General features: G+C 38.3%; 62 protein-coding genes and 1 pseudogene (1 of these 63 only partly in view). 31 read left to right on the top strand and 32 right to left on the bottom strand.

From position 1 onward, the window contains the following. Positions 1-203, bottom strand: partial view of an alpha/beta fold hydrolase gene (locus G9371_RS08440; RefSeq protein WP_005124520.1) — the 5' portion only. The gene continues 823 nt to the left of window position 1, outside the view; 203 of the gene's 1026 nt are visible here — the first part of the coding sequence; its start codon is at positions 201-203; its stop codon lies off the left edge, out of view. Positions 204-487: 284 nt separating this feature from the next. Between G9371_RS08440 and G9371_RS08435 the strand changes: the two genes are divergently transcribed. Continuing rightward, positions 488-1102 carry a carbonic anhydrase gene (locus tag G9371_RS08435; protein ID WP_001141695.1) on the top strand — a complete coding sequence of 205 codons (615 nt, stop codon included), beginning with the start codon at positions 488-490 and terminating at the stop codon, positions 1100-1102. Between the two features lie 32 nt (positions 1103-1134). On the opposite strand, the gene G9371_RS08430 is transcribed toward G9371_RS08435, so the two are convergent. Further along, positions 1135-1758, bottom strand: a complete 624-nt coding sequence (locus G9371_RS08430; protein ID WP_002036590.1) for an arylesterase — start codon at positions 1756-1758, stop codon at positions 1135-1137. 44 nt (positions 1759-1802) lie between these two features. On the opposite strand from G9371_RS08430, the gene G9371_RS08425 reads away from it, so the two are divergent. After that, entirely contained in the window at positions 1803-2495 is a 693-nt protein-coding gene (locus tag G9371_RS08425) for an ABC transporter ATP-binding protein (protein ID WP_002055316.1), read from the top strand. Positions 2496-2498: 3 nt separating this feature from the next. Further along, positions 2499-4958: an ABC transporter permease gene (locus G9371_RS08420; RefSeq protein WP_029423930.1), complete on the top strand. Its 2460-nt coding sequence runs from the start codon at positions 2499-2501 to the stop codon at positions 4956-4958. Position 4959: 1 nt separating this feature from the next. Here G9371_RS08420 and G9371_RS08415 read toward each other — a convergent pair whose 3' ends face one another. Beyond that, on the bottom strand, positions 4960-5769 hold the full coding sequence (locus tag G9371_RS08415; protein WP_000195953.1) for a rhomboid family intramembrane serine protease: 810 nt from the start codon (positions 5767-5769) through the stop codon (positions 4960-4962). A gap of 76 nt (positions 5770-5845) precedes the next feature. Between G9371_RS08415 and mtgA the strand changes: the two genes are divergently transcribed. Together mtgA and ppk1 are read left to right on the top strand one after the other, a co-directional pair. After that, positions 5846-6523 carry a monofunctional biosynthetic peptidoglycan transglycosylase gene (gene mtgA, locus G9371_RS08410; protein ID WP_000642942.1) on the top strand — a complete coding sequence of 226 codons (678 nt, stop codon included), beginning with the start codon at positions 5846-5848 and terminating at the stop codon, positions 6521-6523. 104 nt (positions 6524-6627) lie between these two features. Continuing rightward, complete coding sequence (gene ppk1, locus G9371_RS08405; RefSeq protein ID WP_001090300.1) at positions 6628-8706, top strand: polyphosphate kinase 1; 2079 nt, start codon at positions 6628-6630, stop codon at positions 8704-8706. Positions 8707-8759: 53 nt separating this feature from the next. Here ppk1 and G9371_RS08400 read toward each other — a convergent pair whose 3' ends face one another. Further along, positions 8760-8888, bottom strand: coding sequence for a hypothetical protein (locus G9371_RS08400; protein ID WP_085940550.1), 129 nt, complete (start codon positions 8886-8888; stop codon positions 8760-8762). A gap of 57 nt (positions 8889-8945) precedes the next feature. Here G9371_RS08400 and G9371_RS08395 point away from each other — a divergent pair, with 57 nt between their 5' ends. After that, positions 8946-9536 carry an SPOR domain-containing protein gene (locus G9371_RS08395; protein ID WP_002055323.1) on the top strand — a complete coding sequence of 197 codons (591 nt, stop codon included), beginning with the start codon at positions 8946-8948 and terminating at the stop codon, positions 9534-9536. A 30-nt stretch (positions 9537-9566) separates the two neighbouring features. On the opposite strand, the gene oxyR is transcribed toward G9371_RS08395, so the two are convergent. The 4 genes from oxyR to rubA form a co-directional block, all read right to left on the bottom strand. Further along, positions 9567-10475: a LysR family transcriptional regulator OxyR gene (oxyR, locus tag G9371_RS08390; protein ID WP_000729506.1), complete on the bottom strand. Its 909-nt coding sequence runs from the start codon at positions 10473-10475 to the stop codon at positions 9567-9569. Between the two features lie 6 nt (positions 10476-10481). Then, entirely contained in the window at positions 10482-11426 is a 945-nt protein-coding gene (gene estB / locus G9371_RS08385) for an esterase EstB (RefSeq protein WP_001083350.1), read from the bottom strand. Between the two features lie 54 nt (positions 11427-11480). Continuing rightward, positions 11481-12662, bottom strand: coding sequence for a rubredoxin reductase RubB (gene rubB, locus G9371_RS08380; protein WP_000553407.1), 1182 nt, complete (start codon positions 12660-12662; stop codon positions 11481-11483). 92 nt (positions 12663-12754) lie between these two features. Next, entirely contained in the window at positions 12755-12919 is a 165-nt protein-coding gene (gene rubA, locus G9371_RS08375) for a rubredoxin RubA (protein ID WP_000760495.1), read from the bottom strand. A gap of 443 nt (positions 12920-13362) precedes the next feature. Here rubA and G9371_RS08370 point away from each other — a divergent pair, with 443 nt between their 5' ends. After that, entirely contained in the window at positions 13363-13800 is a 438-nt protein-coding gene (locus G9371_RS08370) for an SRPBCC family protein (RefSeq protein WP_000449050.1), read from the top strand. Positions 13801-13869: 69 nt separating this feature from the next. Here the strand turns inward: G9371_RS08370 and G9371_RS08365 are convergent, their stop codons facing one another. Beyond that, positions 13870-14358: a YqiA/YcfP family alpha/beta fold hydrolase gene (locus G9371_RS08365; RefSeq protein ID WP_000697203.1), complete on the bottom strand. Its 489-nt coding sequence runs from the start codon at positions 14356-14358 to the stop codon at positions 13870-13872. Positions 14359-14614: 256 nt separating this feature from the next. Between G9371_RS08365 and lysS the strand changes: the two genes are divergently transcribed. The 5 genes from lysS to cysN all read left to right on the top strand — a co-directional run bounded on the left by lysS (position 14615) and on the right by cysN (position 20711). Then, entirely contained in the window at positions 14615-16144 is a 1530-nt protein-coding gene (lysS, locus tag G9371_RS08360; protein WP_000193744.1) for a lysine--tRNA ligase, read from the top strand. Between the two features lie 189 nt (positions 16145-16333). Beyond that, a complete protein-coding gene (locus G9371_RS08355; protein ID WP_029423929.1) occupies positions 16334-17776 on the top strand; it encodes a capsule assembly Wzi family protein in 1443 nt (480 codons plus the stop codon). Between the two features lie 258 nt (positions 17777-18034). After that, the gene (locus G9371_RS08350; RefSeq protein WP_002011285.1) at positions 18035-18166 is read left to right on the top strand and encodes a hypothetical protein; all 132 of its coding nucleotides are present in this window, start codon (positions 18035-18037) and stop codon (positions 18164-18166) included. Then, positions 18159-19067 carry a sulfate adenylyltransferase subunit CysD gene (gene cysD / locus G9371_RS08345; protein ID WP_000140408.1) on the top strand — a complete coding sequence of 303 codons (909 nt, stop codon included), beginning with the start codon at positions 18159-18161 and terminating at the stop codon, positions 19065-19067. Before G9371_RS08350 ends, cysD begins: the two co-directional genes overlap by 8 nt. A gap of 30 nt (positions 19068-19097) precedes the next feature. Next, positions 19098-20711 (top strand): sulfate adenylyltransferase subunit CysN, encoded by a 1614-nt coding sequence (gene cysN, locus G9371_RS08340; protein ID WP_000019502.1) that lies wholly within the window; start codon positions 19098-19100, stop codon positions 20709-20711. Positions 20712-20763: 52 nt separating this feature from the next. Here the strand turns inward: cysN and G9371_RS08335 are convergent, their stop codons facing one another. Then, complete coding sequence (locus tag G9371_RS08335; protein WP_001092989.1) at positions 20764-21312, bottom strand: DUF2239 family protein; 549 nt, start codon at positions 21310-21312, stop codon at positions 20764-20766. Positions 21313-21533: 221 nt separating this feature from the next. Between G9371_RS08335 and G9371_RS08330 the strand changes: the two genes are divergently transcribed. Next, positions 21534-22046, top strand: a complete 513-nt coding sequence (locus G9371_RS08330; protein ID WP_029423928.1) for a hypothetical protein — start codon at positions 21534-21536, stop codon at positions 22044-22046. 47 nt (positions 22047-22093) lie between these two features. Here the strand turns inward: G9371_RS08330 and G9371_RS08325 are convergent, their stop codons facing one another. The 3 genes from G9371_RS08325 to G9371_RS08315 form a co-directional block, all read right to left on the bottom strand. Beyond that, entirely contained in the window at positions 22094-23431 is a 1338-nt protein-coding gene (locus G9371_RS08325) for a CitMHS family transporter (protein WP_000956799.1), read from the bottom strand. Between the two features lie 551 nt (positions 23432-23982). Then, positions 23983-25308: a hemolysin family protein gene (locus G9371_RS08320; RefSeq protein WP_000051871.1), complete on the bottom strand. Its 1326-nt coding sequence runs from the start codon at positions 25306-25308 to the stop codon at positions 23983-23985. A 123-nt stretch (positions 25309-25431) separates the two neighbouring features. Next, positions 25432-26421 (bottom strand): LysR family transcriptional regulator, encoded by a 990-nt coding sequence (locus tag G9371_RS08315; protein WP_001047619.1) that lies wholly within the window; start codon positions 26419-26421, stop codon positions 25432-25434. A 588-nt stretch (positions 26422-27009) separates the two neighbouring features. Between G9371_RS08315 and G9371_RS08310 the strand changes: the two genes are divergently transcribed. After that, positions 27010-28614 (top strand): isocitrate lyase, encoded by a 1605-nt coding sequence (locus tag G9371_RS08310; RefSeq protein WP_000214787.1) that lies wholly within the window; start codon positions 27010-27012, stop codon positions 28612-28614. Between the two features lie 62 nt (positions 28615-28676). Here G9371_RS08310 and G9371_RS08305 read toward each other — a convergent pair whose 3' ends face one another. Then, a complete protein-coding gene (locus G9371_RS08305) occupies positions 28677-29156 on the bottom strand; it encodes a copper resistance protein NlpE (RefSeq protein ID WP_000749178.1) in 480 nt (159 codons plus the stop codon). Between the two features lie 202 nt (positions 29157-29358). Continuing rightward, entirely contained in the window at positions 29359-29682 is a 324-nt protein-coding gene (locus tag G9371_RS08300) for a hypothetical protein (RefSeq protein WP_029423927.1), read from the bottom strand. A 194-nt stretch (positions 29683-29876) separates the two neighbouring features. On the opposite strand from G9371_RS08300, the gene G9371_RS08295 reads away from it, so the two are divergent. The 8 genes from G9371_RS08295 to G9371_RS08260 all read left to right on the top strand — a co-directional run bounded on the left by G9371_RS08295 (position 29877) and on the right by G9371_RS08260 (position 35635). Then, positions 29877-30752: an urease accessory protein UreD gene (locus G9371_RS08295; protein ID WP_005111787.1), complete on the top strand. Its 876-nt coding sequence runs from the start codon at positions 29877-29879 to the stop codon at positions 30750-30752. Between the two features lie 101 nt (positions 30753-30853). After that, the gene (gene ureA, locus G9371_RS08290) at positions 30854-31156 is read left to right on the top strand and encodes an urease subunit gamma (RefSeq protein ID WP_000422460.1); all 303 of its coding nucleotides are present in this window, start codon (positions 30854-30856) and stop codon (positions 31154-31156) included. A 12-nt stretch (positions 31157-31168) separates the two neighbouring features. After that, the gene (locus tag G9371_RS08285; RefSeq protein WP_165471264.1) at positions 31169-31477 is read left to right on the top strand and encodes an urease subunit beta; all 309 of its coding nucleotides are present in this window, start codon (positions 31169-31171) and stop codon (positions 31475-31477) included. 36 nt (positions 31478-31513) lie between these two features. Beyond that, entirely contained in the window at positions 31514-33214 is a 1701-nt protein-coding gene (gene ureC / locus G9371_RS08280) for an urease subunit alpha (protein ID WP_000784158.1), read from the top strand. 69 nt (positions 33215-33283) lie between these two features. After that, a complete protein-coding gene (gene ureE / locus G9371_RS08275; protein ID WP_000708735.1) occupies positions 33284-33766 on the top strand; it encodes an urease accessory protein UreE in 483 nt (160 codons plus the stop codon). Further along, complete coding sequence (locus G9371_RS08270) at positions 33753-34418, top strand: urease accessory protein UreF (RefSeq protein ID WP_029423926.1); 666 nt, start codon at positions 33753-33755, stop codon at positions 34416-34418. Before ureE ends, G9371_RS08270 begins: the two co-directional genes overlap by 14 nt. Before the next feature lie 23 nt (positions 34419-34441). After that, entirely contained in the window at positions 34442-35056 is a 615-nt protein-coding gene (ureG, locus tag G9371_RS08265; protein WP_000140200.1) for an urease accessory protein UreG, read from the top strand. A 9-nt stretch (positions 35057-35065) separates the two neighbouring features. Continuing rightward, on the top strand, positions 35066-35635 hold the full coding sequence (locus tag G9371_RS08260) for a HupE/UreJ family protein (protein WP_029423925.1): 570 nt from the start codon (positions 35066-35068) through the stop codon (positions 35633-35635). A 41-nt stretch (positions 35636-35676) separates the two neighbouring features. On the opposite strand, the gene rsmD is transcribed toward G9371_RS08260, so the two are convergent. Both rsmD and mrdA read right to left on the bottom strand, forming a co-directional pair. Beyond that, positions 35677-36228 (bottom strand): 16S rRNA (guanine(966)-N(2))-methyltransferase RsmD, encoded by a 552-nt coding sequence (gene rsmD / locus G9371_RS08255; protein ID WP_029423924.1) that lies wholly within the window; start codon positions 36226-36228, stop codon positions 35677-35679. After that, a complete protein-coding gene (gene mrdA / locus G9371_RS08250; protein ID WP_000809155.1) occupies positions 36228-38246 on the bottom strand; it encodes a penicillin-binding protein 2 in 2019 nt (672 codons plus the stop codon). The genes rsmD and mrdA overlap by 1 nt, the downstream gene beginning before the upstream one ends. A 236-nt stretch (positions 38247-38482) precedes the next feature. Between mrdA and G9371_RS08245 the strand changes: the two genes are divergently transcribed. The 4 genes from G9371_RS08245 (at position 38483) to G9371_RS08230 (ending at position 41325) form a co-directional block, all read left to right on the top strand. Then, on the top strand, positions 38483-39001 hold the full coding sequence (locus tag G9371_RS08245) for a hypothetical protein (RefSeq protein ID WP_001227325.1): 519 nt from the start codon (positions 38483-38485) through the stop codon (positions 38999-39001). 61 nt (positions 39002-39062) lie between these two features. Next, positions 39063-40376, top strand: a complete 1314-nt coding sequence (locus G9371_RS08240) for a membrane protein (RefSeq protein ID WP_000895449.1) — start codon at positions 39063-39065, stop codon at positions 40374-40376. An 86-nt stretch (positions 40377-40462) separates the two neighbouring features. After that, positions 40463-41116: an adenylate kinase gene (gene adk, locus G9371_RS08235; RefSeq protein WP_001220244.1), complete on the top strand. Its 654-nt coding sequence runs from the start codon at positions 40463-40465 to the stop codon at positions 41114-41116. Between the two features lie 71 nt (positions 41117-41187). Next, positions 41188-41325, top strand: a complete 138-nt coding sequence (locus tag G9371_RS08230) for a hypothetical protein (RefSeq protein WP_000691574.1) — start codon at positions 41188-41190, stop codon at positions 41323-41325. Between the two features lie 29 nt (positions 41326-41354). On the opposite strand, the gene nth is transcribed toward G9371_RS08230, so the two are convergent. Both nth and G9371_RS08220 read right to left on the bottom strand, forming a co-directional pair. Continuing rightward, a complete protein-coding gene (nth, locus tag G9371_RS08225) occupies positions 41355-42047 on the bottom strand; it encodes an endonuclease III (protein ID WP_000279329.1) in 693 nt (230 codons plus the stop codon). Further along, complete coding sequence (locus G9371_RS08220) at positions 42048-42839, bottom strand: RnfABCDGE type electron transport complex subunit B (protein WP_029423923.1); 792 nt, start codon at positions 42837-42839, stop codon at positions 42048-42050. Positions 42840-43110: 271 nt separating this feature from the next. Between G9371_RS08220 and gdhA the strand changes: the two genes are divergently transcribed. Beyond that, complete coding sequence (gdhA, locus tag G9371_RS08215; protein ID WP_000972056.1) at positions 43111-44514, top strand: NADP-specific glutamate dehydrogenase; 1404 nt, start codon at positions 43111-43113, stop codon at positions 44512-44514. A gap of 56 nt (positions 44515-44570) precedes the next feature. Here gdhA and G9371_RS08210 read toward each other — a convergent pair whose 3' ends face one another. The 4 genes from G9371_RS08210 to lon all read right to left on the bottom strand — a co-directional run bounded on the left by G9371_RS08210 (position 44571) and on the right by lon (position 49950). Next, entirely contained in the window at positions 44571-45680 is a 1110-nt protein-coding gene (locus tag G9371_RS08210) for an META and DUF4377 domain-containing protein (RefSeq protein ID WP_000696025.1), read from the bottom strand. Positions 45681-45850: 170 nt separating this feature from the next. Next, positions 45851-46627, bottom strand: coding sequence for a dioxygenase (locus tag G9371_RS08205; protein WP_000423001.1), 777 nt, complete (start codon positions 46625-46627; stop codon positions 45851-45853). A 112-nt stretch (positions 46628-46739) separates the two neighbouring features. Next, positions 46740-47219, bottom strand: coding sequence for a 23S rRNA (pseudouridine(1915)-N(3))-methyltransferase RlmH (gene rlmH, locus G9371_RS08200; RefSeq protein ID WP_029423922.1), 480 nt, complete (start codon positions 47217-47219; stop codon positions 46740-46742). 301 nt (positions 47220-47520) lie between these two features. Further along, positions 47521-49950 (bottom strand): endopeptidase La, encoded by a 2430-nt coding sequence (lon, locus tag G9371_RS08195; protein ID WP_001292274.1) that lies wholly within the window; start codon positions 49948-49950, stop codon positions 47521-47523. Between the two features lie 293 nt (positions 49951-50243). Here lon and G9371_RS08190 point away from each other — a divergent pair. Next, positions 50244-50324: pseudogene (locus G9371_RS08190) on the top strand (outer membrane assembly protein BamE); the annotation flags it as partial. A gap of 111 nt (positions 50325-50435) precedes the next feature. Here the strand turns inward: G9371_RS08190 and G9371_RS08185 are convergent. Beyond that, a complete protein-coding gene (locus G9371_RS08185) occupies positions 50436-51020 on the bottom strand; it encodes a 5-formyltetrahydrofolate cyclo-ligase (protein WP_029423921.1) in 585 nt (194 codons plus the stop codon). Between the two features lie 241 nt (positions 51021-51261). Here G9371_RS08185 and G9371_RS08180 point away from each other — a divergent pair, with 241 nt between their 5' ends. The 3 genes from G9371_RS08180 (at position 51262) to G9371_RS08170 (ending at position 52214) form a co-directional block, all read left to right on the top strand. Beyond that, the gene (locus G9371_RS08180; protein WP_024438479.1) at positions 51262-51603 is read left to right on the top strand and encodes a hypothetical protein; all 342 of its coding nucleotides are present in this window, start codon (positions 51262-51264) and stop codon (positions 51601-51603) included. A 107-nt stretch (positions 51604-51710) separates the two neighbouring features. After that, the gene (locus tag G9371_RS08175; protein ID WP_001166305.1) at positions 51711-51824 is read left to right on the top strand and encodes a hypothetical protein; all 114 of its coding nucleotides are present in this window, start codon (positions 51711-51713) and stop codon (positions 51822-51824) included. 72 nt (positions 51825-51896) lie between these two features. After that, complete coding sequence (locus G9371_RS08170; RefSeq protein ID WP_020752902.1) at positions 51897-52214, top strand: hypothetical protein; 318 nt, start codon at positions 51897-51899, stop codon at positions 52212-52214. Positions 52215-52633: 419 nt separating this feature from the next. Here the strand turns inward: G9371_RS08170 and G9371_RS08165 are convergent, their stop codons facing one another. Genes G9371_RS08165 through G9371_RS08130 form a run of 8 tightly spaced genes read right to left on the bottom strand, consistent with a single transcriptional unit; the run spans position 52634 to position 57085 of the window. Beyond that, positions 52634-52897, bottom strand: coding sequence for a hypothetical protein (locus G9371_RS08165; protein ID WP_000088975.1), 264 nt, complete (start codon positions 52895-52897; stop codon positions 52634-52636). Beyond that, complete coding sequence (locus tag G9371_RS08160; RefSeq protein WP_002069481.1) at positions 52898-53620, bottom strand: hypothetical protein; 723 nt, start codon at positions 53618-53620, stop codon at positions 52898-52900. Next, positions 53617-53946: a hypothetical protein gene (locus G9371_RS08155; protein ID WP_000566317.1), complete on the bottom strand. Its 330-nt coding sequence runs from the start codon at positions 53944-53946 to the stop codon at positions 53617-53619. Before G9371_RS08155 ends, G9371_RS08160 begins: the two co-directional genes overlap by 4 nt. Next, entirely contained in the window at positions 53947-54243 is a 297-nt protein-coding gene (locus G9371_RS08150) for a hypothetical protein (protein WP_025468115.1), read from the bottom strand. Continuing rightward, positions 54243-55190, bottom strand: coding sequence for a hypothetical protein (locus tag G9371_RS08145; protein WP_029423727.1), 948 nt, complete (start codon positions 55188-55190; stop codon positions 54243-54245). The genes G9371_RS08150 and G9371_RS08145 overlap by 1 nt, the downstream gene beginning before the upstream one ends. Then, positions 55187-56308 carry an ATP-binding protein gene (locus G9371_RS08140; protein ID WP_029423728.1) on the bottom strand — a complete coding sequence of 374 codons (1122 nt, stop codon included), beginning with the start codon at positions 56306-56308 and terminating at the stop codon, positions 55187-55189. The genes G9371_RS08145 and G9371_RS08140 overlap by 4 nt, the downstream gene beginning before the upstream one ends. 10 nt (positions 56309-56318) lie before the next feature. After that, positions 56319-56642: a hypothetical protein gene (locus tag G9371_RS08135; RefSeq protein WP_029423729.1), complete on the bottom strand. Its 324-nt coding sequence runs from the start codon at positions 56640-56642 to the stop codon at positions 56319-56321. Between the two features lie 2 nt (positions 56643-56644). Beyond that, the gene (locus G9371_RS08130; RefSeq protein ID WP_025465822.1) at positions 56645-57085 is read right to left on the bottom strand and encodes a hypothetical protein; all 441 of its coding nucleotides are present in this window, start codon (positions 57083-57085) and stop codon (positions 56645-56647) included. Positions 57086-57306 lie beyond the last annotated feature (221 nt).

The raw sequence follows: 57306 nt of genomic DNA, 5'->3' as shown, positions 1-57306 counted from the left end.
GTGATATCGCCCACCTTTAGGCTTTTGCTTTGCAGTCCTGCCCAGTTACGTTCCTGCTGTAATATTGTTTGAAAGCTGACATCAATATTATCGGCTGCCTGCGCTTGAGAAATGCTCATGACTGACAATAAGCTACAAGCCAAAGTCATTGCAGTAGCAGTTTTTTTCATAGAGGCTTTAATTGATGCGGACAGCCTTGTCATAGATTTCATCCTTGATGCTTAAGCGAGTTTGAAAAATTATTGAAAAACTTTGCCAATGAGTCATTTGCCAAACGTTTGGAATCAAGAAAATTATAGTCAATCTATAAACTAAAGTATGTCTATTTTTTCACTAAACAGTAGGTAATTGTGCGGTGATCTTCCTTATAAAACTAATTAAAGTTTTAAAAAATTTTCCTGAAAAAGGATTTATTTTTTGTCAGTGACATTCAAATTTTGACACATTAAAATGATTTCTAACCTTGAAAAAACAATGGAAATATAAAATGCCTACTGCGCAAGAAGTTTTAGATCGTTTGAAAGCAGGTAATCAACGATTTGTAAATGGAAATACTTCCCTTGCAAAAACCTTATCACATCATGAACGCGCTGAAATGGCAAAGGATCAAAATCCATTTGCAATTGTATTAGGCTGTTCAGATTCTCGTGTACCAGCAGAAATGGTATTCGATCAAGGTCTTGGTGACTTATTCGTAATCCGTGTTGCTGGTAATGTTGTTGCACCTTCACAAGTCGGTAGTGTTGAGTTCGCGGCAGAACGTTATGACTGTCCGGTTGTAGTTGTATTAGGACACAGTCATTGCGGCGCGATTCAAGCGACAATTGATACCTTGATGAACCCTGAGCACCCGCCATCTTCTAACTTAATGTCGATTGTGAACCGTGTTCGTCCATCAGTTGAGATTTTAATGCAGACTGATTTAAAAAATGACTTGAAAAAACTCTCATGTCATGCGGTGCGTTCAAACGTATTTGCTTCGGTAAACCAATTACGTCATGGTTCGGCTGTATTAGAGAATCTGATTGCAAAAGGTGAGTTGATTGTCGTTGGTGCTGAATATTCGCTAGAAACTGGTGAAGTTACTTTCTTTGACTTCTGATCATAATAAAAATATTTAAAACTAAAAGGTGCCTACAGGGCACCTTTTATGTATGGATAAGCTAAATTCAGTAATTTTGATTGTGCTTGGGCATTTGGATGAATCAAATCATTTTGCATTAGTTGTTTTTGCCCAGCGACGCCATCAAGAAAAAAGGGTAGCAATTTCACCTGATATTTTTGACTTACAGTTTTGTAGTTATTTTCGAATGCTTTGCTATAAGCCGTGCCATAATTGGGCGGAATCTTCATACCAAAAAGAATAACCTTGGCTTTTTGCTTCTGGCTTAATTGAATGAGCTGAGACAGATTTTTTTGAATCATTTGTGGTGGTTGACCACGTAAGCCATCATTCCCGCCTAATTCAATAACAACGACCTCGGGTTTATAAGTTTGTAAAAGTTTTGGTAATCGTGCCAAAGCGCCGCTAGTGGTTTCCCCACTCACACTTGCATTGACCACTTTATGTTGTTTGGGATACTGTTGGTCTAAACGTTTTTGTAGTAATTGTACCCAACCTTGTTTAGGGTCTATTCCATAACCGGCACTGATACTATCTCCTAAAATTAAAATAGTTTTTGCCGAGACGAACATGGGCAACATGCTCAATGAGATGAGCAAGAGACTTTTAGAACCAAACAAATAAGATTTATACATTTGTGTTTCGACCCGAATACTCAATATATAGGACTGTTCACATCATGCCACAACCTATCATTGCTGCCCATCAAGTTACACAAACTATTCAGATTAACCAAAATCAATTTACGATTTTAAAAAATATTGATTTAGAGATTTATGAAGGGGAGCAGGTAGCAATTACAGGACGTTCTGGTTCAGGAAAATCAACTTTATTGGGTATTTTAGCGACTTTAGACCAACCCTCTGAAGGTGAGGTGTGGTTATGTGGTCAGGCGGTTCATGAGTTAACAGAAGAACAGCGCGCTCAAATTCGAATGCAGCATATTGGTTTTGTATTTCAGTCTTTTCAGCTTTTGCCGCAGTTAAGTGCACTTGAAAATGTGATGTTACCGCTTCGGTTACGTAAAGATTTTGATTATAAAACAGCTGAGAAAAAAGCTTTAGATTGGTTGCATCGGGTAGGCTTAAGCCGTCAAGCTGAACAAACGCCTAAGGTCTTATCTGGCGGCGAGCAACAACGTGTGGCAATTGCTCGGGCTCTCATTGCCGAGCCACAAATTATTTTTGCCGATGAGCCGACCGGAAACCTCGATGGTCAGACAGCACAAGAAATTGAAAACCTTCTTTTTGATTTAAATCGAGAGCTTGGTACCACCCTTATTTTGGTCACACATGACCGTAATTTGGCAGCACTTTGCCAACGACATGTGGATTTAGATGATGGCCGCCTAAAGACGGTACAGGGTGGTTAAACTATGCGTAATCTTCTCAAACCACTTTTGTTACAAAGCTTCCGTACCGGAGGCTTATATTTACTTATTATTGCGCTTTCACTTGCGATCAGTGCAACCACCGCTCTTAAGTTTAGTAATGACCAAGTTAAAAATGCGGTAAGTCTACAAGCAGCGCAAATGTTAGCAGCAGATTTGGTTCTGTCGAATAATGAACCTATAGACGCAAAATGGCAAAAAAGGGCAGATCAGCTTGGCTTAAAGCAGACTAATGTGACCATGTTTAGTTCAATGGCACATACTCAAGATCAGTTTGTCATGGTCAATGTAAAAGCAATAGAACCTGCATTCCCATTAAGAGGAAAGCTTGAGATTGAACCTATAGCGCGTGGTATCCAACCAGGTGAAGTATGGCTCAGTCAAAGGGCAGCCGATTTACTTAAAGTTAAACTAGGCGATATGGTATCTATTGCAGATGCGGCATTTCGCTTTAGTGGCGTGATTGTGCGAGATTCAAATCAAGAACTTGGTTTTTCTGGTTTTTCGCCTACTGTCATTATTCATCAAGCAGATATTGCTAAAACTCATGCAATTCAAACTGGTAGTAGAATCGATTATCGACTGTTAATGTCTGGTCAGCCTGAACAGGTTCAGTCATTTTCAAGGCAATTTAAGCAACAGCATCAACCTGCAAATGAACAGGAAGAAACCATAGGGTTGCGCTTACGCGATGCCAGTGAATCAAATAGCAGATTATTACGTCCGTTAGAAAACCTAGATACCTTTTTGCAATTGGCCAATATTTTAACGATTTTATTGTGTGGTATCGCCATTGCTTTAACGAGTCAAAGATATGTTCAGCAAAACCAAGATCACATTGCTTTAATACGTTGTTTAGGTGCGAGTAAGTTTCAAATTTTATGGGCCTATATCGGGTTACTTTGTGTAGTCAGTGCAATTTCGATTGTGATCGGTAGTCTCTTAGGAATAATGATGGGCTATGGCTTGCTTGAGCTCATGCTACAACTGATTCCACAACTAGAGTTAAGTTTCTCTGTGGTTGGTTTTTTACTTGGTCCCTTACCAATTGCCATTTTTACCAGTGTAATTGTGCTACTTGGATTCATTTTGCCAAGCATTTGGGAGTTGTTAAATACTCCTCCCATCCGTGTTATTCGGGAACAGGCAAAATCCCGAAAATCATTATTCTTTATGTTTTTTGCAGGCATCACCAGTTTTGTTATTTTTAGCTTAGTTTTAAGTGAAAATTTAATGCTCAGTATTTGGGTGCTAACAGCGATTATTCTGCTTTGCATTTTACTTTACACCGTTATCTGGCTATTGCTTCGTGCTTTAAAAAAGATGAAAACCCGTTTGTCTTTTTATATTCGTTCAGCATCGCAAAGTGCCTTACAAATTACAGCACTGGCTTTGGGTTTAAGCCTCATTACCGTGTTAAGTGTATTAAGAACAGATTTATTAGAGCGTTGGCAACAGCAATTACCGGAGGGAACACCAAACCAGTTTGTTTATGGCCTACCACCATTTGATTTAAAAGCTTTTGAGCAACAGTTGAAGCAAAATGGTTGGCAAAGCACACCATTATATCCAAACATTCGTGGACGATTAGTTGTCAAGAATGATGTTCCTTTTTCAGAAGAAGCTATAAAGCAAAATAACGCTCTACGCCGCGAATTAAATTTAACGCAGTCGAGTGCTTTACCAGATGACAATGTCATTACAAAAGGTCAAGCGGAATTTAATGCAGTAGGCCAAGTTTCAGTTGAGAGTAAAACAGCAGAAAGTTTAGGAATCCAGATTGGTGACAGGCTTACTTTTAGTCTGCCAGAAGGTACCTTGCAAGCTAAAGTTATAAATTTTCGGAGCGTTGAGTGGGAAAGCTTTAGTCCTAATTTTTTCTTTATTTTTTCGCCTAAAACTTTAGATGAAAATGCTGGTAGTTACTTGGGTAGTTTTTATGTGCCTAAGCAAGATCAACCTAAAATGATCCATATGATTCAGCAATTCTCCAATACGGTTTTTATTGATGTTGATCGAATTCTAGACGAAGTAAAGCGCTTAATGAATGTTCTAGTCAAAATCGTGACTGTGCTTGCAGCGTTAGTTGGCTTTTCTGGAATACTCGTTTTAATTGCTTGTTTAAATCTATTAATGGATGAACGCCGTCGAGAAGTGGCTTTGTTGCGTTCATTTGGTCTCTCTAAAAATAAAATGAAGCAGATGCTCAGCCTGGAAATTGGTTTTTTAGGATTGTTAGCAGGCATTGTTGCCTGCTGTTTTGCCGAGGTAATTAGCGCAATTGCAAGTTATAAAATGAATATGGCTTTACAGTGGCATATTGAAATATGGTTAATTTTACCGCTTGCCATGATGTTACTTTGTGCTCTTATTGGTCGATATAGACTCGGTTATCTGTGTAATTTACCGCCACTACAAAGTTTAAGAGAGTTGAACCAGATTTAAGTTAGGGCAGTATTTCTGGATTCTGAATTAAAACCTCATGCCAAAGTGGAAGTAATGGTGAGTTAAGCTGATTACAGTAAACATAGAAGCCGACAGTCATGAAAAGTCCTCCCAATAGACCTAAAAATTTTAGGAGACTTTTAAATGGAGTGCGATAGCTTAAATACCAAATTAGCGCGAGTAAGGCACCTATAATCATACCGCCGACATGTGCAGCATTATTAATACCTGTTGCGACAAAACCGAACATAAGGTTAATCGCCATTGTTACCAGATATACTTTTTTATTGAGTATACGTACTTGATGTGGCAGAGGTGGAAATAAAGAAAGAACAGTTAATGCAGTACCTAATCCCATAATGGCGCCTGATGCTCCGGCACTTACATGGGGAAGTAAGCTCTGATCAAAATGTTGTAATAATTCATACCCATTTTGAATATTGATATAACTACTCAAAAGGCTGCCAAATACGCCTGCAAGCAGATACAGAATAATGAAATATGACCTGCTAAACAAAACTTCAGCAACTTTGCCGAAAATATATAAGGCTCCCATGTTGAGCATAAGATGAACAATACCAAAATGAAAAAACATGCTGGTAAATAAACGTTCTGGCTGCCCGGAAAAAGTAAGTGGTGTAAAATCTGCACCCCAGTGAAGTGCATCTTTTATAGCTGGGTCACTAATGTCCACTCCAGATATAATTTGCCAGATGAACAAACCTACATTAATCGAGATCAGTAGGGCGGTCAGCCACCAAGCTTGTACATTGAGTTTACGATTAATGTGCGGAGGCTGATATTGAGTCATGCTATGCTTTTGTTATATATGAACATGCTTTACAGCGTAACATGAAAAAAGTTGAATACAGGAGATCAAGACGAACATGAAAGCCTTTATTGTTCGCGTGTTGTTAATTTTTATTGGGGCAATTCTCCTTATTCAACTCTGGATTTTCTCAAGTTTGGTTTGGTGGCGTACACATGAAGTTGATACCACCATGTTTATGCGAATTGATTATTGGTCGGATACATCTGAGCCGATTGTTCATGAATGGCTTGACTATGATGATATTAGTGACAATTTCAAACATGCAATTTTAGCAGGGGAGGACGCAAAATTTATTCATCATCATGGTTTTGACTGGGATGGTATTCGTTTTGCGCTAGAGCGTAACAATGAGCAAGGAGAGGTTGTTGCTGGTGGTTCTACCGTATCTCAACAACTTGCAAAAAACTTGTTCTTATATAATAAACGTTCATTTATTCGTAAAGGCCAAGAAACTGTAGCGACATGGATGATGGAGCGCATGTGGTCGAAACGTCGAATTCTTGAGGTGTATATGAACTCTGTTGAATTTGGCAAAAATTTGTATGGCGTTGAAGCAGCGGCCCAATATTATTACGGCAAAAGTGCCAAAAGCTTAACGCGTGAACAAGCTGCTTTTTTAGCCGCGTTATTGCCTGATCCGAAATATTATCAAGATCATCGCAACGATCGTAAACTACAATATCGAAAACGCGTTATTTTACGTTATATGAATAGCACCCAAATTCCTGAATAACACTGTCTTAAAGATGTGTTATTTTTTTAGTTTTTATCAAATTGACATAATTTTGCAGCATACTATTTTGCAGAGATTTTGGTTGGAAAGAGATTAGGTTAGACATGAATACAGCGATTACAGCAACGACCCCAACAGAATATAGTTATAATGACCGTTATATTAATCGTGAATTGTCTATTCTTGACTTTCATTTGCGCGTATTGGAACAGGCCGTCGACCCTTTACATCCATTACTGGAACGAATGAATTTCTTACTCATTTTTTCGCGTAATTTAGATGAGTTTTTTGAAATTCGTGTAGCAGGTGTTATGGAGCAATTCGCTCTAGGCAATGAAAGTCGAAGCCCGGACGGTTTAACGCCAAGACAAGTCTTACAAAAAATCTCTGAAACTGCTCATGCTGCAATTGAGCGTCAATATCGTATTTTAAACGAAGAAATTTTACCTAAGTTACGTGAAGAAGATATCTGCTTTTTACGTCGTGGTGAATTAACACCAGCTCAATCAGCTTGGGTAAAAAAATATTTTCAGGAACAGGTTGCGCCTGTTTTAACTCCAATCAGTTTAGATCCAGCCCATCCATTCCCGCGTTTAGTCAATAAAAGCCTTAACTTTATTGTGACTTTAGAAGGTAAAGATGCGTTCGGGCGACAAATTGATTTGGCCGTTGTACCAGCCCCACGTTCATTGCCACGTGTTGTACGATTACCAGATGAGTTAACGGGTGGAAAAGAACATCATGTCATGTTGTCTGCAATTATTCATGAACATGTTTCAGACTTGTTCCCGGGCATGACTGCAACTGGTTGCTATCAATTCCGTGTAACCCGTAATGCCGATTTGGCACTTAATGAAGACGTTGAAGATTTGGCAAAAGCGTTAAAAGGTGAGTTAAGTTCACGCCGATTTGGTCGTGCAGTACGCTTAGAAGTAACCCAAAATTGTCCACAGCATATTTATGAATATCTACTTGAAGAGTTCGACTTAAACGAAGAACAATTATATAAAGTTGATGGCCCTGTAAACTTGGCTCGTCTGGTTTCGAACTTTAAACGTCCTCATTTGCGTTACGATTCACACACGCCAGTCGTACCAAAAGTGTTTAAAAAGACCGAGAGTATTTTCTCGGCTATGCAAAAGCAGGATATTTTACTTCATCACCCATTTGAGTCTTTTGCACCTGTTATTCAGTTACTCCGTGAAGCAGCACGTGACCCGCAAGTACTCGCAATTAAACAGACACTTTATCGTAGTGGTGCAGACTCGGAAATTGTTCAAGTTTTAGCAGAAGCTGCGCGTAATGGTAAAGAAGTGACAGCGGTAATTGAATTACGTGCCCGTTTCGATGAAGAGTCGAATATCGAAGTGGCTAATGTTTTACAAGAAGCAGGGGCAGTCGTTGTTTACGGTATTGTGGGTTATAAAACCCATGCCAAAATGATTATGGTGGTACGCCGTGAAAACAACAAACTGGTGCGTTATGTCCATTTAGGAACGGGTAACTACCATGCTATGAATGCTCGCATTTATACGGATTACGGTCTAATGACCACCGATAAAGACTTGTGTGAAGACGTACACCGTATTTTCCAAGAGCTTACGGGTATGGGTAAAATGGCAAAACTGAAAAAGTTACTCCATGCACCTTTTACTCTGCATGCTCAGCTCATTAACTTTATTGATGAAGAAATTGCCAATGCAAAGGCTGGTCGTAAAGCCCAAATTATTGTCAAAGTGAATGCTTTAACTGAAGTTCAGCTTATTAATAAATTGTATGAAGCTTCTCAAGCAGGGGTGCAAGTAGATCTCATTATTCGTTCGATTTGCTGTTTACGTCCGGGATTACCAAATTTATCGGAAAATATTCGGGTACGTTCAATTGTAGGTCGTTTCCTTGAACATACTCGAGTTTATTACTTTAGTAATAATGGCGATGCTCGTATTTACTGTTCAAGTGCGGACTGGATGGATCGTAACTTATTTAATCGTGTTGAAGCATGCTTCCCAATTGAAGATCCTGCTTTGAAAAAACGTATTTATCAGCAAGGACTCCTTAATTATTTACAAGATAATCAGCAAGCTTGGTTGTTACAGGGCGATGGTACATGGGTACGTGCCCAGCCTGCCGCAGGCGAAAAATTGCATAATGCTCAAAGAGAATTATTAGAAACTTTTAAATAAAAAATTATTTTTAAAAAAGCCGACATCATGTCGGCTTTTTAATTAACTGAATTTCATAATAATTTAATTAATTTTTCTAAATGGTTGTAGGATAAACGGCAATAATTTGAATTAAGGCAATATGTTTGAAAAATATGTGATTCTTTACATAAAACATTGAATTTTAAAAATATACAAATCACAAGAAATCTACTTTAATACGCCGCATTAAATATACTTAACTTTGGTAAGTGAATAATATGCAAGACTTTATTAAAAGTTTATTTATTAGAATATTTTTGGGGTTAATGCCAGTGACTGCTTATGCGGATCAGAAGTGCTATGGAGATATTATTGTATTTCAGAAATTTGATGATCAAATGATATATCCTTATTTTATACATCCTTCTAGAGAGAAAAATAAGAAGAATGAAACACAAAATAAGACAATCGTGATTCAGAAAAGAAAACTTACTCAAGAGGAATTGTTAGCACAAAAGAAAATTGACGATAATCAGTTAAAAAAAATTGAAGAAAAGAAAAATATTGAGAAGAAAAAGCAACTTGATGCAGCGGTCGCGAAAGAAATTTTAGAAAACGGTGAAAAAAAATGGATGGTGCAAGTTGCTTTGGCACCTAATCAAAATAAAGCGAATATGATTCAGTCCCAATTACAGGCTAAAGGGTATAAAGTTGTTACCAGTCCAACTACCAAAGGAATACGGGTCATGGTCGACCCTGCCAATGACTACGCAATTGCACAAATTATTCGAGAAAAAATAATTGCAGATGATAGCTTGGATTTGAGATCGGCTTGGGTATTTAAATGGGCTTCTCTAACAGCACAGTAAAATAGAAAGGAGTCCGAAGACTCCTTTTTTTTATTCATGTAAGTTTGTGGTAATTTTCTGCATGATTTGCAGAAGAACATCAAACTCACTTTGCAACGGCGTACTTTTACGAGTAACAAGTGCTAAAGTACGGCTAGGTGCGTCTTCAATTGGTTTTGCAGTAATCTGATCATTAAATTTGATCATACTATTTTCAATTGCGATTTCTGGTAAAAGAGTAAAGCCTAAATCGGAAGAAACCATCTCAACCAATGTTGGTAGAGAACTTGCTTTTAAGCGGTTATCGTTTTTACGTTCACCAATTGGACAGGCACTTAATACGTGATCACGTAAACAGTGGCCTTCTTCAAGCAAAATAAGACGTGATAAATCGAGATCATCAAGAGAATTTGCTTGAAGTGCATTTGTATCTTGCTTACTACAAACAAGATATAAATTTTCTTTTGAAATTTCAGCTACTTTTAAACTTCTTGTGTCAAAAGGTAGAGCAAGGACAATCATGTCCAAATTACCATGTTCTAGGCGCTCTACAATCTTCTCACTTTGAGCTTCATGTAAATGCAACTGAATCTTCGGTAATTGTTGATGCACTTCATCAAGTAACCGTGTCAGGATAAAAGGTGCAATTGTTGGAATAACACCCAAATGAAGATCACCTGTTAATGGTTCACTCATTTCACGGCTTAAACGCATTAAATCCTGAGCATCTGCTAGCAATACACGGGCTCGAGCAACAACTTGCTCACCTAATGGCGTTAAACGCACATTCTGACGGTCACGCTCAACCAGAACGCCACCTAGTAGCCTTTCCAGCTCCATAATGCCGCCCGATAAAGTCGATTGGGTAACAAAAGAGCGACGTGCTGCTTCAGTAAAATGCAAAGTTTCCGACAACGTAACTAAATATGATAGCTGTCTTAGTGAGGGTAATGCAGCCATAGTGTCCTAGTATGATGATTTAAAATGATGCGCAAATAAACCGCTAAGCTGTGGAATAAAATGGGCAGGGATATCATGCCCCATTCCATCAATTAATTCAAACTTAGCACCGGAAATTGCTTTTGCTACGGCCTTACCGTGACTCGGTGGAAGTAAGCGGTCACGAGAGCCATGCAAGACTAAAGTGGGTTGCTTAATTTCACGGTCCAGTTGCAGTAAGGAACCTGTACATAATATTGCTAAAAACTGTTGAAGTACACCAGCAGGATAGTAGCTACGTTGATAAAGTTTTCTTGCAGTTTGAACGGCTTCAATATGGTTAATATAACCAGGAGAACCAATCAATTGGAATAATTTTAAACTGTGATTCACAATTCCTTCTTCATCACGTGATTCTGGCTTGCCAATCAAGCTTAAAAGTTGCTTAGGGAATGGTGGTGGTAGAAACGGTTGATTATTACTGGTAAACATCAAACCTAATTTTTCTACTTTTTCCGGATATTTTGCAGCGAGAATCTGGGCAATCATGCCACCCATTGAGGCACCAATCACATGTGCTTTGCTTACTCCTAAACGGTCGAGAAGCATAGAAACGTCATCTGCCATATCATAGAGCGTATAAGGTGCACCCTGATTTCTTAGCCCTAAAGCAAAACGTCCCATCAATTTCATGGTATTTAAACGTTTACCTTGATGGCGGACTTTTGAAGAAAGGCCAATATCACGGTTATCAAAACGAATAACACGAAAACCTTGATCAATGAGTGATTTGCAGAAAAAGTCCGGCCAAAATAGCATTTGGGCACCTAAACCCATAATCAGCAAAATAGTCGGATGTTCTGGTTTTCCACCTACTTCTACATGTAGCTCGATACCATTGCCTAAATTGACTTTGGTTTCCTGCATAAATGGAGTGTACGGTGAAATACTAAATTGTAAGGCGCTATTCATGTTATTCATTCCTTGAAGGAATACTCAAGATCATGAGCATTCCCAATTTAAACCTTATGCTTGGGCAGGAATAAGATCTGGAACAAGCTTAGTTAAAGTTAAACGTTGCTTGCCTGCTGTTGCACCTAACAATACGAAACCACGCAATGTTCCTTCATTGTCAATTGCTTTGGCAAGCATACCATCGTCGAATTCTTCAGTTTCCCAATTTACATCTACATCAACGGGTGCCGGTAAAACTGTAAGCGGTGCAGCCGGAGTTTTTACCGCAACTGGCATAGCAGGGTAATGTACATTTGTTTGTTGACCGCTTAATGTTTTTGCTAGAGCGCGGGCTTGTTGCATAATTGGCATTACATATGGAAGCAGGGTACCGTTAACTTCCGCACAGTCACCAATCGCATAAATATCTGCTTGATTGGTTTCAAGTAAACTATTGGTAATCACACCACGGCTGGTTTGAATATTTGCGCTTTGAGCCAGAGAAATATTCGGTTGTAAGCCAATCGCTGAAAGCACAATATCAGCAACCAAAGTCTGACCATTTGCCAATGTAACCGCGTAATCTTCACCGTTATTGATTTTACTGACTTTTTCAACGGTTGTGCCTAAGGCAAATTTAACACCCGCTTCTTCAAGATTCTGCTGGAATGCTGAAGCAATGTGTGAAGGTAATAAACGGCCTAATGGTTGAGGCGCTAAATCAATTACTGTTACATCATATTCGCTATGAAGTAAGTCATTGGCAAATTCACAACCAATTAAACCTGCACCCAAAATCACAACACGTTTATCTTTGCGCTGAGCTAGATTTTCTCGGAAAGAACGATAGTCAATGAGTGAGTTCACCACATGGATGTCATCACTACCATCACCAGCAATAGCAAGGCGAATCGGGTTAGCACCGACAGCTAAAATTAATTTTGAATAGGGTTGCTGAGAAATAACGCCGTCTTTTTCTAGAACAAGTTCATGACGCTCAGCTAAAATTTCTTTCACCCAAGTAAAAGGTTCAATACGCATATTGAGTTGGGCACTCATTTTTGCAGCATCACCTAATGGAATCTGTTCTGGGGCTTTTTTTCCTGCAAAAGCGTTGGATAAGGTTGGTTTTGCATAGTTCACCGCATCATCCGCACAAATCATCACAAGTTCTTGCTCTGGGTTAAGCTTACGGAATTCACGTGCTAAGGTATAACCCGCCATGCCTGATCCGATAATGACGATTGGATGCATTTTTTTCTCCAGAATTAGAATTGTTAATTTAAAACGGTGATTGGTGATATATAAAAAAGACCATGTAAATCATGGCCTTTTAATTTAAGACATTAGATTTCGATCATTTCGAAGTCAGCTTTTGAAACGCCGCAATCAGGGCAAGTCCAGTCATCAGGAATATCTTCCCATTTTGTTCCAGCTGCAATGCCGTCTTGTGGCCAACCTTCTGCTTCATCGTAAATCCATCCACAAACGATACATTGATATTTTTTCATGAGACTCTCCGCACTGATAAGTTTGCTCAAAGCTGCCTTTCAGTAAAACTATTCCATCTATTAATAATGTAACTACGATCCGCTCAATAATAACTAATGTCGCTTTGATCGGATATCAAATTTTTACGCAGTTCTACATTTAAAGTAAAGCATATAAGGGAGTTTAATCATTCATAAGCAAAGATGAATGGCATATCGAGACAAATAAATGGTTATTTAGGCAAAACTTCAACATAAACACATAATAAATCATATGTTTTTATAAGCTTATTCATGCAAGGAGGCGATGAGTGATATGAAGGGTTACAAAAAGAGCAAAGCATTTATATAAATAAAGTTCTTAAAAAAGTAATCTGGTTAATAAATGGACAAATAAATTAATGTTTATATAAAACAGAAAAGTTTATGGAACACTTAATTAACGGAGAATAAGGAAGTCGAATATGGAAACTCTAATATATGAAGTAGAAATTAATGCCCCTATAGAAAAAGTATGGGACGTACTCTGGAATAGTGAGACCTATAATGCATGGACGAAATTCTTTGCTCCAGATTCTTCAATGCGCACAGATTGGAAAGTGGGCGGTAAAACATATTTTCTAGATGGAGAAGGAAATGGAATGGTTTCGACCATTGAAGAAATGAAAAAGCCTGAAGTACTAATTTTTAAACATTTAGGAATGATTAAAGACGGGAAAGAAGACTTGGAAAGTGAAGAGGTGAAAGGCTGGAGTGGTTCGCTAGAAAAATATTTTTTAAGTCAAAATGGGGATACTACAACGGTAAAAGTAGAATTAGCCACCTTACCTGAGTACATCGGTATGTTAAAAAGTGGCTTCGTTCAAGGCTTTGAAGCTGTAAAACAAATGGCTGAAAAATAAGTTTCTGTAATTTAACTTGTTATCTTTTTACATAATAAGTTTTTTGAAAATTATGTGTCATACGTAAATTCAAGCAAAATATTTTTTATGAATTTTAGTAATGAGATCATTAAGACGAGAAGGATAAGCAAGCCGATGATGGCCTCCGTCATAAGTTTCTATTGTCATATATGGTGACAGCTTTTCCTGTACTTGATACATATCAAGTTGCTCGTCTCCTAACTCTAAATAGGCCATTTTAGGGTTAGAGTGGTCAAGATCTTCGTCACAAAGGTGAGGGTAATCATTACGAAAATTAGGTGTAAGGCTTGGGTTGGCAACAATAACAGCTAATTTATGTTGAGCTGCAGTTTTCAAAGCCCAATAACCGCCGAGGCTATGACCGACTAACAAATCAGGTTTAATTGTTTCAATCGCTTGATGATAAAAGTCTTTAACTGAAGCATAACTTAGGTTGCGATAATCAACATCAATACAAAATTTTTCAGGATGTAAAATGGCATGAAATTTTGTTGATTCACGAGAAGAATCCAAGCCATGTAAAAATAGAATTTTCATTATTTACTACACAATCTCATAGATAAAATAAAAGGCAAATAGGGCCTTTTCAAATCGAGGTTATTTGGATTTTTTTATATTTTACTCAAACCTAAAAAAAATGAACTTAGCGATTGGTCTAAGTAATTTTTATCATTCAATGTCCACTCAGATTGACGGCTTGGACTTTTTTCGTTTTTGTTTGATTGAAATCGTTCGAAAAACCTCAGCAATCTGTTAAGCTATGCCACTTCATTTTTACTTAACCGAGGCAGAGATGACGCAACAAAACGCTCAATCGACTTCTGAACCAACTATTTCCGAAAACGATTTAATTGCACAGCGTCATGCCAAATTAAAGCAAATCCAAGATGTTGCAAAGGAAACTGGAAAGAGTCCTTGGCCAAATACATTCAAACGTGAACATTACGCTGCTGATTTACAAGAACAATTTAAAGATCAGTCTAAAGAACAAATCGAAAGCGCTGAACATGTTTATGTAAAAGTTGCTGGCCGTGTCATGTTAAACCGTGGTTCTTTCATGGTGATTCAAGACATGACTGGTCGTATCCAATTATATGTTGACCGTAAAGGTTTACCAAAAGATACGCTTGAAACTATTAAAGGTTTAGACCTTGGCGATATTATTGCTGCTGAAGGTTATATCGGTCGTTCTGGCAAAGGTGACTTATATGTACACCTTGAAGGTTTTGAACTTCTTACAAAATCGCTTCGTCCATTGCCGGATAAATTTCATGGTTTGAACGACACAGAAGTTAAATATCGTAAGCGTTATCTTGACTTAATTGTGAATGAAGAAACGCGTAAGACTTTTGAAATTCGTGCCAAAGTCGTTGCAGGTATTCGCGCATTTTTAACTAATGAACGTTTCATGGAAGTTGAAACGCCAATGATGCATGTGATTCCGGGTGGCGCGTCTGCACGTCCGTTTGAAACGCATCATAATGCTTTAGATATGCCATTATTCTTGCGTATCGCACCTGAGCTTTATTTAAAGCGTTTAGTAGTGGGTGGTTTTGAGCGTGTGTTCGAAATTAACCGTAACTTCCGTAATGAAGGGGTGTCAACACGTCATAACCCTGAATTTACCATGATCGAGTTTTATCAGGCATATGCTGATTATAAAGACTTGATGGCTTTGACTGAAAACATGCTTGAAAAGCTAGCCCTTGATATTTTAGGTACGACTGATGTGCCTTACCAAGGTGAAGTATTTAGCTTTAAAGGACCATTCAAGAAAATCTCTATGTTTGATGCGATCTTGGAGAATAATCCGCAGTTCACACCTGAAAATGTAGGTGATCGTGAATTCCTTGCAAAATTTGTCCGTGAGGAATTAAAAGAAGAAGTTAAACCTGGTTTTGGTTTAGGTAAGCTTCAAACAATCGTATTTGAAGAAACGGTTGAGACTAAACTTCGTCAGCCTACTTTTATTACTGAGTACCCAGCAGAGACTTCTCCACTTGCTCGCCGTAATGATGATAATCCGCACATTACTGATCGTTTTGAGTTCTTTATTGGTGGCCGTGAATTGGCAAACGGCTTTAGTGAGTTAAATGATCCGATTGATCAGGCTGAACGTTTCCAAGCGCAAGTTGCTGAAAAAGATGCTGGTGATGATGAAGCAATGCATTACGATGCAGAGTTTGTTGAAGCACTTGAATATGGTTTACCTCCAACAGCGGGTGAAGGTATTGGTATTGACCGTTTGGTTATGCTTTTTGCAGATGCACCAAGTATTCGTGATGTGATTTTGTTCCCGCATATGCGTCGTAAAGAAGGTTAATTTAATCTTCAATACAGAAAAAGGCAGTTTATACTGCCTTTTTTATTAACTATTTATATATAAAAAATACTTAAGTTATAGAAAACTTAAAACACCGTTAAAAAATGTAATTGCACAGTTTAACAATTGCAAATTTGCGATAAAAAAATTAATGTGTTGCTCATAAATAACTTTGAGAATTGTGCTGACATGTTTTTAAGAAAAACACTTTCGATTGCATTATTAGCAACTGCTTCATCGGCTGTTTTTGCACAAGGTTTAGTGCTTAATAATGATGATTTGCGTACCGACTTAAACTGGTTGAATCAACAAGGTGTTATTAACATCAGCACTTCTACTTGGCCATTAAGTGGTGATGAAATTCAAAGAGCTCTCTCTCAAGCTAAAGTGACTCATCCAGCACAGCAAAAAGTTATTAATTCAGTACTTAATGCATTAAAAGCGGATAACAATACAGTTAAAGTGGGTGCTTTTGCTGAATCTGATATTAAAAATATTCCACAAGCATTTGGCGATAACCAAAAATCACAGTACCAAGGTTCATTAGAGTTTAATGCTGGTGGTGAAAATTGGGATGCAAAAATCCGTGTAAACGCAGAAAAAGACCCTCAAATTGATAGTGGACATGACGTTAATGTCGAAGGTTCATATGTCGCTGGTAAACTCTGGAACCAGTGGCTTGTTGCAGGTCAAATTCCAACATGGTGGGGACCTGGACATGATGGTAGCTTAATCCGTGGCGATGCAAGTCGTCCTGTGTATGGCGTGACGGCACAAAGAGCTGTACAAAATGCTTTTGAGACAAAATGGTTATCTTGGATTGGACCTTGGCAATATCAAGCTTTTGCAGGCCAATTAGATGATTATAAAGCGGTTCCTCATGCCAAATTATTAGGCTTACGTTTAACTGCAAGACCTTTACCCTATTTAGAACTAGGTGCTTCTCGTACTTTACAATGGGGTGGTGAAGGACGTTCTGAAAGTTGGGATTCTTTGTGGAATGCAATTAAAGGGAATGACAATGTGTATGATTCTGATGAAGATCGTTCTAACCAAATCGCAGGTTTTGATGCTCGTTTAAATCTACAATCTCTTATAAATGCTCCTGTTGGTATTTATGGTCAATATGTAGGTGAAGATGAAGCTGGACTACTTCCTTCTAAAAAAATGTATTTAGCAGGTGTTGACTATTCTTCTAGCTATAATAATATGCCATACCAGCTTTATGCAGAATGGGCCGATACCCGTACTAATGGTGATGTCAGAGGTATATCTTATAGACACTATGTTTATAAAGATGGTTATTACCAGCATGGTTTCCCTTTAGGACATGCAATGGGTGGCGATGGACAAATGTATTCTGTGGGTGGCGATATCCGCTTTGATGTGATGAATCGTTTAAGCGGTCGTGCTATGGTGGTTAAAGTTAATCAATCTAATTCAGTAACTAATAAAGCATTCCCCAAAGATGATGAAATTAAAGCGCTTGATCTAACTTGGACGCATTACATCAAACCTGATCTTCCATTAAAAATTAATGGTTGGGTAAGTGATTCTGACTTAGAAGGTAATGATGCGGGTGCATCAATTGGAGTGGAAATTCCTCTAGAGCGTAAAATGTTTGGTTTCTAATTTTTAGTTAACCTTATAATAAGAAAGAGAGGCTACAGAGGCTTCTCTTTTTTTATGGTTTTTAAAGAAATCTAAAGACTAGAACATGATTTGCTTAAGTCGACTACACAAGCTAGGATTACAAAGTTGTATAAGTGAATCAGCATATTACATGTATATGATGAATTTGAATATCAATATGAAAAAACAAGCAAAAGGAATCGGTTTTAAATCACTATAATGCATAACTAATGCTATAAGCCATATAAAGGCTTGTGGTTGGACTATTTATCACGAAAAATTGGAGTTGTTATGGCACTCGTTCCTCCACATGGTCTTCTAAGTGGTGGTGTAATACCGCTTCTAGATTTTATGGGCAAAATGGATAGAGAAGGGCGTGTTCATGACTGAATCAAGACTTACACATCTCAAGCAACTTGAAGCTGAGAGTATTCATATTATCCGTGAAGTAGCCGCAGAATTTGAAAATCCAGTCATGCTTTACTCAATTGGTAAAGACTCGGCTGTGATGCTCCATCTTGCATTGAAGGCATTTTATCCTGCAAAACTTCCTTTCCCTTTATTACATGTAGATACGGGCTGGAAGTTTAAAGACATGATCGCGTTTCGCGATAACATGGCAAAAACACATGGTTTTGATTTAATTGTTCATCAGAATAAAGAAGGCCGTGAAGCAGGAATCAACCCATTTGATCATGGCAGTTCGAAATATACGGATATTATGAAAACCCAAGCTTTAAAACAGGCTTTGGATAAATATCAGTTCGATGCTGCTTTTGGTGGTGCGCGCCGTGACGAAGAAAAATCACGTGCGAAAGAGCGTGTGTATTCATTCCGTGATAGCAAACATCGTTGGGATCCTAAAAACCAACGTCCTGAACTTTGGAACCTTTACAATGGTAAAGTGAACAAAGGCGAAAGTATTCGTGTATTCCCGTTATCAAACTGGACAGAGTTGGATATCTGGCAATATATCTATTTAGAAAATATTCAAATTGTTCCTCTTTATTTCTCTGCTGTTCGTCCTGTGGTTGAGCGTAGTGGTACGCTAATCATGGTTGATGATGAACGTATGCGCTTAAAAGAGGGTGAAGTTCCACAAATGAAGTCTGTACGTTTCCGTACGCTTGGCTGTTATCCATTAACAGGTGCAGTTGAGTCTGAAGCTGATACATTGCCAGAAATTATTCAGGAAATGCTGTTGGCAACAAGTTCTGAGCGTCAAGGTCGTATGATTGACCATGATGAAGCAGGCTCAATGGAAAAGAAAAAGCAAGAAGGCTATTTCTAAGACAGTTTCTAAATTTGTGGAGTTTGAGCAATGTCTCATCAATCAGACTTAATCAGCCAAGACATTCTGGCGTATTTAAAACAACATGAACAAAAAGACCTTTTGCGCTTTTTGACTTGTGGTAACGTAGATGATGGTAAAAGTACCTTAATTGGTCGTTTACTTTATGATTCAAAATTGATTTATGAAGATCAATTGCAAGCTGTAACACGTGACAGTAAGAAAGTGGGCACAACAGGTGATGCACCAGACTTGGCATTACTTGTAGATGGTTTGCAGGCTGAGCGTGAGCAGGGTATTACCATTGATGTTGCTTATCGCTATTTTTCGACTGAAAAACGTAAGTTTATTATTGCTGATACACCGGGCCATGAACAATACACTCGTAACATGGCAACAGGTGCATCGACTGCTGATCTTGCAATCATCCTAATCGATGCGCGCTATGGTGTACAAACTCAAACTCGTCGTCATACGTTTATTGCGAGTTTGCTTGGAATTAAAAATATTGTTGTTGCCATTAATAAAATGGACTTGGTTGAATATTCATCTGAACGTTTTAATGAAATTCAGGTTGAATATGATGCGTTCGTGAGCCAATTGGGTGATCGCCGTCCAGCCAATATTTTATTTGTTCCAATTTCTGCTTTAAATGGCGATAACGTTGTAAATCCATCAGCTCATACTCCTTGGTACAAGGGGCAAACCTTAATGAGTATTCTTGAGTCTGTGGAAATCAACCGCGAGTCAAGTAAACATGAATTCCGTTTCCCTGTTCAATATGTAAACCGTCCAAATCTCGACTTCCGTGGCTTTGCGGGTACAGTTGCATTAGGTGAAATTAAAGTTGGTGACGAGATTGTGGCGTTGCCTTCTGGTAAGCGTTCTACAGTTAAGGAAATTGTTACTTTTGACGGTAACCTTGAGCAGGCAGTTGCGGGTCAGGCAGTCACCTTAACGTTAAATGATGAAATTGATATTAGTCGCGGTAATGTCTTAGTACGTGCAGGCGAGCAACCATTAATTTCAAGAAGTGTTCGTGCTTCAGTGGTATGGATGAATGAACACCCACTTGTAAAAGGTAAGTTGTACAATATTAAGATTGGTACACAAACTGTTCCAGCAAAAGTAACTAATATTAACTATCGTGTAAATGTGAATACGCTCGAACACACTCAAGTAGAAGAGCTTGAGTTAAATGCGATTGCAGATGTTGTGGTTGAGTTTGATGCTCCAGTCGTGTTTGACCGTTATCAAGATTCACGTTACACAGGTTCATTTATTTTTATTGACCGTTTAAGTAACGTAACTGTTGGCGCGGGCATGGTAGAAGCCGCGGTAGAGTGGACGGCTCATAGTAATCCTGTTACTGCTGAAGATCGTGCTGCTCGTTTAGGTCAAAAACCTGCTGTTATTGGTGTTTCTGCACAGTTAATTGAAAAAGCTCAAGCTTTAGAAAGTTTGCTGATTCAGCAAGGTGTAGTTGCGATCGCGAAAACAAGCTTAACAGCTGAGCAATTGGTTCTATTACGTGAGACGGGTGTTGTCATTATCACAACTTCTGTGGATGGTATAGATACAGAGGTAACTGCTGAAACGATTGAAGAAGCAGTAGAGAAAATTGTGGAATTAGTTCGTCTTTAATAGATTGAAAATAAGTTCTAAAAACCCGCGTAAGCGGGTTTTTTTATTGAGTTTAGAAAATATTTTGAGTTTTTAAAGTTAAATATTCCCTTACATCTTTGGGATAGCTCTGAATCATCTTTAAAAATATATCTCGATCACCTTGATATAAGGCGCGTGTTGCTTCCTCGTAATTTGGCATATTGCCTAACATAGCAGACATAAAGCGGTCGATAGCTTGTTTGGCTAGCATAATATTGCCTTCAGAATTTGGGTTATTTAACTCTTTATCAATTAACTTGCGAATCACTGCTGATGCACTCGCGCTTTGCTGATCTAACCAATCCCAATGTTTTTTCTGTAAAGTGATTTCACGTGAAATTACTCCAAGTTTAGGTCGTCCAACTTTTTTAATTTCTTCCGGTTCAGCATAACGTTGTTGAAGTTCTTGTTCTGAACCAGAAAGATCAAGATCAATTTGTTGACCTGTTTGATCATTAAAAATCAGAATATTTTCTGTTGTTTTAGGAAGAGCTTTTAGTTTCTTTGCAAGTTCAACAAGGGAGTCACTCGCAATAAGCGTGCTTCCAGTGAAAGCAGTATAGGTGATTTTAGTATTCATTTTAGCCGCATATTTTTATCAGGGTAAAATAATATTATCAGGGTAAAATTAATTTGGCAAATGGTAAAATCATAACCAAAGAATTAACGGATTTTATGAGTGTAGTCTCTGAGATTAGGACTAAAAAAATAGTCAAGATAATATGCTATTAAAAATTTTACTCTGCTTTAGTATCGCTTTTATGAGAGAATACGCCTTTAGTTGTATGTATAGAGACTCCTATGTTTGAGCAATCTCCTGAATCTTTAAGCGATATCGAAATTTTAGACATTTTACAGTCGATGAAAAAAGATAAGCTAGATACGGAAGCCAATGAGATCATCCGTAACGGGGGAAAAGCAGGACGTCAGGAAGCACATAAGCAGGCTTTGGTGGCACTAAATACAAATTTTGAAGAGAAGTTTGTAGAGGCAGTTACTCTTGGACTAGGTTTAAATGCAGCTCAAGCTAAAAAAATTCGCTATAAAAAAGATCGAATTCGTATTTTAAAAGCGCGTGATATTGATTATCTTGCTGTTGATGGCGCAGAGACAGCGCAAGTTTTGGCACAAATTTCACAAGCAATTGTTCGAGAAGATGCAATAGTTACTCATGATTTGCATAATATTTTCCCATTTTGGAAAGAAGGCTTTCCAATGGTACAATTTGATAATGCTTATAAAATTTTACAAGAAGATATTAGCTTGCACTTTCATGCGTTCTTAGATGCCATGATTGAGTATGTAAATAAATAAAAAATAAAAGCCCCGATAGGGGCTTTTATTTTTATAGTAGAGCAGAATTACATCGTACTAAAAAGTGGGAAAACACCAATCACTAAAGCTGTACCCATCAATACCATACAAGTAATAAATGCCCACTTAAAAGTGAACTTTTGATGGTCTGCAAAGTCGACTTTAGCAAGACCACATAACAAGTAGGTTGATGGAACGAGAGGTGATAACAAATGCACTGGCTGACCTACAATTGATGCACGAGCAATCGCTTCTGGGCTAATACCATAATGTGAGGCTGCTTCAGCAAGAATTGGCAATACACCATAGAAGAATGCATCATTTGACATAAAGAACGTCAATGGCATGCTCACCAGAGCAGTAATTGGCGCTAGATATGGCCCCATACTTGTAGGGATCATTGCAACAAATTCTTTAGACATGGCTTCAACCATGCCTGTACCAGATAAAATACCTGTAAAAATACCTGCCGCAAAAATTAAACCTACAACAGCCAAGATACTGTCTGCGTGCATAGCGATACGCTTTTTCTGCATATCAACATCAGGGTAGTTGATGAGCATTGCAATACAGAACGCCAGCATGAATAACACTGACATCGGTAAAATACCTTTAATCAATGCAATCATAAGAAGAATGGTGAGTACCATATTTACTTTACGTAAATGTGGACGAGTTGCTTCTGGGTCTTTTGAAACTGTAATGTTGTCACCATGGTGACTTTCAAGCTCAATCACGCCTAAACGTTTTTGCTCATAGCGACCATATAAATATGCCAAGAAGAATAACCAGCCAATACTAATCACCATCGGAAGAATCATTGGTACAAAGATATGGCTTGGGTCAACTTGGAGCGCACTTGCTGCACGGGCAGTAGGACCACCCCATGGGGTCAGATTCATTACACCACTACATAACAACATAAGTGCTGTCATGATCAGTGTATTCATACCGAGGCGTTGATAAAGAGGGAGCATGGCTGCCACACAGATCATGTAAGTGGTTGAGCCATCGCCATCAAGAGAGACTAATGTAGTTAAAAAAACGGTCCCTAATGTAATTTTTAGGGGGTCACCTTTAACTTTTTTCAAAATCCATTTAACCGGAGGATCGAAAAGACCTGCATCGATCATTAAGGCAAAATATAAAATTGCAAATAATAGCATTACGCCAGTAGGCGCAAGTTTTTTGATGCCATCTAGCATCATTTCACTGAGACCTTTAAGCTCAATATGGCTCAAGCTTTCAAAGTAGTGACCAAGGCCCCAGGCAATAAGAGAAAAAATAAATGGGATGAGAATTAAAGCAATAATAGGGCTTAAACGTTTGGACATGATTAAATACATGAAGCATAAAATCATGCCAACACCAAGTAATGTCAGCATACAATCAATCCTTTGCCTTTAGTTTTACTGAACAAGTTTATTCAAAAACTCTGACCTCGATTATTCTTATGAATTTTTAATAAAAAGACAAATAATATATTTAGTTTATTTGGTTAATATATATTCACTTGGAAAGGTATATTTTGAAGAAATACTGAACATATATAATAATGGTATAGTCTATTTATAATGTATAGTGCTTATTATATATACTTATAAAACCTTTATCATGTTTGAAATTATCATGTATTTTTAAAAATTATATTCTATTTAAATACTGAAATGAGAAGTATACCCATTTACAAAGCTTCTACTCCCTACGTTACATAACGAAAGTGAATCTGTAAATCTTTTATGTGCAAAATTTTATTTTAATTCAATTTAATTTTTTTATTTTAATGAATGAGTTAATTTATATATTTGAAATTGTGATTAGGATAATTAATTAAACTTTTAATATAAAAAATTTTAAAATAATAATTATCTAAAAGGAAAAAATTATTTATCAAAAAAATATCCTGCATTTGCAGGATATTTTGCACCAAAATAAATCAATTTTCATCAGGTGGAGATGGTAAATCATTTTTTTCTAATACACGTGTTACTAATAGCTGATCAATTTTAAAATGGTCTACATCAACAACTTCAAATTTATAACCACCAAATTCAACAAAGTCGGCTGGACGTGGGATTTTGCGCAAACGGTACATCATGAAACCAGCTAATGTTTCATAATTCTCTTCATCAGGTAGTTCATCCATTTCAAGCGCATGCTTAAGATCTTCAATAGGTGTACTACCATCAATCAGCCAAGAATTATTATCACGTTTAATAATTTGCTGTTCTTCTTCCATAGGGGTAACCCAATCCCCCATAACAGTAATCATGATATCGCTTAGCGTAATTACCCCAACGACAAGCGCATACTCATTAATTACAACAGCAAACTTTTCTTTTGTTGAGCGGAAGCGATCGAGTAATTCTGATAGTGTTAAAGTATCAGGTATCATTAGAACCGTACGAATAGTCGATTCATTGAGCTGGGTTAAAGATTGGTTGTTTAAAATACGTACAAGAATATCCTTAGCATCTACATAGCCAATCACTTGATCAATATTTTCGTTACAAACCAGAAATTTGGAATAAGGATATTCTGCCAGTTTTTGGCGAATGCTATCTTCATGTTCGTTAAGCGTAAAATAAACAACATTTTCACGCGTTGTCATACTTGATGGAACGGTACGTTCTTCAAGCTCAAATACGTTTTCAATAAAGTGATGTTCTTGTTTTTGTAGTACACCTGCTTGAGCACCTGCATCCATCACTGCTGAAATATCATCAAAAGTAATATTGTCTTCGCGTGTGGTATTTACTTTAAACAAGCGGAATAGCAAATTGGCAATTGCATTAATTCCCCATGCTAGAGGCTTACAGATTTTGATAAAAATCTGAATAGGGTTAATTACACTAATTGCAATTTTTTCAGGTGCGATCATTGCCAAGCGTTTTGGCATTAAATCGGCGAATAAAATAAACAAAGAAGTTACCAATGTGAAAGATAGGGCAAATCCAATAGTTTGCGTCCAAGGTCCTTCATAGAAACGGTCAACTAAGTTCACAAAAAAAGGACGAAACGCAGCTTCACCCAATATACCGCCTAAGATTGCAACAGCATTTAAGCCAATTTGGGACGCTGCAAAAAAGTCTGCAGATTGTTCTTGTAAATCAAGTACTTTTTGAGCACGTTCTTCGCCAGCTTCGGCTAAAATCTTTAACTTTACTTTTCTGGCACCAGCTAGAGCAATTTCAGTTAAAGATAAAAAGCCTGCTGCGATGATGAGCAGTACGATGATAATGATATTTTGAAAGAGACTCACAAATCACCCGAGGATCATCATTATTATGACTATGTTTTAACACAAAAAAGCGCTGAGGTAATCAGATTGATTGCTCAGCGCTTAAAGATAATGTTTGAAAGAGACAATTAAATTAAAACTTATTTAATAGTGGGAAAATTGTGAATTATTGGTTAGGAATTCACGATTTTCCTCTTCGATCATTTGGCGAGCAACAAATAGAATGAGTTGGCGTAACCAGCGATGAGCTGGGTGATGGTGCAATAATGGACACCAAGCCATTTTAAGTTCAAACTCAGGAATGTAAAACGGTGGATCTTTAATAACTAATTTTGGATTTTGTGCTTGTAAACGTGCCATTCGAGTTGGAAGAGTGGCAATCAAGTCAACATTTTGAGCAAGTAATGCCGGCATCTGATAGTGACGCGTAAATACAGAAATTTTGCGGCGTTGACCAATACGTTCTAATGCTTGATCAATCCAGCCCAAGCCACCTTGTTTATCTGGGTTTACCCCAAAGCCAACACCCATACCTGTTTTAGATACCCAAATATGTTGAGCATCTAAATAGCTTTTTAGATTTAAATGAGTCACAGCAGGGTGTTTGTCATTTAAAATACAGCTGAAGCTATCACGCCAAACCAAAACTTGGTGGAAGCTTTGCGGGATTTCATTGAAGCGGTTAATGGCTAGATCAACTTTACCCTGTTCCATGTCTCTATATGACACATCACTTGGAGTAAGAAAATCGAGTACAACGTTCGGTGCTTCTGAGCGGAGGGCTTTAACAAGACGAGGGACTAGGGTGGCTTCTGCATAGTCAGAAGTCATAATACGGAAAACGCGATTACTGGTATAAGGGCGGAATTCGGTACGCGGTTCCAAAATCATTGAAAGGTCAGAAAGAGCATCACGAATACGCGGTTGTAATTCAAGTGCACGTTCTGTCGGTGTCATCCCTTCAGATGAGCGAATCAGGAGAGGGTCATTAAATAAATTACGCAAACGGCGTAAAATATTACTCATGGCAGGCTGAGTAACACCAAGCTGTTCGGCTGCGCGAGTAACGTTTTTTTCACGAAGAAGAACATCAAGATATATTAATAGATTAAGATCTACCCGCTCCAGATTCATAAAAAAAATACCGAAAATAAAACCCTAAAATTGTTTCAAATTATGCCATATTTAAAGAACATTGTGTGAAAAAATGATGAGAAAAACGACATTTTTTGTTGAAATTAAGTATGAGCAAAAAGTATCTCAAATGCTGGATTCTATTATCGTTGATCTATTTTTATTTTTATAATTATTGAACAAAAATATTTTCTTAATATTTAGTACTGTTCTAGCATGCTGATTGACATTTTGCATTGGCAAAATTCGCCTAATTTACAATTGACTTTTTATATTAAAAATGAATGGAAAATTTTCAAAAACTGTATAAAAATAAAGCTTGGAGTGTTTTTTAATCAAAATTCTATACTCCTTTAGGATTATTTTGTTTTTATAAACAAAGTGTTATGTTTTTTAGTTTTACTTATAATATCGATTTATTGGTATATTTTTTAAATAAATACTGAAGATTAACGAAGGATATTGGATTAATTGATTGGCTAAGTCTAAGCTGTGTACATGAAGAAGCAGCTGGTGTCATAGGGAATTTTCATAACATGACTCTAGGCTTCGATCGATGAAATCCTAAAATGAATACAGGACAATATCATGACTACATATCAAACAGCGATTGATGCAGTACGTGAATTAAAAGCAAAATTCGGCAACACTTGGGCAGACATTAGCCCAGAAGATGCTGCTCGTATGCAACTTCAAAACCGTTTCAAAACAGGTTTAGATATTGCTAAGTATACAGCTGCGATTATGCGTCGTGATATGGCTGAATACGATGCTGATTCAAGCAAATATACTCAATCATTAGGTTGCTGGCATGGTTTCATCGCTCAACAAAAAATGATTGCTAACAAAAAGTATTTCGGTACGACAAGCAAACGTTATATCTACCTTTCTGGTTGGATGGTTGCTGCTCTTCGTTCAGAATTTGGTCCACTTCCTGACCAATCTATGCACGAGAAAACTTCAGTACCTGCTTTGATCGAAGAAATCTACACTTTCTTACGTCAAGCTGATGCAAAAGAATTAAATGACTTGTTCCGTGCTTTAAATAAAGCAAAAGAAGCTGGTGATTCTGCGAAAGTAGCTGAAATCACAGCTCAAATTGACAACTTCGAAACTCATGTTGTGCCAATTATTGCAGACATCGATGCTGGTTTCGGTAACGAAGAAGCAACTTACTTACTTGCTAAGAAGATGATCGAAGCTGGTGCTTGTGCACTTCAAATCGAAAACCAAGTATCTGATGCAAAACAATGTGGTCACCAAGCTGGTAAAGTAACTGTTCCACATGAAGACTTCATCGCTAAGATCCATGCACTTCGTTATGCATTCTTAGAAATGGGTGTTGAAGACGGTGTTATCGTTGCTCGTACTGACTCTGAAGGCGCTGACTTAACTCAGAAGATCCCTGTAGTTAAAGAGCCAGGCGATATCGCATCTAAATATATTAGCTACTTAGATACTCAAGAAATTGATATCTCAGAAGCTCAAGAAGATGAGATCTTAATTAAACGTGATGGTAAATTACATCGTCCAACTCGTTTAGCTTCTGGTCTATACCAATTCCGTGAAGGCACTCAGATTGACCGTGTTGTACTTGACTGTATCACTAGCCTTCAAAACGGTGCTGACTTACTTTGGATCGAAACTCCGACTCCAAACGTACAAGAAATTGCACACATGGTTAACCGTGTAAAAGAAGTAGTTCCGAATGCGAAGCTTGTTTATAACAACAGCCCATCATTCAACTGGACTTTAAACTTCCGTCAACAAGCGTACGATCGTTGGGTTGCAGAAGGTAAAGATGTATCTGCTTACGACCGTGCTAAATTAATGAGCGCTGAGTACGACAATACTGAATTAGCTGCTGAAGCTGATGAAAAAATCCGTACTTTCCAAGCAGATGCTGCGCGTGAAGCTGGTGTGTTCCATCACTTGATCACACTTCCTACATACCACACTGCTGCTCTTTCTACTCATGAATTAGCACAAGGTTACTTCGGTGACCAAGGTATGTTAGCTTATGTTGCTGGCGTACAACGTAAAGAAATCCGTGGCGGTATCGCATGTGTGAAACACCAAGCAATGGCTGGTTCTGACATCGGTGATGACCACAAAGAAATCTTCGCTGGTGAAAATGCACTTAAAGCTGGTGACGATGCTAAAAACACAATGAACCAATTCTCAGCTCACTAAGAATTGACTTCATAAAAAACCCGCTCATTTGAGCGGGTTTTTTATTTATATTGAAAAATAGATTAATCTTCTTTTTTCAAAACATAATGTTCAGCTAAAGAACCTTCAACTTTTTTACCTTCCATATCTAAAGCGGTCGCGGTATTTTCACCAATAAAGAATTTACGGTTTTGAGCTTTATCATCTAAGGTAATAACAGAAGTATTGTCTTTATCGAAAGTAAACTTACCATGGGTTTCAAATGGGTTTGCATCACCTTTACCAAGATAGGTTTCTGTTAGCTCATAAGTTTTATCATCTTTTAATTCTAATTCAGTTTTGATGCCTTCACAGTCTGCGCAAGGAAGCGTACCTTTATATTTACCATCCCAATCTAAAGAATTCTCGGCTGTATGTGCTGTATCTACCGCTTCATTATTATTTGATTGAGCAGTTTGTACAGGAGTAGATGCATCAGAGGTTGTTTCTGTTTTATTTTCATGTTTATTACATGCGACAAGAAGAGTACTCATAAGTGCAATTGCTAATAATGATTTTTTCATAATGAATAAAACCTCAAAAAAATAAATATAAAGTACTGACAGGCTAGGAAAAAAGAAACGAAAATAAAAGCTCTAGTATGTAGCTTAATTTTAACAAAAGGTAAAGTGAGTGAAAATTGCACAGATTGGTACTATGTTTTTTATATTTTAGTTGAGAATTAAAAGTATCCACTAAACTGATTTAATGAATACTTTTAAGTATTTATGGTTGGGCAGAAACCCCACCTAAAGAATCGCACGCTGCTTTATAAAGTTGGTATTGCTGTTCTACGACTTCATCTAAGGGCATTGCAAATAATTCTTCACCATTTTTATAGCTTTCTACATAAGAGGTCGCTTTTTCCTTACTCACCGCTAAAGATTGCTGGTAATAAGAATTGATTGAACTTGTAGAAATTTCACTTGTTTCAATATTTTTACATTGAAAGTTATTTAAAATTTTTTCTGCACGTTTGACCTCACTTGATTGGCCAAAAATACACCCAGTTAAAAATACAAACGGTACTAACACGAAAAAGATTTTCATGGGAAAAATTTATAAGAGCGAGGATGGGCGCTATTGTATAAATAATTCCATGCTTTACTGTGGTTTTATGTTAGACATTGATGATTTTTTGACTCATTAAAATAAAAAAATTGTTTCTAAGTTTGTAATAACCACTTTTTGCTTTTGGTGCATATTTTGCTTATCAAAAAAGCCATTATCAAAAATGAGCCAAAATGAATCGAATTCAACAAACTTTTCAGACTTCTTCAGCACCATTTTGGTATGCCCAGTTAGAACTGGGGTTTTGTTATGAAAACTCGCGCACCATAATGAGTCACAGAAAGCATTATGGCCCCGTTCGGGTGCAAAAAATGCTCTGGCCCGAAAAAACTGGGGTTTGTCATGCCATTATTGTTCATCCACCTGCTGGAATTGCAGGCGGTGATCATCTTACTTTTCAAATTGAAACAGAAGGGCAGGCACATGCTGTAATTACCACACCGGGAGCGGGTAAGTGGTATAGAACAAATGGAAAACAGGCTTTCCAGCATATTTATTTGAATGTAAAAGATGATTCTATTTTAGAGTGGATGCCGCAAGAAACAATGCTTTTTGACGGTGCTTTAGCCCACTCTGAAACAGATATCCATCTTGAACAAACAGCAAGTTTTATTGGATGGGATATGTTGGTCTTGGGGCGGCAGGCTCGGGCTGAGAATTTTGTTCAGGGAAGCTATCACAACCAGTTTAAATTATGGCGCAAGAACAAGTTATTAGTTGCCGATACTTTATATTTTGAAGGGGGAGATCGCTGGTTAAGCTCGTGTTTAGGAATGAATAATCAGGCGGTGATGGCCAGCTTTTGGGCCGTGCCCCCTGAAAAATTCCGTTCTTCATTTTATTTAGAGCAACATATTGAACTCATCCGTGAACTCATTATGCGTATGGATGTTCCCGTGACGTTGACCTTATTAGAAGATGTACTGTGTGCGCGTTTTTTAGGAAATGATGTACGACAATGTCATGACGCTTTCGCAGCTATACGGGCTAAATTAAGACGTTATTGGTTTGATTTAGATGAAGAATTTCCAAGAATTTGGAAAACTTAAGTTACGTTAAATTGCGTATTTTAAAAACGATTAAAACCGGTATGCTGCTTTTGAGCACGCATTTTGCTTAAAGAAAATTAGATGCTATTTAGGAAAGAGATATGGAACTCAATCCAACAGAAAAAGATAAGTTACTCATTTTTACTGCAGGCTTAGTGGCTGAGCGTCGTAAAGCACGAGGCTTAAAGTTGAACTATCCGGAAGCTGTTGCATTTATTTCTGCAGCCTTACTTGAAGGTGCACGGGATGGTATGACGGTGAGTGAACTTATGCACTTTGGAACGACTTTATTAAAGCGTGAAGATGTCATGGATGGCGTACCGGAAATGATTGCTGAGGTACAGGTTGAAGCAACTTTTCCTGATGGTTCGAAATTAGTCACTGTTCATCAGCCCATTGTATAAAAAGGAATACTTATGATTCCCGGTGAAGTTATTACTCTAGAAACTGACATTGAATTAAATGTTGGACGAGAAACTTTAAAAGTTGTGGTGGCTAATCTTGGCGACAGGCCTATTCAGGTCGGTTCGCATTTCCATTTTTATGAAGCAAACGATGCCTTACAGTTTGATCGTGAGGCAGTCAAAGGTTTTCGGTTAAATATTGCAGCAGGCACAGCAATACGTTTTGAACCAGGACAAAGTCGAGAAGTAGAGCTTGTTGCTTTAGCTGGTAAGCGAGAAGTATATGGTTTTGCTGGTCGGGTAATGGGCAAGCTGGATTAAAGATAACAACAATAATGAAAAGATGAGTAATAAGTTATGAAAATGTCACGTCGTGCATACGCAGAAATGTTTGGTCCAACGGTTGGTGATCGTATTCGTTTGGCTGATACAGCGCTTTTTATTGAAGTTGAGCAAGACTTAACGACATATGGTGAAGAAGTTAAATTTGGTGGCGGAAAAGTTATTCGTGACGGGATGGGACAATCTCAGCTTCTAGCTGATGAAGTTGCCGATACAGTCATAACCAATGCTTTAATTGTGGATTGGTGGGGAATTGTTAAAGCCGATGTGGGCTTAAAGAATGGACGAATCTGGAAAATTGGGAAAGCTGGAAACCCTGATATTCAACCCGACATTACCATTCCTTTAGGTGCTGCGACAGAAGTAATTGCGGGTGAAGGGCAAATTTTAACGGCAGGTGGTATTGATACTCACATTCACTGGATCTGTCCTCAGCAAGTTGAAACCGCGCTGATGTCTGGGACAACGACAATGGTGGGTGGTGGGACAGGACCAGCAGCAGGTACTTCGGCAACGACAGTGACTCCAGGGCCTTGGCATATAGCGACCATGTTGCAGGCGATTGATGATTTGCCTATGAATATTGGCTTGTTAGGTAAAGGGAATTTAAGTTTACCTGACCCCATTCGCGAGCAAATTAAAGCAGGAGTAATTGGGTTAAAACTACACGAAGATTGGGGTTCAACACCCGCGGCTATTGATAACTGTTTGAGCGTTGCAGATGAGTATGATGTACAGGTCGCAATTCATACGGATACTTTAAATGAAGGTGGCTTTTTAGAAGAAACGCTAGCGGCATTTAAAGACCGTACGATTCATACATACCATACCGAAGGAGCAGGTGGTGGGCATGCTCCCGACATTTTAAAAGCAATTGGGCAAAGTAATGTCTTGCCATCTTCGACCAACCCAACACGACCTTATACGATCAATACCATTGATGAGCATTTAGATATGCTCATGGTATGCCACCATTTAGACCCGGCAATTGCTGAAGATATTGCTTTTGCAGAAAGTCGTATTCGCCGTGAAACCATTGCTGCTGAAGATATTTTACAAGACTTAGGCGCAATTGCCATGATGTCATCTGATTCTCAGGCAATGGGACGTGTGGGTGAAGTGATTTTACGAACTTGGCAAACTGCCCACAAAATGAAAGTACAACGTGGCCCATTAGAGGGTGACAATGAGTTTCATGATAACAATCGCGTTAAACGCTACATTGCCAAATATACAATTAACCCGGCAATTACCCATGGTTTAAGTCATGAAATTGGTTCGGTTGAAGTCGGAAAACTTGCTGATTTAGTGTTATGGAAGCCTGCATTTTTTGGCGTGAAACCCTCCATGATCATTAAAGGTGGCATGATTGCAGCGGCACCTATGGGTGATATTAATGCTTCAATTCCTACACCTCAACCAGTGCATTATCGTCCAATGTTTGGTGCTTATCCACGTGGTGTGCATAACACCTGTATTACCTTTTTATCTCAAGCGGCAATCGATGAAAAAGTTGCTGAGAAGCTAAACCTTAAAAAGTTAATCAGTCCCTGTAAAAACACGCGTTCAATTACCAAAGCCGATATGAAACACAATACATATTGTCCTGTTATGCAGGTTCATCCTGAGACTTACGAGGTGCGGGCCGATGGTGAATTATTAACGTGTGAACCTGCTGACGTATTACCGATGGCACAACGTTATTTCTTGTTTTAATGAATTTATAGAGGTGATTTGCCTCATTACCTTATATATGAAAGAAATAAGTAAGGAGAGAAAAGCTAAATGAAAATTTACACCCAACGTCTTGAAGATATTTCTCCTGATCAGGCATTTGAAACGGTTGAGCTAACGTTTGATACCCGACAAAAATCACGATTTCGAGCGGTTTTAGCGAGTGGCGTAGATATTGGTGCGGATTTGCCACGTACCGGCATTTTGCGTAGTGGTTCATATATTGCAACGCAAGAGGGTGATGTATTACGTGTCGATGCCAAGCCTGAACGGCTAATGAAAGTCACTGCTCAGACTGAATTTGACTTGCTTAAAGCAGCTTATCACTTAGGTAACCGACATGTGCCATTAATGCTGACACCAACAGCTTTATATTTTGAGCCTGATCATGTGCTTGCAGAAATGGTGGAAGGTTTGGGGCTTACTGTGACAGAAACCGATCATCCGTTTGAACCTGAAAGCGGTGCCTATGCACAGCATAGCCATGACCATCGTTTAAGCCCAATCAAAGCTTTACACCATGTCCACTCATAATGCTGCGCAATTACTGCAATTGCTGACATTGTCTTCTACGGCATTGCCAGTTGGAGCATATTGCTATTCGCAAGGTGTGGAAACCGCCATTGATATTGGCTTAATACACGATGAATCCTCGGCAATTGCTTACTTTGAAGAAGTGCTTGAAATGCTTTTAGTACGCTTTGAGTTACCTGTACTCAAACGTCTTATACAACATTATGATGATCCAGATCAGTTTTTAATTTGGGCACATTTGTATAAGGCAAGCCGAGAAAGTAGAGAGCTTTTGGCCGAATCTCAGCAACTCGCATTTTCTTTAAATGCATGGATTAAAGATGTTTTAAAGAAAACAGTTGAGGTTAAAAAGCAGTTTGGTTTTGTGCCTGTCTATGCGCAGCTTTGCGGTCGTTTAGAACTTAAAGATGTGGATGTACTTACGGCGTATACCTTTACCGTTTTAGAAAATCAGGTTTTAGCCGCAGTAAAAACTGTCCCATTGGGCCAAATGGCAGGACAAAGAATTTTATGGCATTTGCATGGGCGAGTACCACAAGCTGTAGAGAAGGCTTTAAAACTTAAAGATGAGCAATTGAGTAGTGCTTTGCCGCGCTATGCCATGCTGAGCATGAAACACGAAACTCAATATTCACGGTTATTCAGATCTTAAGTTTAGGAAAAAGGATAAAAATCATGACAGAACGTAGTCCATTACGAGTCGGAATTGGCGGACCAGTCGGTTCAGGTAAAACAGCACTTACACTTAACTTATGCCGTGCCTTGCGTGATAAATATAATATGGCAGTGGTGACAAATGATATTTATACCAAAGAAGACTCAAACTTTTTAACCCGTAATGAAGCGATGTCACCAGATCGTATTGTAGGTGTGGAAACAGGTGGTTGCCCGCATACAGCAATTCGTGAAGATGCTTCAATTAATTTAGCTGCGATTGATGATCTGTGTGAAAAATTTGATGGCTTAGAACTCATTATTATTGAAAGCGGTGGTGATAATTTAGCGGCAACATTTAGCCCTGAGCTTTCTGATTTAACCTTGTATGTTATTGACGTGGCAGGTGGTGAAAAAATTCCACGTAAAGGAGGACCGGGTATTACCAAGTCAGATTTACTGATTATTAATAAAACTGACCTCGCACCTATGGTGGGAGCAAACCTTGATGTCATGGATCAAGATGCAAAACGCATGCGTGGTGAAAAGCCATTTTTATTTTCAAACATGAAAACACAAGATGGGCTTGAAGAAATTATTCAATTTATTGAGAAGCAAGGGCTGTTTAAGGCTTAAGGAGTAACTATGAACTTCATTAAAAAATGGAGCGTTGGGCTCCTTAGCATGTTACCTGCGTTAGCTATGGCTCATCCGGGGCATGACCATGTACATTCAGGTTTTATGGCAGGCTTTATTCATCCGTTTACAGGGTTGGATCATTTAATAATGGCTTTAGGCTTTGGTGTCTTGCTATGGTCGGCAGCCAAACAGTGGAAAATCGCTGGCATCATCACTTTAAGTATCACCCTAGTGATCGGCTTTTTGGTAGGTGCTCAAGGTTTGGTGCCCGCTAATGTTGCTGAATACGGTATTGTTGCTTCTTTAATTATTACAGCGATTGCGCTATGGACAAAATCAAATCGGATTTTACCTATCGCTGCCGCTTTACTCGCAAGCTTTCATGGTATGGCTCATGGTGTTGAGTTAGCACATGCAGGGCATATCGTGGCGTTAGTAACCGGTATGCTTGCTGGTATGGCACTTATCTATTGTGGTGGGCTTGCACTCGGTGCAGTATTTACACGTTATGTGCCATATGGCAAAAAAATTGTAGGGGCCTGTGCAGCACTTGTTGCAGTGATTGGTTTGAGTTAATTAAAACTTTGTAGCGAAAAAGGTAGCTTAAGGCTATCTTTTTATTCGCTTATTTTTTGGTAAAGCCCTGCATGGACTGTACCAGCTTTGGTTGATTTAATTTGCTGCCATGTTGCAGGAAGGTGAAGCTGAGATAAATCTCGGTCAGCTTCAACGTAAATGTACCCATTATTTTTAATATGTGAGTCTGCCAAGTGAGCAAGCTCTTGCCATAAATTAAGGCTATAAGGAGGGTCTAAAAAAACGACATCAAACTGTTCTTTTAGGCGTGGTAAGGCTTGTTGAGCAGTTGCATTAATTAAATGGCAATTCTGCGCTTTGAGCAATTGAATATTATCTTTTAAAAATCGTGCCTGCGTCTTATCTGGCTCAATCATATAAACAGATGCAGCACCGCGCGATAATGCTTCAAAGCCTAATGCCCCAGAGCCTGTGCAGATATCGAGAACGTGAGCGTTTTGAATGTCCCACATGAGCCAGTTAAATAAAGTTTCGCGGACACGATCGGGAGTTGGTCTTAATCCTTCAATACTGGCGAATGGTAAAACTCGTCTTTTCCATTCGCCCCCAATAATGCGTAATTGATTTTTCATTATTCATCGACCTCGTTTGTAGCAGGACGAGTTGGTGTTGCCTGTGGAGTAGAGGCTGCTGCGGAAGTCGGAGCAGAGGTCGCAGGAGTTGAGCTGGCACTTTCATTACCACTTGGGAGTTCACCCGGTTTAATTCCAGCGGTCATCAAGCCACCATTAACCTGATGGTTGGCTGGTCGAATCGGATTTTTCTTACGGGTTAATAACCAGTAATCAAACACGGGTTTAGCAAGTTGGGCTGCTGAACCACCATGACGGCCATTTTCCCAAATAACTGCAATAGCGATTTCTGGTTTATCAGCCGGAGCAAAGCCAACAAAAAGACCATGGTCAAGTTGGCGTTCACTAAGCGCAGCTTCGTTATAACGTTTGCCTTGAGCAATACTTTTAACCTGTGCTGTACCTGTTTTTCCGGCAATTTGATATAGCGGTGTACGGATGCCACGACCAGTACCTGATTGAATTACATCAATCATGGCTTCTCGCATTTTTACCCAATCTTCATCTGTACCATTGAAATTAATTTTTCCATCAGGTGCATTACGTACGGTAAAAGGTTTTGCACCATGGGTTGCACGTAAAACATGTGGAACTACATGCGAGCCGTGGTTCGCCGTAATGGCAGTTGCCATGGCGAGTTGTAAAGGAGTTGCTGTAAATGCACCTTGACCAATACTGACTGAAATCGTTTCACCTTTCATCCATTTGGATTTGCGTGTACGCATTTTCCATTCAGGATTTGGATATAAGCCTTCACTTTCACTTGGTAAATCGACACCTGTTTTTTGGCCAAAGCCAAATTGGCGCATCCATTGGTTCATCTGATCGATGCCCATTTGATTAGCCAAAATATAAAAATAGGTGTCACAAGACATGATAATGGCTTTGTGCATGTTCACGATGCCATGACCGGTTTTTTTCCAGTCACGGAATTTGTGCGAGTCACCCGGTAAATGGAAATAACCAGGGTCGGAAATAGCAGTAGCCCAATCAACAATTCCATAATGTAAACCGCCCATCGCTTCCATTGGCTTAATGGTTGAACCGGGAGGGTATACACCTTGTACTGCACGGTTATAAAGAGGCTGATCTATATTGTCACGTAGAGAACTATAATCTTTATGATTAATACCCGTCACAAATAAGTTAGGATTAAAGCTTGGGCTTGAAACCAACGCCAGAATTTCACCGGTACGCGGGTCTATCGCAACAATTGCACCACGTCGACCAGCGAGCTGTTGTGATGCGACAACTTGCAAACCATAATCTAATGATAAGTAGAGATCATTACCACGGGTTGGGTCTTTACGGCCTAGGTGACGCAAAATATTACTATGAGCATCTGCTTCTACAGACTCATAACCAGGTGTTCCATGAAGTAAATCTTCATAGCTTTTTTCTACACCAATTTTACCAATTAGGTTTGTTCCAGCATATAAATCTTTATCAATACTTTTTAATTCTTTATCGTTAATACGGCCAACATATCCAATCACGTGAGCAAATAAATCACCATGTGGATAATAGCGCGTCATTTGGGTTTCAATTCTAACCCCGGGGAACTTGTATTTAACTTCACTAAACTTGGCAATATTTGTCTCGGTCAAATTCAGTTTAATGGCCACACGTTCAGTTTTACGTGCTGTTTTAATGCGGCTTTTAAAACGATCTACATCTTCTTGAGTGAGTTCTAAAATAGGCTGTAATTGTTCAATAACGGTATCAACGTTCTCAACATCTGCTTTACTTAATGTTGCGGTAAAAACAGGGTAGTTATCTGCCAGTAAAACCCCATTGCGGTCATAAATATAACCACGAGCAGGTGGAAGGGGTTGTAGGCGAATACGGTTTTTATCCGATGCCGTCGAGAACTCATCATAATGAAAAATTTGTAGATAAGCGTATCGGCTGGCTAGCACCAATAAACAGATAATCACAAGCCCTACGGCAAAAAATATACGACCTCGATAAATGCGCTTTTCTTGCTGGATATCTTTTAAAGGAAAGTGCTGTTTCATACGGATCGACTTAATGACATAGGGTGAGAAAAATAGCTGCTTATTCTAACGCAAGCGCACTTAAAATATCGCATATTTTTCAAAGTTTCAGTGAAGAGGCAAATTGGCTTTTTTGACTTTGTAGACAACAAAATTGTAGAGTCTTGTATATAAGAAGCAAAATAATTCTGTTAAAGTCTCTCATTCAATAGAATAGGGTTGTTCTCACCATACGATTAGGGAAAATGGAGAAAATAATGAGAAAAATTTATCCCTTACTTGCAGTTTTGACAGTAAGCAGTTGGGCACATGCTCAAGATTACTCATTTCTTCCAGAAGCAAAATTAGCAGATCATAAAGCATCTACCTGGAATGTAGGCGCCGGTTTTACACAAAAATTGTTACATCTCAATGGTGAGTGGGTAAATCCTTATGGCATTGCTTACGCAAAAGTTGGTGCATTTTTAAATGGCGATAAAACTGCTGGAGGACAAGTCGGATTCCGCTATCCGTACTACCTTACTGGAACAGATAAAAATGGTTACTATATTGGCTTTTATGCTGGACATCTTGATAGTAAATCGGTAGATGGAGATTATAAATCTCGTTTAGGTGCTGGTGTTGATTTGGCATATGTATTGTTGAATTCAGAAAGAATTAGTACGTTTAGTGTGGGTATCGGCGCAGCGGAAAAATTAACGGACCAGAATGGTGATGTTGCTGCAGATACTAAACCACAAATACAATTTTCTTATTCTCTAAGTTTTGGTTTATAAAACAAAGCAGTTTATCGTTAACTCGCCATAAGCAGAGCACAAATAAATACGAGAGTCTTACATGTTAGAGTACGTCAGCGGATTGTGGCAGACCTTTTTACACAGACCTGATTTTTGGGCCGTTTTGAGTATCATTCCGGTCACTGCCTTTGTCACATGGGCACATGTGTGGATGGCTTTAAAAATGGTGTTTTACCCAATCAAGTTTTGGGGATTTCATTTAGGTCCTTTACCAGTCGGCTGGCAAGGTATTGTGCCACGTAAAGCTGGACGTATCTCTGGAATTATTACCGATAATACTTTATCCAAGTTAGGTTCTTTGCGTGAGTTTTTAGAAGCAATGGACCCTGAAGACATGGCGCGTATTATTGGTGAGCAAGTCGGATTTGAACTTGAGCATTTGATTGATGAAGTCATGATCGATCGTAATGCAGTGCTTTGGGAAAATTTACCTTATTCGATTAAACGCCGTATTTATGCTCAAGCGCATAAGCAGTTGCCAGGTGTACTCAGAGAATTAGTGACTGAGCTGACTATGAACGTTGAGTCACTGGTTGATATGCGTGAAATGGTGGTGAGCCAAATGGAAGGTGATCGCCGTTTAATGGTACGTATGTTTTTAAAAGTTGGACAAAAAGAAATCAACTTTATTTGGCATATTAGTGCTTTAATCGGGATGTTCTTTGGTGTTTTCCAAATGGTGGTCTGGTTTGTGGTGCCTTGGCATTGGACAGTACCGTTTTGGGCGTCTATTTGGGGCTTTTTAACTAACTGGATTGCAATCTGGATGGTATTTAACCCGATTGAACCGCATTACATTCGTTATCCGCAAATATTTAGATTAACAAAAGATCGTAAGTTCCCTTGGATTGTACCTGTTTTACGAATTGGTACTTATAATGTTCAAGGGGCTTTCATGAAGCGTCAAGAAGAAGTTTCAGAAGTCTTCTCAAGCGTAGTGACAGAAGATCTGATTACGTTAAAATCAATTATGACAGAAATGATGTATGGTTCACGCAAGGACAAAACGCGTCGTATTGTTAAGCGTCATATTAACGAAATCATGGAAACTCCACTTGTTCGAACATCTTTACAGCTTTCTTTAGGCCCAAGAGAGTATGCAAGGTTAAAGACGGACTTGATTGATCGTTCAATTGAAATTACGATGGGACCGGTATGTGACCCTGCACTAAATGCAAGCCGGGCACAGAAGATTTTTCAAATGTTTAAAGAGCGTATTCGTGAACTAACACCAAAAGAGTTTCAGAATTTGTTACGTCCAGCATTTCAAGAGGACGAGTGGATTCTTATTGTACTAGGTGGGGTAACCGGATTTATTGCTGGTACAATACATTTGTTTGTGGCTTTCTTATAATTCGAAGTCGGGCAGGATCTATTGAAGATCAATGAAACTAAATCTGCCGGACCTCACATTCATTGTTTTAAATGAGGATGTTTTTTATGCGCATTATCTTACTCGGACCACCTGGGGCAGGCAAAGGTACTCAGGCTCAGTTGATCTGTAAGCGCTACAATATCCCACAAATTTCAACCGGTGATATGCTCCGTGCTGCAATTCGTGAAGGTACTGAATTAGGTTTAAAAGCTAAAAGTGTGATGGAATCTGGCGGTTTAGTTTCAGATGAACTCATTATCGGTTTAGTAAAAGAACGTATTGCTCAACCTGACTGCGTGAATGGTTGTATTTTCGACGGTTTCCCACGCACTATTCCTCAAGCAGAAGCTTTGGAAAAAGAAGGGATCAGCATTGATCATGTAATCGAAATTGATGTACCTGATGAAGAAATCGTAAAACGTCTTTCTGGTCGTCGTCAGCATCCAGCTTCTGGTCGTGTTTATCACGTTGTATACAATCCACCTAAAGTGGAAGGTAAAGATGATGAAACTGGTGAAGATCTTGTTCAACGTCCAGATGACCAAGAAGAAACAATCCGTAAGCGTTTAGCGTCTTATCACACTGAAACAGAACAATTGGTTGGTTTCTACCAAGGTCGTGCTGCTTCTGGTGAAAATGCGCCAACTTATGACAAGCTTGATGGCTTGCGTACAATTGAAGATGTACAAAAAGATTTGTTCAACATCTTAGACAAATAATTTAATATTATTTGTAATACCGAGCCCTCTTTGTGAGGGCTCTTTTCTTTCATTAAGTGCAGGAGAATGATTTGAAAATCATTTTGATTTTGGTGGTATTGCTGAGTCTGGCACTATTGTTATTTTTACTGTATCAAAGCTACAAAATGCTGAGAAAAGTACAAAAACAAGCGAAAGAAGAAAGAAAACAGCAAAAGCGTTTAAAGTAACTAAATTGGGTATAAGCTATACCCAACTTTTATTCTGCCTCAATGTTTTTAACCGCAATTTGTTTTTGAGCACCAAACTCAAAGCGGTCCGGCCAGTTACATACATCAGCAACCACGCACTCTGAACATTTTGGTTTACGGGCAATACAGCAGTAACGACCATGTAATATCAGCCAGTGATGTGCATCTAAAATAAATTCTTTAGGAATGACCTTTACTAAACGGTGTTCAACTTCAAGAACATTTTTACCTATTGCTAAGCCCGTTCGGTTTCCAACACGGAAAATATGGGTATCGACAGCCATAGTCGGCTGACCGAATGCAGTATTTAAAACCACATTGGCTGTTTTACGGCCTACGCCTGGCAAAGCTTCCAAATCTTTTCGGTTACTTGGAACTTCACCGTTAAACTGCTCCATTAAAATCTTACAGGTCTTGATAACATTTTCGGCTTTTGCGTTATAAAGACCAATTGTTTTAATGTACTCTTTTAACCCGTCTACGCCTAAGTTATAGATTTTTTCAGCGGTGTTCGCAACAGGATAGAGCTTATCAGTTGCTTTGTTGACACTAACGTCGGTTGCTTGCGCCGATAACATAACGGCAATGAGCAATTCAAATGGTGATGAATATTTTAATTCGGTCTGTGGAGAAGGTCTTTGTTCACGAAGGCGTTCAAAGAAAATTTGAATCTGCTTTTTCGTCATATTTTTGACGGCCATTCAGACCTCCTGTAATTGAATGAGTTGCTGTTGTAGTTCATCAAGTTGAAGACGCTTTTTGGCATCTTCTCGAACACTGAGCTGCTTTTCCAACTTTTTAATTTGTGTACGAATTTTCGCTAATTCAATTGTGGTTTTTGCATCGCTTACAATTGCTTCTTTTGGCTTCTCGATGAGCTGAATTGAAGGTAAATCATCAAGTGCTTGAGAGAACTGTGCAAACAGCTGGGTATCGATTTCAGCACGTACGACAGGGCCTTTACGGTGAATACGGCGTTTTTCTTCACGTTGAATATGAGCGTAATAACGTTGTCGTAAATCATTTTGCTCCGCAATGCGTTGCTGTTCGCTTGGCAATGTTTGAGTGTCTTCGACTAGATCAATACAGTCAACTGGGCAGGGTGGAATACATAACTCACAACCTGTACACAAATCAGTCAAGATGGTATGCATGAGCTTACCACTACCAATAATGGCATCTACAGGACAAGCATTAATACATTTTGTACATCCGATGCATTCATCTTCGCGAATAATTGCCTTCATGCGTTGTGGGCGTCCATCCGCCTGTACAGGCCAGACACTCGTTTCAGCAGGTAATAATGGGCGATTTAATAATTGTGCCAGTGCATCGGCCACTGGCTGTCCACCAGGAACACATTTATTTGCTTCTTCACCTTCAGCAATGGACTTTGCGTAAGGTAGACAGCCGTCACGGTGCCCACACAGACCACATTGTGTTTGTGGTAATAACGCATCAATCTCGCGTATGAGAGAAATAGATGGATTCATAGAGGAAAATAGCTTGCTTAAAACGATGCGATAATGAAGAAAAACCTAAGTAAGGTCAATGGATTTTAACGAATTTATTGGCTTTTTGATTGACCTAAAATGTTGCCAATATTGCACAATAATAGATCAATAAAAGTGAAAAGATAAATGACTATTATTGATTGTTAGACAGTTTTTCTAAAAATAAGTTTATGATAATTAAGAAAAATAAAATAATTTAAAATAACTATTGTTAAAATTGATGGAAAGGGATTTAATATTTTGCTGCTAAATGATGCATTTTAAAATGTATTGCACCAATTTAATTCATTACTATGCTGAGGACCGTGCATTGAAATATAATAACCTGAATGAATTCCTGAATTACGTGCAAGCGCGTGATCCGCATCAACCTGAGTTTTTACAAGCTGTCGAAGAGGTCATGACAAGCTTGTGGCCATTTATTGAAAAAAATCCAGAATATGCCGAGCAGGGATTGCTAGAACGTTTAGTGGAACCAGAACGTGTGATCCAATTTCGCGTTTCATGGATGGACGATCAAGGGCAAACTCAAGTTAACCGTGCTTTCCGTGTTCAATACAATTCAGCAATTGGTCCATTCAAGGGGGGGATGCGTTTCCATCCGTCGGTCAACCTATCTATTTTAAAATTTTTAGGGTTTGAGCAAACTTTTAAAAACTCACTTACAACTTTGCCAATGGGTGGAGGAAAAGGTGGTTCAGATTTTAACCCTAAAGGTAAATCTGATGCTGAAATTATGCGATTCTGTCAGGCACTTATGATTGAGCTTTACCGTCATTTAGGTCCAAATACCGATATCCCTGCTGGAGATATTGGTGTGGGTGCACGTGAAGTAGGTTATATGGCTGGCATGATGAAAAAGCTCAGTAATGACACGGCATGTGTGTTTACCGGTAAAGGAATTTCATTTGGCGGTAGCTTAATGCGTCCTGAAGCAACAGGCTACGGTACGGTTTATTTTGCAGAAGAAATGCTAAAAACACGTGGACAGTCTTTTGCTGGTAAAACCGTTTCGATATCTGGTTCTGGTAACGTTGCGCAGTATGCTGCTGAAAAAGCAATGTTCTTAGGTGCAAAAGTGGTTACGCTATCGGACTCAAATGGTACCGTTTATTTAAAAAATGGTTTTACAGATGAGTTGCTTGCTGAAGTTATGGAACTCAAAAATATCCAGCGTGGCCGTATTTCAGAATTTGCTTCTAAGCATGGCTTTGAATATTTTGAAGGGAAGACACCTTGGCATATTCCTGTAGATATTGCCTTACCATGTGCAACACAAAATGAATTAACTGGCGAAGATGCCAAAACGCTCATCGCTAATGGGGTAATTTGTGTGGCTGAAGGTGCTAATATGCCATCTACACTTGAAGCTGTTGAGCATTTTATTGAAGCTAAGATTTTGTATGCGCCTGGTAAAGCTTCTAATGCGGGTGGGGTGGCAACGTCTGGTTTAGAAATGTCTCAAAATGCGATTCGTTTAGGCTGGACACATGCTGAAGTCGATGAACGCTTACATGCAATTATGAAAGATATTCATGCCAACTGTGTTAGATACGGTACTAAAGAAGATGGTACTGTGAATTATGTAGATGGTGCCAATATTGCTGGCTTTGTAAAAGTTGCTGATGCGATGCTTGCACAAGGTATCTATTAAAATATAGAAATAAAAAAATCCGATGCAAAAGCATCGGATTTTTTTTAGTCTAAAACTTATTTTTTAGGCTTTTTAACCAGTTCTTGTTCTACAACCATATCTAACACATCTGCTTGGCTAGATTGATCTGCTGCCGGGTTTTTCACTTCAAAACGTTTTACACGTAAGATTACGCGTTGGTTTGGATTGTGTTCAAAACCTTCGATTTGACCGTAATATAATGACCAGTTTTTGTCAGCATAAGTTTTTACGCCTTTGTCATCATATTTAACTTCACGAACTTGCAAGCAAGTTTGTGGTGCAACACCCGTACAAGATTTAGTTTCTGGCGCTACTTCAAGGAAAACAGTTTTACCTTCAGATTGATATTTTGCTTCAGGTGTCATTTTACCTGTGAAAGTATATTTCTGGCCTTGAGCGTCAGTTACTGTCAATGTTGGTTGATCAACATTTGTTGTATTGAGTTCAAATGGAATCGCACGTTTTTGGAAGAGGCTGCTAGAGAATTGTTCCTGTTTCATTAAAGCAGGTTCACAAGCCATCATAGTTGACATGACATCAGTCGTTACAATCGTATTGTTTTCAACTTTCCAAGTGGTGCCTTGGCGGTTACAACCCGTATCAATTGATAAACGGTCATTTGTAAAGTTAAGAACGATCGGCTTTTTAGTATTTTCAGGTTGGTATGACCATGAATAATCAGTTAAAGCTTGAGTATTAGTTGCTTTTTCGCCTTGGAAAATATGCTTTTGACCTGCTTTATCTGTCACGCTTAAGATTACCTGACCATTGTTATTACTAATTTCGATTGGCAATTTCGCTTCACTAAAGATGCTATTAGACAATTGTTCTTGTTTCATTAAATCGTCTTGGCAAGCCATCATTGTTGATGCAAGTGGAGAAGTTACAAGTTGGTTGCCTTCAACTTTCCAAGTCCCGCCTTGGCCATTACAGCCAGTGTTAATTGCTAATTTACCGTCTGCATTAAAGTTAAGAATAAGTGGCTTAGATGCTTTTACATTTTGATAAGTCCAAGCATATTCACTTAAAGTAGTAGCCAAATTTTGTTGTTGCTCAGATACAATTGGAGCTTGAGTGTTTGAAACTGTTTGACACGCCATCAAAGAAAAAGGTAATAACGCAAGAATTAAATATTTAATTTTCATTTAAAAAAACTTCAAGTAAAAAAACAACAGCACTAAGCTTAAAACATTCTTAAAAAAAGAAAATGTAAACATTTGATTGTTTCGGTTTTTAAAATGTATAAGTTTGTAAATTATTCTATTTTTCAACAAAAATAGTGGTATACCCCGCAAAACGGGGTATTTTCCAAAAATTAATCAAAGCGGTATATATCCATACCTAGTGAGCCCATTGTGAAGCTACTATGAACAATCGTAAAACGATGTCCCGTACCCATAGCGAAAAACAAAGGTGCAAAATGCTCAAGTGAAGGATGATTACGTTTCACAAACGGCAGGGTTTGCCACTCCAGTACACCATCATAGTCTTGATGACTCAGCTTACTGACCACTGTATTTCTAAAAGTTGAAGCCCATTCAGGTACTTTCGAATTGTCACCTTGCCAAGACAGTTCAGCAAGATTATGAGTAATACTTCCAGAACCGATCAGTAAAATTTGTTTTTCACGTAAAGGTGCTAGCGTTTGGCCAATCCGATAAATTTCCTGTGCAGTTAAGCCCATAGGTAAAGAAATTTCAACGACAGGAATGTCTGCTTCTGGATACATATGTAAAAGAGGCATCCATACTCCGTGGTCACGAGGGCGAGTGCTATTGGCATGTGCGACAAAATGAGCATCTGCTAACAACTTCAAAATTTCTTCTGCAAGTTCGGGTTGACCGGGGGCACTATAGCGAATTTCATACAACTCTGGCGGGAAACCACGGAAGTCATGCCAAGTTTCCGGACGAGTCGAACTACTTACTTCGAGTGCTTTACTTTCCCAGTGAGCGGACATCACTATGATTGCCTTTGGAGTAGGCAGATTTACACTAAGACGATGTAAGGCAGGACCCACTTGTTCTGGATCAAGTGCAAGCATGGGCGAACCATGTGAAATAAACAGTCCGGGAAGGGTTTGTAGTTCCATTTCATTACACCTGAGTTGAAAAGCAGAATAATAGTCATTATGCCAAAATCAGGACATGTTAAAAGTATCCTGATTTCAACGGATTGTTCTTAAAATGAAACGTTTGTTCTTTTTATGCACGGTGGTAAGGATGATTATGATTAATACTCATTGCTCGGTAAAGTTGCTCGATTAATAAAATACGTACTAAAGGGTGTGGCATGGTAAGTTTTGAAAGTGACCAGTGCCAAGCAGCGGCTTTGCGTACTTGATCTGACAAGCCATCTGGGCCACCAATAGCGAGTGCCACATTATTACCTTCAAGCATCCATTGTTTCATAGTGCCTGCTAGTTTTTCTGTGCTGAGCTCGCGTCCGCCAACTTCTAAAGCAATAAGGGTCTCATTAGGTTTTAAAGCATTTAAAATACTTTCACCCTCGATTTGACAGTATTTTAAAATATCTGCTTCTGAATCATTTTTACCGCGTTTTGCCATTGGGAGTTCAATAACCTGAGTTTGAACAAAAGGCTGGATGCGTTTGAAATAATCTTCAAAACCAGTAAGTACCCAAGCAGGCATTTTTTGACCAATGGTCAGAATACGAATTTTCATGTGGTCTATTCAGTCAAAACAGCTGGCACATTATACCTGAGGAGAGGTTAACTGCGGGGGAGTAAGTGGGCATAAAAAACGCAGTCCAAAAAACGGTGTTGGACTGCGATCAAATGATCATCTGTCTGGAGTTCAGATGATCATAGAGAATAAAAACAAGGCTATCTGTGACATAAGATAGACAAGAGCAAATAATAGAATTAATTACTCTTACTTCTTATTATGAGGATGGTTGGATATTTTTCAATCAAATTGTGTAACAAAAAAAAGAGAGCCGAAGCCCTCTTTTTTTATATTTAAATTAGTGACGCGCTGCTTTTGAGCCTTCCACCGGTTTTACAATCGGTGTTTTAGGTAAAGGCTTTGGCATCGAAGTTAATGCTAAAGGTAAGATTTCATCAATGCTTTTCACAGCTTTGATTTCTAATCCTTCTTTCACATTGTCTGGAATTTCTGCCAAATCACGAACGTTATCTTGAGGAATAAAGACGAGCTTGATTCCACCACGATGTGCAGCAAGAAGTTTCTCTTTCAAGCCACCGATACGCATCGCACGACCACCTAGACTTGTTTCACCTGTCATTGCAATATCTGGTCGAATCGCAATTCCAGTAAATGCTGATACAAGTGCAGTTGTTAACGCTAAACCAGCAGATGGACCATCTTTTGGAGTTGCACCTTCAGGTAAGTGAACGTGTACATCAGTTTCTTCAAAGCGAGATGCTTCAATTCCAAGTTCATCGGCACGTGTGCGTACTACTGTCATTGCTGTGGTAATTGATTCTTTCATTACATCACCGAGTGAACCGGTTGTAATGAATTTACCTTTACCTTTAACAGCTGCAACTTCAATAGTAAGCAATTCACCACCTACAGAAGTCCATGCCAAGCCATTTACACGGCCTACTTGTGCTTCATCTTCGGCCATACCAAAGTCAAATTTATGTGGACCTAGGTATTCAGGAAGATTGGCAGAGGTAACGTCAAGCTGTAAGTTTTTAGATTTTTTACTTACCGCTTCTTTTACGACTTTACGTGCAATTTTAGAAACTTCACGTTCTAAATTACGTACGCCAGCTTCACGTGTATAGCGTTGAACAATGTCACGAATCGCTTCTTCATGAATAGTTAACTCTTTTGGACGTAGGCCATTGTTCTTAATTGCTTTAGGAACAAGGTAACGCTCAGCAATGTTAACTTTTTCATCTTCGGTATAACCCGGTAGACGAATAACTTCCATACGGTCCAACAAGGCTTCTGGAATATTCATGCTGTTTGCAGTACAGATGAACATCACTTCAGAAAGGTCAAGATCAAGATCTAAATAGTGATCGTTGAACTTACTGTTTTGTGATGGATCAAGCACTTCAAGCAAAGCAGAAGCAGGATCACCACGGTAGTCTTGAGCCATCTTGTCAATTTCGTCGAGTAAGAACAATGGGTTCTTCACACCAACTTTTGTTAAAGACTGCACGATTTTACCTGGCATCGCACCAATATAAGTACGACGGTGTCCACGAATTTCTGCTTCATCACGTACGCCACCAAGCGCCATGCGAACAAATTCACGACCTGTTGCTTTCGCTACTGATTCACCGAGTGAAGTTTTACCAACCCCTGGAGGTCCAACCAAGCAAAGGATAGGACCTTTGAGTTTTTTCACACGTGATTGAACAGCTAGGTATTCAACAATACGATCTTTAACGTCATCAAGACCATAATGATCGGCATCAAGAATCTCTTGCGCTTTGTTCAGGTTAATACTGACTTTGCTCGCTTTGTTCCATGGTGTATCTAGAATCACTTCTAGATAGTTACGTACCACAGCAGCTTCACTAGATGCAGGCTGCATTGCTTTAAGTTTACGGAACTCAGCTTCGGCTTTTTTACGTACGTGTTCAGGTAAATCAGCTTCAGCAAGACGTTTCTCAATTTCAGCAACGTCATCTTCAGCACCGCCATTCATGTCGGAAAGTTCACGTTGAATGACTTTCATTTTTTCATTTAGAAAGTATTCACGTTGGTTCTTTTCCATTTGGCGTTTTACACTGTCATGTAAAGTTTGCTCAATTTGCTGTTCAGCAGATTGATTCATCAAGTAGTTCATCAACTCTTGCAAATGAGCTTCAAACTCATCGTACTCTAAAAATTTCTGCTTAATTTCAATATTTAGAGGCACACGAGTTGCTACGAAGAACATCAATTGCAATAAGTCTTCGATTTTGTTGGCAGCAGCAACCAGTTCACGTGCATTACGTAATTTTGCTTCTGCATATTGAGCAAATAAGTTACGTAACTCTTGTAAACGAGTTTCTTGCGTTGCCTTATCTACATTAATCGTCATTGGACTTAATTCATGTTCGGCAGTCAAATAACTATCTTCATCGATAATTTTTTTCAACTTAGAACGATGTAAGCCTTCAATAAGTACTTTAATGCAGTTTTCATCATTTTCATGATTAACTACTTGTACAATCTTAGCGACTGTACCGTACTGGTATAAATTGTCGTGATCAATTTCTTCTGTAAGCGAATCTTTTTGCGCAACTACAAATACTAAATTGTCACTGTTACGAGCCACATCAACTGCATTGATCGATTTTTCACGACCCACAAATAGCGCAATTTGCATGTGTGGATAAACCACCACATCACGTAAGGCTAATAGTGGTAATACACTTGGAACCTGAGGCTCTAAGTCAGTTTTTTCATTCATAATAAGTTCAGACATGGGCACTCCTAATGAGTGACAACGAGGTTGCCATGTTTTTTATAGTGATGTGTATTTTAAAAATTACAAGGGCATGACAATAGAAAATGTTGAAAAAAGGACTAATTTAGTCAACTTTTTTTTAAAAATGTTATGAATCAATAGATTAATTCTTAAGAAGAATAAAATTTTGTAGAGCGGCTACTCATTTTTACTTAATAATTAATAAATATTTAAAACTTTTCTTTAATATTGGAAGAGTTATTTCATCTAACTTTGGAAGAATACTTAAAAAATTTAGCAATAAATATTTTTATTGGCAGTGTAGTGGTAACAATAGTTCACAACTTATTCAATGTTTAGCGCCAAATAGACGTGTTAATATAAGTTGGTAAAACGGTCTGTCACGGCAAAGTAACCATCCTTAGGATGGTTACTTTTTCGTTTTTAAGGAGCTAAAAAAAGTAAAAGAATATATTGGAGATTTTATAAATTTTATATAAAAATCATCTTTTAAAATAATAAAAGTGCTGTGGAGTCAGTAAACCATCTAATGGTTGATCCCAACTTTGACGTTCTAAAGTGTGTTCAATAAATTGAAATTGATGTGCCAATCCTAAACGGTAGGGCTTATATTTAGCACTTGCCAATGTACGATCATAATAACCACCACCCATACCAATACGTGTCCCATAGTGATCGCAAGCTAAAAGTGGCATAAGTAGCAAATCAAGCTCTGATACATGTTTTCCGCGAGTCGCCATAGGTTCTTTCATGCCCAATGGGTGATGAGAAAAACGACGACTTAAATATTGGTTTTTATTTATTTTTACCCATACTAAACGTTGGTTCATTGAACAAATCATGGGTAAATAAACTTGTTTGTTCTTTTTAAAACATAATTTGATAAGAAGATCTGTATGGATTTCACCAAAAGCATGCAGATATAAACCGATTTTTTTTGATGAATGAAAAATAGGAAGGTGATTTAGGCAATGTAAAACATTAAGCTGAGCCTGTTTTTGCTCAAATTGGGTTAAAGCTCGTCTTCTAGATCTTAAATTTTTTCTAATAAAACTTAATTCATTCATGGAGAAATCTAACAAAGATTTGCGGACAGTCGAGCAAAATTATACCTACTTTTCTATGGTTTCACCGAAATTTAAAAATTATTAAAAAGCAGTCTTCTAATGTATTAGACCAGGTAAAAATAGTTTTGTTGGGAGGAGAAGCTATCTACATATAATTTTTTCTTTTTTACGTATTTACAGTATTTATTTACATTTAATCAGGATAAGTATATTTAAAGATGAATATGAAAATGTGAAACCTATGAAGTTAAAAAATTTAACAATGATGTTATGTGTGGCATTGCTCAGCGGATGTACGAAACAGGCAGAATCTGAGGCACCTCAAATTGATTATAAAGCTCAATTTGAAGAGTCGGACCGAAAAATTGGTGAATTTTTAGATCAGTTAGATAATCCAAATACCCCTCAAGAAGTTAAAGTTAAAATTTTATGTCATGACTATCCTGAGGTGTATAAAAAACAATACATGCCTGCATTAATAAAAGTTTCACCAAAACCGTATACTGAAGAAAAATTATTGTCAGATTTGAAAAGTGCAACTGACTACTATAAAGGGACTTTGGGGATAAAATGCAATGAATAATATTTGAATTAAATCACAATAAAAATTTAAAAGTGTGAATTGATTGGCATTATTTAGTTGTGCTAAATTTCTTCTGTTAATTACTTCAACTTTTCTCTGGATTTGAAATGCAGATCTTAAAATTTTTACAGAGTTTTAATACAGTCGGCACCTATTTAACACTTGCTTCCATCTTGCTTGTGGTCATGATCATTTATTTTTATGTAATTAATCCTGCATGAACATTTTGAAAGGAATAGGTCTTCTCATCTATTACTTTTTTAAGAATGGAAGATAAATAATAGGATAGGGATATGAAATTTAAAATATTATTATTAAGTTTTATTGCCACGGGTTGCTATGCTAATGAAAGTACAGCAGACCCAGATATTTGTAATATCGTAAAAAAGGTCGCTTATAACGTGATGGAAGCACGACAGCAAAAAGTACCAGCACAAGATTTACAACAAATTGCCGATGGGTTAGCAGATGAAGAAGCCAAGCAGCTTTATCAAGACTTAATTAGCTCAGCTTATGCTGCCAAAGTATTTAAGACAAGTTTCTTTAAACGCCAAGCAATTGAAGATTTTCAAGCAGGATGGTATGAGGAATGTTTACATAGAAATGAATAATAATCAAAAAATAATAAGTATTTAATTTTTAAGAACAACTAATTAGTTAAGAGAATGAAAAATAGACTGACAGGTCTGTCTAGGTGTTTTAATTTAAAAATAAAATTCGAATTTATAATTATCTATTTAAAAATAAATGCTCCGAAGATGCCGCTGCATGTCGTTACCCTTGAACCCTAAAGTTCAGCGGGTCTTTCTCAATTCTAGCAATACATTGCAATATTAAGCAATACCTAACGATATTAAAAAATCAATATTTTTAATAATTTATATTAAAACAATACAATGCAATATTACACAATCTTTAGCAATACAAAAATAGTCTATTAATGGTCTATTTCGGTAAATAAGGTCTATTTTTCAGATTTAAGTCTATTAAAGGTCTATTTTAATTGGTTAAAAAAGCGGCACTTAGCCGCTTATGCTGTGTGTGCCATTTTGTTTTGTTCAATATAAGCCAAAACATCAGCCTTAACATAATTTACTTGGCGTTTATGAGGCTTTGAAAAGGGAATGCCTCCACCTTCACATCTTTTCTTTTGCAACCACGGTAAGGATACGTGCATAACAATAGCTACTGTTTCAGGTGGAAAAGTTTGATTATCAGCAGCTTCCCAAAATTCCTTCTTAGCAGCCTCTTTTTCTGCATGTGTCATACGATCTAATTTAGTTAAACGTGACATTTATTTCTCCTTACTTTCCGCTTTAGGATTTGCCCACCAAAGTACAGGGCCATCTTCTGAATCAAATGCTGCAATTAAAAAGAATCCTTGTTCTGGCGGTTCTGGCTTCCAGTTGGGCCAAACTACTGCATCTTCCGGTATATTTGGTATTTCATCGTAATCTAATAGTTGAGTTTCAATTTCAACTCTAAGATTCATCTGAAGTTGTGCCCACTGTTCTCTTGTATAGGCTTCTGCTCCTTCTTCAATGGTGTCAAACAATTCAATATCTGGATGAAACCAATTGAAAAGGTTTTCAGGTGGTTCTATTGGCTGGATCTGATATTTAAAACCCGTCTCACTAGATCCATAAAATAGTTTTGCTTCATCAAAGCTTTTGGTTACAAGAGGGGCAGAACCTTTCTTATAGCAAATTACTATTTCATCAAATTTAAAAACACGTTCAGCTGTCTTCAAATCAAAGCATTGGTACATAGGTTCACTAAACCAACTTTCTACATAAAATAGATTTTTAATATGATCTTTGCGGGAACCGTGCCATTTCTGGACTTTGATAACATCATCGAAGATTTCTAAGAAAAAGTTGTTGCCTTCCTTTTCATGCATTTTTCTATAACGTTCAACAGCTCTCTCAGCTATCTCTTTAGAAGCTGCTGGTGTTTGTCTAAAAGGGCTGTAACCTTCAGGTCGCATTGCAACCGCCCATAAAGTTGATTCACTCATCCCTCAGCTCCCGATTCTTTTTCAACTAGTGCACTGTAAACATCTTTAGCTTCTTTAAGAGTAAGGAACTCTGCACCTGAACCAACAGACCCTAAGCAGACACAAGCCATTGCCATTATAGTTTTGTGATTTGGTTCCTTTGGAATTAGTAGATGAGTTTCTGGCACCGTTTGAGCTTTAGCTCTTGCTTTCCATGCCTTAAACATCTCGTGTTTTAGATATGATTTATTGGCGTATTCCTCAGAGGAAGGATCTAAGGGCAATTCACCATGTCTTTTAAAAAAATAAGCATCAAAATCTTCAAGTTCTTGGTTTAGATCAATCATTTAGGCCACCATTCTATAAATACGTTTAACTTCATGGTCCAGCTCATCCATTGCAGAGCGACCTTCTTTGAAATATTTCAAAAGCATTAGTTTGTATCGCTCTTGAGCTGCTTTGTTCATCACACCTTCGTTGCTTACTGAAAGGGTGGCTTTATTACCTTTAATTAAGTTCACGCCATGCGGTGTACCTTTCCTGCGATACCCGGCATTTACGTTGAACACAATGAACTTTTCGAAAAGCTGCATTGGAAGCAGCTTTGGCTCGAAAAGAAACTCTGGAGTAGTTTGTTTCGACATTAGAAAGGTTCCTCCAGTAAATAATCAGGTTCGTTTGATGCCGCATTTTCTAATTCATAGCGGCGTTTTCTCACATACCCCATTAGCTTTGGTTGAATTAGCGGATCACGTGCTGCTACATCTATTTCCAAAGCATCCAATGTTGTGAGGTCGGGCGCATTTTGGATCTGGACCATTAGTGAAGGCGGTTCATTTGCAGGTACCTTTGATTTTTCGAGCTCTTCAAGTCGCTTGTGAGTGGCAAGTAGGAGAGGTTCCATTTGTTTGTCATTCCACGTACGGGTATATCGATAAACTGCATTTACCTCTTCAGGTGTTTTTGATTCTTTTACACGCTGAAGAAGGGCATCTAATGCCTTCTGATATTCAGGATCTACTTTCGGCTCGTTAGTTTCTGGAATTAATAGATCCTCAGATGTGGTGACATTTGTTTGTTCGGTAATAACAATTGTTGGTTGAGTTTCTGCAGAAATAACTTCAATAGGCTTTTCTGCTTTTGATTTTTTGCCTCTCTGTTTTTTAGGTTCCTCACCAAGACGAATAACACTTAAATCATTGTTGATTTCAATACCGAGTGCTTTTGAAAAAGCTTTTAATTGAAGCTTGGCATTTTCAGCATCACGCTGAACAAAACCACTATTAATTGCTTCAATGAGTGCAGGAGTTTTAAATCCAACGTTATAAATGGAAGGTAAATATGTGTTGATTACAAAAACATTTTGACCCTCTTCATACTCATCAATAGTTAATGGCTTTGTGAATGTAATGCCAGCCAGCTCAATAGTTTCGATTTTGATGCAGAATTCAAAACCCGGTTTACCAAAAACAGAAGCGGGGAATTGATCTAAGTCAGAAAAGTCCAACATGTCTCCAATAGGACGACAAAGAACAGTTTTACCTTTTTGAAGAGCTGCAAATGCTTCAGCTGCAGTGATTAGATTATTCATGCTGTCATCCCCGTTTTAGCTAATGTTTCAATGTCTTGTTTAACTGCATTTAGTTTTGTCGCTTCAATTTGGATAAGGGCATCTATGCCGAAGTGTTCACAAACTGTTTTCACGTCTAGGCCGCGTTCAGCTATGAAGTTTTGAAGTTCATCTCTTTGTTGATCTGAGATACCGTTAAATTCAGGTGGACTAATCCAAGTGCCACGTTGCTTATCAAACGTGCAATTCAATGCTTTAGCCCTCATTAACATTGCTTGGCGCATGTTCTGGTAATACATATGTTCTTTATCAAGCGACTCAGTTAATTGATTAAGGTCACCTGCATGCTCTGCTTCCTCACAGCTTTGTTTCCAGTTTTCTAGCTCTTCTTGGGCTTTAGCTGCTGCAAGTTGTGCAGGCGTTAAGGTGTTAATGTGATCTTTAGCTTGAGTAATCAGGTCAGCCAAGAAAGTTGGATGTGTTTTGAGATCTGGTACCCACACTTCACCAGTTTCACCGCCTAGTGCACCTGAGTTTTTCGCATGATGTGTAGGTGAGGGTTTGAAATTAATAACGCGGGCATTTTTACCTTCACCAGTAGTAACAGTTGTTAGATAACCCATGACATCTGCGATACGGTAAAGCTCGTTACGGTTTTTACCACCTAGATCTGGGCGGTAAATAATTTGATCACCGTTTTGATCTTCTGATGCGTGTGCAATGAAAACAACATCTTTACCTAAACTGATCAAAGTATTGATGTATTGCTTGAACGTTTGGTTCGCTAAACCTTGAGCCTTTAACTTTAAAGAACCATCTTTTTGACGGTTATTTGCCGTAAGTAACAGGTGGGTTTTAATGCATTCAAGCATTGCACCCACGGTATCAATGACAACGGTTTTATATGGTGCTAAGTCCTGCGGAGTAAGGTTTGCAACATCACTCCATTGTTGAACCTGTACAACCGCACCACGACGTAATTCACCAGTACGGTGAGCACCACGGTCAAAGTCAAAAGAAATTGCTTTTTCCGCAGTAAAGCCCATCGATGATTTACCTAAACCTGGATCCGCGTATAGGTACACAATAATTGCTTGAACCAATAAAGTTTGGTCAGCAGTAATAATCGGTAGAGCCATTTTATTATCCTTATCTTGAGCCAGTGAAGCCGCGCTTAGTTTTATAAGCCTTGCGGTCATAAGTAGGGATGTTTGTTTCACGCAGTTTTATTGCGAGCTGCTTTCTGCGTTGGAAATCAATTTCTTGTGTGAGTTCATTCCAAACTTTTGGATAGTCAGTTTGGAACCTGAACACATTTAAAGGCGTCTTAAATCCGTCTTTAACTTTGTAAAGAACTGAGCCATTAGCATTAGATGCGTACACTTGCCAGCCAATACGAACAGAGTAGAGGCCCTTATCATCACGGCCTAAAAATGACATGTAGCCGTCAGGGTGTTTTTTGAAATGAGTCATCTTTAAGCCTCCACCAACTTGTTACGTTCGATGAAGCCTTTTAGAAGGTCATTGATGTTGCGGATGTCTTCAAATTCGGTGAAATCGTTATATGACTTACCGTTAACATCAGTAATTTCATTTACTGTGAGTTGAGTAATATCAACAGCGGTAAATTCAGAACCCGGAACGCCGTAACTGTCTGGATGAGCTTCAAAATCAAAGCTAACGTTTAAACGGAAGCTATCTAATTTAATTACAGCAACGCCAGAATGTTTACCTGTGATTTTCGCGGTCAACACACCGTAAGTACTTGGTTGAGTCTTAGGGGTAAATAGAGAAGGGGCTTCTTTTGCTTGGAAAGCTGGCTGCAATTGGCAAGCAACTAAAGAACCACCTGAGATTGCAAGAGCAGCCATGCTGACAAATGCAAAGGAGTTGAAAGGGGTAGCTTTTACGTTCATAATTGATCTCGCAGTTTGCAAAAGCACATCGGACCTGGGGAGGGGCGGTGTGCTTTTTTGATGTCTACGAGATAAATATAAGAAAACTTAGTTTTATTGTCAATAAGAAATCTTATTTTAATTTAAGAAAGCTTACTTTTATGCTTTAATAGACAAAAGAAAACCCAACTATCAAAGGTGATAGAAATGAGTCTAGGCGAAGAAATGTTTGAATGGCGCAA

The organism is Acinetobacter sp. EKM10A (assembly GCF_011075215.1).
GTDB lineage: Bacteria > Pseudomonadota > Gammaproteobacteria > Pseudomonadales > Moraxellaceae > Acinetobacter > Acinetobacter baumannii.
The sequence above is the reverse complement of the archived record's forward strand: the minus strand, read 5'-3'. Positions and strand labels throughout refer to the sequence as shown.

Bases quoted from the DNA above. Each gene is read 5' to 3' on its own strand.
- G9371_RS08435 (WP_001141695.1), top strand. From the start codon at position 488: ATGCCTACTGCGCAAGAAGTTTTAGATCGTTTGAAAGCAGGTAATCAA.
- G9371_RS08430 (WP_002036590.1), bottom strand. From the start codon at position 1,758: ATGTATAAATCTTATTTGTTTGGTTCTAAAAGTCTCTTGCTCATCTCA.
- G9371_RS08425 (WP_002055316.1), top strand. From the start codon at position 1,803: ATGCCACAACCTATCATTGCTGCCCATCAAGTTACACAAACTATTCAG.
- G9371_RS08420 (WP_029423930.1), top strand. From the start codon at position 2,499: ATGCGTAATCTTCTCAAACCACTTTTGTTACAAAGCTTCCGTACCGGA.
- G9371_RS08415 (WP_000195953.1), bottom strand. From the start codon at position 5,769: ATGACTCAATATCAGCCTCCGCACATTAATCGTAAACTCAATGTACAA.
- mtgA (WP_000642942.1), top strand. From the start codon at position 5,846: ATGAAAGCCTTTATTGTTCGCGTGTTGTTAATTTTTATTGGGGCAATT.
- ppk1 (WP_001090300.1), top strand. From the start codon at position 6,628: ATGAATACAGCGATTACAGCAACGACCCCAACAGAATATAGTTATAAT.
- G9371_RS08395 (WP_002055323.1), top strand. From the start codon at position 8,946: ATGCAAGACTTTATTAAAAGTTTATTTATTAGAATATTTTTGGGGTTA.
- oxyR (WP_000729506.1), bottom strand. From the start codon at position 10,475: ATGGCTGCATTACCCTCACTAAGACAGCTATCATATTTAGTTACGTTG.
- estB (WP_001083350.1), bottom strand. From the start codon at position 11,426: ATGAATAGCGCCTTACAATTTAGTATTTCACCGTACACTCCATTTATG.
- rubB (WP_000553407.1), bottom strand. From the start codon at position 12,662: ATGCATCCAATCGTCATTATCGGATCAGGCATGGCGGGTTATACCTTA.
- rubA (WP_000760495.1), bottom strand. From the start codon at position 12,919: ATGAAAAAATATCAATGTATCGTTTGTGGATGGATTTACGATGAAGCA.
- G9371_RS08370 (WP_000449050.1), top strand. From the start codon at position 13,363: ATGGAAACTCTAATATATGAAGTAGAAATTAATGCCCCTATAGAAAAA.
- G9371_RS08365 (WP_000697203.1), bottom strand. From the start codon at position 14,358: ATGAAAATTCTATTTTTACATGGCTTGGATTCTTCTCGTGAATCAACA.
- lysS (WP_000193744.1), top strand. From the start codon at position 14,615: ATGACGCAACAAAACGCTCAATCGACTTCTGAACCAACTATTTCCGAA.
- G9371_RS08355 (WP_029423929.1), top strand. From the start codon at position 16,334: ATGTTTTTAAGAAAAACACTTTCGATTGCATTATTAGCAACTGCTTCA.
- cysD (WP_000140408.1), top strand. From the start codon at position 18,159: ATGACTGAATCAAGACTTACACATCTCAAGCAACTTGAAGCTGAGAGT.
- cysN (WP_000019502.1), top strand. From the start codon at position 19,098: ATGTCTCATCAATCAGACTTAATCAGCCAAGACATTCTGGCGTATTTA.
- G9371_RS08335 (WP_001092989.1), bottom strand. From the start codon at position 21,312: ATGAATACTAAAATCACCTATACTGCTTTCACTGGAAGCACGCTTATT.
- G9371_RS08330 (WP_029423928.1), top strand. From the start codon at position 21,534: ATGTTTGAGCAATCTCCTGAATCTTTAAGCGATATCGAAATTTTAGAC.
- G9371_RS08325 (WP_000956799.1), bottom strand. From the start codon at position 23,431: ATGCTGACATTACTTGGTGTTGGCATGATTTTATGCTTCATGTATTTA.
- G9371_RS08315 (WP_001047619.1), bottom strand. From the start codon at position 26,421: ATGAATCTGGAGCGGGTAGATCTTAATCTATTAATATATCTTGATGTT.
- G9371_RS08310 (WP_000214787.1), top strand. From the start codon at position 27,010: ATGACTACATATCAAACAGCGATTGATGCAGTACGTGAATTAAAAGCA.
- G9371_RS08305 (WP_000749178.1), bottom strand. From the start codon at position 29,156: ATGAAAAAATCATTATTAGCAATTGCACTTATGAGTACTCTTCTTGTC.
- G9371_RS08300 (WP_029423927.1), bottom strand. From the start codon at position 29,682: ATGAAAATCTTTTTCGTGTTAGTACCGTTTGTATTTTTAACTGGGTGT.
- G9371_RS08295 (WP_005111787.1), top strand. From the start codon at position 29,877: ATGAATCGAATTCAACAAACTTTTCAGACTTCTTCAGCACCATTTTGG.
- ureA (WP_000422460.1), top strand. From the start codon at position 30,854: ATGGAACTCAATCCAACAGAAAAAGATAAGTTACTCATTTTTACTGCA.
- G9371_RS08285 (WP_165471264.1), top strand. From the start codon at position 31,169: ATGATTCCCGGTGAAGTTATTACTCTAGAAACTGACATTGAATTAAAT.
- ureC (WP_000784158.1), top strand. From the start codon at position 31,514: ATGAAAATGTCACGTCGTGCATACGCAGAAATGTTTGGTCCAACGGTT.
- ureE (WP_000708735.1), top strand. From the start codon at position 33,284: ATGAAAATTTACACCCAACGTCTTGAAGATATTTCTCCTGATCAGGCA.
- G9371_RS08270 (WP_029423926.1), top strand. From the start codon at position 33,753: ATGTCCACTCATAATGCTGCGCAATTACTGCAATTGCTGACATTGTCT.
- ureG (WP_000140200.1), top strand. From the start codon at position 34,442: ATGACAGAACGTAGTCCATTACGAGTCGGAATTGGCGGACCAGTCGGT.
- G9371_RS08260 (WP_029423925.1), top strand. From the start codon at position 35,066: ATGAACTTCATTAAAAAATGGAGCGTTGGGCTCCTTAGCATGTTACCT.
- rsmD (WP_029423924.1), bottom strand. From the start codon at position 36,228: ATGAAAAATCAATTACGCATTATTGGGGGCGAATGGAAAAGACGAGTT.
- mrdA (WP_000809155.1), bottom strand. From the start codon at position 38,246: ATGAAACAGCACTTTCCTTTAAAAGATATCCAGCAAGAAAAGCGCATT.
- G9371_RS08245 (WP_001227325.1), top strand. From the start codon at position 38,483: ATGAGAAAAATTTATCCCTTACTTGCAGTTTTGACAGTAAGCAGTTGG.
- G9371_RS08240 (WP_000895449.1), top strand. From the start codon at position 39,063: ATGTTAGAGTACGTCAGCGGATTGTGGCAGACCTTTTTACACAGACCT.
- adk (WP_001220244.1), top strand. From the start codon at position 40,463: ATGCGCATTATCTTACTCGGACCACCTGGGGCAGGCAAAGGTACTCAG.
- nth (WP_000279329.1), bottom strand. From the start codon at position 42,047: ATGGCCGTCAAAAATATGACGAAAAAGCAGATTCAAATTTTCTTTGAA.
- G9371_RS08220 (WP_029423923.1), bottom strand. From the start codon at position 42,839: ATGAATCCATCTATTTCTCTCATACGCGAGATTGATGCGTTATTACCA.
- gdhA (WP_000972056.1), top strand. From the start codon at position 43,111: ATGATGCATTTTAAAATGTATTGCACCAATTTAATTCATTACTATGCT.
- G9371_RS08210 (WP_000696025.1), bottom strand. From the start codon at position 45,680: ATGAAAATTAAATATTTAATTCTTGCGTTATTACCTTTTTCTTTGATG.
- G9371_RS08205 (WP_000423001.1), bottom strand. From the start codon at position 46,627: ATGGAACTACAAACCCTTCCCGGACTGTTTATTTCACATGGTTCGCCC.
- rlmH (WP_029423922.1), bottom strand. From the start codon at position 47,219: ATGAAAATTCGTATTCTGACCATTGGTCAAAAAATGCCTGCTTGGGTA.
- lon (WP_001292274.1), bottom strand. From the start codon at position 49,950: ATGTCTGAACTTATTATGAATGAAAAAACTGACTTAGAGCCTCAGGTT.
- G9371_RS08185 (WP_029423921.1), bottom strand. From the start codon at position 51,020: ATGAATGAATTAAGTTTTATTAGAAAAAATTTAAGATCTAGAAGACGA.
- G9371_RS08180 (WP_024438479.1), top strand. From the start codon at position 51,262: ATGAAGTTAAAAAATTTAACAATGATGTTATGTGTGGCATTGCTCAGC.
- G9371_RS08175 (WP_001166305.1), top strand. From the start codon at position 51,711: ATGCAGATCTTAAAATTTTTACAGAGTTTTAATACAGTCGGCACCTAT.
- G9371_RS08170 (WP_020752902.1), top strand. From the start codon at position 51,897: ATGAAATTTAAAATATTATTATTAAGTTTTATTGCCACGGGTTGCTAT.
- G9371_RS08165 (WP_000088975.1), bottom strand. From the start codon at position 52,897: ATGTCACGTTTAACTAAATTAGATCGTATGACACATGCAGAAAAAGAG.
- G9371_RS08160 (WP_002069481.1), bottom strand. From the start codon at position 53,620: ATGAGTGAATCAACTTTATGGGCGGTTGCAATGCGACCTGAAGGTTAC.
- G9371_RS08155 (WP_000566317.1), bottom strand. From the start codon at position 53,946: ATGATTGATCTAAACCAAGAACTTGAAGATTTTGATGCTTATTTTTTT.
- G9371_RS08150 (WP_025468115.1), bottom strand. From the start codon at position 54,243: ATGTCGAAACAAACTACTCCAGAGTTTCTTTTCGAGCCAAAGCTGCTT.
- G9371_RS08145 (WP_029423727.1), bottom strand. From the start codon at position 55,190: ATGAATAATCTAATCACTGCAGCTGAAGCATTTGCAGCTCTTCAAAAA.
- G9371_RS08140 (WP_029423728.1), bottom strand. From the start codon at position 56,308: ATGGCTCTACCGATTATTACTGCTGACCAAACTTTATTGGTTCAAGCA.
- G9371_RS08135 (WP_029423729.1), bottom strand. From the start codon at position 56,642: ATGACTCATTTCAAAAAACACCCTGACGGCTACATGTCATTTTTAGGC.
- G9371_RS08130 (WP_025465822.1), bottom strand. From the start codon at position 57,085: ATGAACGTAAAAGCTACCCCTTTCAACTCCTTTGCATTTGTCAGCATG.